This window comes from Pseudomonas sp. 8 R 14 (assembly GCF_900005955.1).
GTDB lineage: Bacteria > Pseudomonadota > Gammaproteobacteria > Pseudomonadales > Pseudomonadaceae > Aquipseudomonas > Aquipseudomonas marginalis.
This window is the reverse complement of record NZ_CVTH01000077.1, coordinates 1-56201: the sequence shown is the minus strand read 5'-3', so window position 1 is coordinate 56201 and position 56201 is coordinate 1. Positions and strand designations below refer to the sequence as shown.

Here is a 56201-nt window from a genome sequence, read left to right as displayed (position 1 = left end):
AGCCGGCCGCGCCTGTGGTGGTAGCCGAAGCGCCAGCCCCGGCCCCGGTGGCCGCCGTAGTGACCAATCTGGATGACAGCAGCCTGTACATCCACCGCGAGCTGTCACAACTGCAATTCAACATCCGCGTGCTTGAACAGGCACTGGATGAGTCCTACCCGTTGCTGGAACGCCTGAAGTTCCTGCTGATTTTCTCCAGCAACCTGGATGAATTCTTCGAGATCCGCGTCGCCGGCCTCAAGAAACAGATCACCTTCGCCCGTGAACAAGCTGGCGCGGACGGCCTGCAGCCGCACCAGGCGCTGGCGCGCATCAGCGAGCTGGTGCACGGTCATGTGGATCGCCAGTACGCGATCCTCAATGACATCCTGTTGCCGGAACTGGAAAAGCATCAGGTTCGCTTCATCCGTCGCCGCCACTGGACTACCAAGATCAAGACCTGGGTGCGTCGCTACTTCCGCGACGAAATCGCGCCGATCATCACCCCGATCGGCCTGGACCCGACGCACCCGTTCCCACTGCTGGTGAACAAGAGCCTGAACTTTATCGTCGAGCTGGAAGGTATCGACGCTTTCGGTCGCGATTCGGGCCTGGCGATCATCCCGGCGCCGCGCTTGCTGCCACGGATCATCAAGGTACCCGAAGAGGTGGGGGGCGCTGGCGACAACTATGTATTCCTGTCGTCGATGATCCATGCCCACGCCGATGACCTGTTCCAAGGCATGAAGGTCAAGGGCTGCTACCAGTTCCGCCTGACCCGTAACGCCGATCTGGCGCTGGATTCCGAAGACGTCGAAGACTTGGCCCGCGCCCTGCGCGGCGAGCTGTTCTCGCGGCGCTACGGTGATGCGGTGCGCCTGGAAGTGGCCGACACCTGCCCGAAACACCTGTCGGACTACCTGCTCAAGCAGTTCAACCTGGGCGAGACCGAGCTGTACCAGGTCAATGGCCCGGTGAACCTCACGCGCCTGTTCAGCATCACTGGCCTGGACAGCCATCCGGAACTGCAATACACGCCGTTCACCCCGCAGATCCCGAAACTGCTGCAAAACAGCGAGAACATCTTCAGCGTGGTGAGTAAGCAGGACATCCTCCTGCTGCACCCGTTCGAGTCCTTCACTCCGGTGGTCGACCTGCTGCGCCAGGCCGCCAAGGACCCGCATGTATTGGCCGTACGCCAGACCCTGTACCGCAGCGGCGCCAACTCGGAAATCGTCGATGCCCTGGTAGACGCCGCGCGAAACGGCAAGGAAGTCACGGCGGTGATTGAGTTGCGCGCGCGCTTTGACGAAGAGTCGAACCTGCAACTGGCCAGCCGCCTGCAAGCGGCCGGCGCGGTAGTGATCTACGGCGTGGTGGGCTTCAAGACCCACGCCAAGATGATGCTGATCCTGCGCCGTGAAGCCGGTGAAATCGTGCGTTACGCCCACCTGGGCACCGGCAACTACCACGCCGGCAACGCCAAGCTCTATACCGACTACAGCCTGCTGACTTCCGACGACGCCTTGTGTGAAGACGTCGGCAAGTTGTTCAGCCAGTTGATCGGCATGGGCAAGACGTTGCGCATGAAGAAGCTGCTGCACGCGCCGTTCACCCTCAAGAAGGGCATGCTCGACATGATTGCCCGCGAGACCCAGTTCGCCCTCGAGGGCAAACCGGCGCACATCATCGCCAAGTTCAACTCGCTGACCGATCCGAAGATCATCCGCGCGCTGTACAAGGCCAGCCAGTCCGGCGTGCGTATCGACCTGGTGGTGCGTGGCATGTGCTGCCTGCGTCCGGGCATTGTCGGCGTGTCGCATAACATCCATGTGCGCTCGATCATCGGCCGCTTCCTGGAACACACGCGGGTGTTCTACTTCCTTAACGGCGGCGAGGAGCAGATGTTCCTCTCCAGTGCCGACTGGATGGAGCGCAACCTCGACAAGCGTGTGGAGACCTGCTTCCCGGTCGAGGGCAAGAAGCTGATCATGCGGGTCAAGAAGGAGCTGGAAAGCTACCTCACCGATAACACCCACAGCTGGAGCCTGCAGTCGGATGGCCGTTACGTGCGTAACACGCCGACTGGCAACCAGAATCCGCGCAGCGCCCAGGCGACGTTGCTGGAAAAGTTGGGTAGCCCGATTCTGTCGGTGAACTAACAGACAACACGCTCTGAAAATGTGGGAGGGGCGGTGCGACGACTCGACTTGCTCCCGATTGCGGTGGTTCAGTCAAAGTATTCGCGACTGACACACCGTAATCGGGAGCAAGTCGAGTCGTCGCACCGCCCCTCCCACATTTGTTTTTGCAGTGTTCATGAGATCGGGTTAGCGCAGGTTCAGGCTGAACCCCACCCGCGTCAGCCACTCCGCTTCCTGGGCGAAGTCCGCCTGGGTCAGCTGGTTCTCATCCAGCCAGCCTTTGGGGAATACGACATCCAGGCTGTCGCCATTGGCACGCAGGGTTACCTGGGGCATCTGCTGGGTGCCACGAATGTGGTGGAACAGGATCGCGAAGCGCAGCAGCACGCACAGGCGGATCAGCTTGATGCCTTCATCGCCGAACTCGGCAAACTTGTCCTTGGGAATATTGCGACGATGGCCGCGCACCAGCAGCGCGAGCATCTGCTGGTCTTCCCGGGAGAAACCCGCCAGGTCGGAGTGCTCGATCAGGTAGGCGCCGTGCTTGTGGTAGTGGTAGTGGGCGATATCCAGGCCCACTTCATGCACCTTGGCCGCCCAGCCGAGCAGTTCGCGCCATACGCCGTCTTCCAGGTCCCAGTCTTCGGCGACCTGATCGAACGCATGCAGGGCTTTACGCTCCACGCGGGCTGCCTGCTCCTGATCGACGTGATAGCGCTCCATCAGCGACGTTAGCGTGCGCTCTCGTACGTCTTCATGATGATGGCGGCCCAGCAGGTCATACAGCACGCCTTCGCGCAGGGCGCCGTCACAGTGGTCCATGCGTTGCAGTTCGAGGGCGTCGAAGATCGCCTCGAGAATCGCCAGGCCGGCCGGGAAGATGGTGCGACGGTCGGGCTTGATGCCGTCGAAGTCGATCTTCTCGGCATCCCCCAGCTTGAACAGCTTGCGCTTGAGCCAGGCCAGGCCTTCGGCGTTGACCTCGCCGGTGCCATGGCCGCCGGCCTTGAGCGCCAGGCCGATGGCACGGATGGTGCCGGACGAGCCGATGGCTTCATCCCAGGTCAGGCGGTGCAAGGCGTGCTCGATGCTCATGATCTCCAAACGCGCTGCCGTATAGGCCTGGGCGTAGCGCGCCGGGGTGATCTTGCCGTCCTTGAAATAGCGTTGGGTATAACTGACACAGCCCATCTGCAGGCTTTCGCGCAGCAGCGGTTCGAAGCGCTGGCCGATGATGAACTCGGTACTGCCGCCGCCGATGTCCGCCACCAGGCGCTTGCCGGGGGTATCTGCGAGTGTATGGGACACGCCGAGGTAGATCAGGCGTGCTTCTTCGCGGCCGGAGATGACTTCTACGGGGTGGCCGAGGATTTCCTCGGCGCGACGGATGAATTCGCCCCGGTTACGGGCTTCGCGCAGGGCGTTGGTGCCGACGATTCGCACGGCGCCCAGGGGCATGCCGTTGATCAGCTGTGCAAAACGCTTGAGGCAGTCGAGCCCGCGTTGCATGGATTCTTCATTGAGCTGGCGCTCATCGTCGATCCCGGCAGCCAGTTGCACTTTCTCTCCGAGCCGCTCAAGGATGCGGATTTCGCCGTTCTGGGCCTTGGCCACGACCATGTGAAAGCTGTTGGAGCCCAGGTCGATGGCGGCGATCAGGGACAGATTCTTGGCTTGGGATTGCGGCATGGTTTGGGGGTCTCGGTCGATAACCTTGCCATCGTGCCACGATCGATCGCTGGAGCCAACGCGTAGTAACAGAGGATTTTTCCTCGTATACCTATAAGTGCTTTCTGCGTGGCACGTAGGACCGGCCCACAAATGATGTATTACAAAGCCAGAAAGCACTGGATTTTGTACTGGCTATTCTTGGTTTTATTGAGTGTGTCGATAAGTCTTACGCCGTTTTATGTTTGTCCTAACTTGCTGTGTCCCTGTTCGTATACATGGGGTTGTTTTTTAGAGTGGAGATAGGGATCACTCTTACATGAGGTGTCATTTTTTCCGGTTTTATTATTCTCTTGGAATATGAATACTCACGTTCGGCACCTGTCCCGGGTGGTGTTTATAGGTCGGAGCTTCAAGGACGAGATATTCATATGCGCACCAGGCGTGACGCAGGGGAGGTGTTCTGATCATTCAATAACTGGCCAGCCTATGGTCATTGCTATGGATGGAAGTTAGATGAAGAAGAATTACCCAGTAGTGGCGGGCCTATGCCTCGTCGTTGCGAGCCTGACTGTCCAGGCTGCCGATGTACGTGTAAAAGGCGCGATCGCTCCAGCCAGTTGCAGTTTTACACTCACCCGCTCGGTCATTGACTATGGAACTATTCACCCGAGCAGCCTGAGTCCGACAAGTTATACCAAGCTGGATAAGAAGAGTGTTCCCTATACGGTGAGGTGCAGTGGTCAGTCTAAAATAAAAGTGGGTATCAAGAGCGTTGATAATCGAGCTGGCTCGAGAATACCAGGCATGATGCTGGGGCAGTTTGGCGGGAACTACAAGGACCTCTACAATTTTGGTCTGGGGGCCACTTCCAGGGGGCAGAAAATTGGAGGTTATGTAGTGCACCTTCGAAATTCTGTAGCTGACGGCAAGTCGGTAGGGATTGTTAGCTCGGAAAATAACGGCGTACGATGGGAACCAAACAGTACCCAAGCAGTAGGCCACACTGCCAATATAGCCAGTTGGCGTGCGGGGAATGTGTATGCGCCGATATTGGTTAATGCTGTTTCCGGCAATGTTGAAGTTCAAGCCGTCATAAACAAGACGTCCGAACTTGATATGAGCAACCAGATCAACCTGGACGGCCATTTCACCCTGGAGTTGCGCTACCTCTAGGCTTCTCCACACAGGTATCCATGGCGTGCTGACTATGAAGTGTCAATCAGCACGTGTCTCTTTGGCTATTGTCGATGATTGCTATGAAGAAGATTATTTCGTTATCAGGTATGTTTCTCGCTATGCTGGGTTTGAGTGCGCAAGCTGCGGACTTACGAGTGAGAGGCTCCATTGCGCCTGCCAGTTGCAGTTTTACTATTGTTAATTCAACGATAGATTACGGTCGGATTGATCCTAGGTCACTGAGTGCTACTAACTACACCAAACTGGCCAAAAAGGGGACGCCTTACACCGTCAGGTGTGCATCGCCCACGTTTGTTGGTATTAAGGCACAGGATAACCGCGCGTCCAGCAAGGTGCGCGGCATGATGGTGAGTCAGTACAATATTACTTATAACGATGATTTCAATTATGGTCTTGGGTTTACCTCGAAGAATGAAAAAATCGGCGGCTACGTGGTTTTCATGGAAAACAACATTGCCGATGGTAAAGCTGTACGGGCTGCGCGGTCTAATAATAATGGCGCGAGTTGGGGGATCACCGATCCTGTCTTGGGGCAGTCAGCCAACGTTGGAAGTTGGCGTACGAGCGCCAGCTATTCGCCGATTAAAATAACCGTCGTCTCGGGGAGTTTGAATGTTCAACCAGTGATCAATAAAACCTCTGCGCTGAGCATGAATAACGAAATAAAACTTGATGGCCATACAACCCTGGAATTGGTCTATCTCTAAAAGCTTCCAGGCGATTCAGGTCGGCTTGCAGTCTCTTTGGCGGCAGCCCACCTGATTCGGCGTGTTTCGTTATTGCTGTGAAGGAAGTGTTGATGCTTGTTTCTACAAGAAAAAAATCTATTCTGGCCGGTTGTTTGTGTCTCGGTTTTGTTTTCTGCCGTGCCGCGTATGCAGACGGCATGGAACCGGAAACAACAGTTGTCATTCTCAATGAGGCGGATGGTGAAGTCAGCATCAATGTCACCAATACGGACCCAAGTCCTGCCCTGCTTCATTCAGTTATCGAAGATATACCGGAAGACCCGGAGCCTTTAGCCGTCATTACTCAGCCCGTTGCGCGTGTCGATAGCGGTGAGCGGCAAATGGTCAGGGTTATGGCAATCAATAAGGAGCCTCTCAAAACCCAACGTTTGAAGCGCATTACGTTTGAAGGTATTCCCCAGGCACAACCCGGCTCGGGCGCGACAATTGGTATCAGCCTACGGCAAAACCTGCCGCTCATTCTCCACCCCAAAGGTTTACCCCAACATCATGCACCGTGGGAACTGCTGACCTGGAGCCTTCACGGCAATACCTTGAGCGCACGCAACAACAGCCCCTATGTGGTGCGCCTGGCGGCTGAGGTGGTCTTGAACCCGCAGAAGGTGAATGCGCTTTTGCCGCGTACCTATATCTTGCCGGGCGAAACCCTCAGCGTTGCCGTGGAAAAACGTTCTGCAGCCACGTCGGTCACCCTTATGCCGGCCACGCTCTATGGGTTTTCCGTCGATAGCTACGAGGCTTTGCTCGTAGCGAATCAGCCGTGACCTGCCATGGGAAAAAAAGCCAGCAGGTTTTGTAGCTCCGTACGTGGGCAGCCATCCCGGGCGCCAATAAAACCTGAGGAGGCTTTCAGGCGAAGCGGAATCAGCCTTTCGGTTTGGGCGGTGGTGGTGTCGGGAATGGCCGCTGACGTTTACGCCGCGCCGGCGGCGGTGCTCGGATTTGACCTTGCCACCTTGCAGGCGCGTGGTATCGACCCTTCAGTTGCGCGCTACTTTCAGCAAGCCCCTCGGTTCAGCGAGGGCACGCGCGTCGTCGATTTGACGGTCAACGGTAATCCCATCGGGTTGACTGACGCGCGGTTTAACCATGAAGGCGCGCTGTGTTTCAATCGTGGGCTATTGGATCGGGCGGGACTGCAGATTCCCGCCACGGTGATCGATAAGCAAGTCTCTGCCGCCCAGGCCTGTCATGACTTTATTGCCGAGTATCCGAAAACGGTAGTGACCTTGCGCCCAGGGCGTGAGGAGGTTGTGCTGGTCGTCCCGACCCAGGCGCTGCGCGACATGCAACAAAGCACTGGTCATTACGCCCGGGGAGGTGCAGCGGCGCTGGTTAACTACGATGTCCAAGGCGTCAATGCCCACTCGCGGGGGGATCGAGGGCGCTTTTTATCCGCTTCAACGGAAATGGGTTTCAATGTGGGCAATTGGATCGTCCGCAGTCGTCAGCTCTATCTCTCCAACGATGAGCGTTCGGCGACTGAGCATCTGTATGCATACGCGCAGCGCGATATCGCTCCCTTGGCTTCGACATTTCAGGCAGGCCAGATATCGGCTGATAGCCCCGTGTTCGGTGGTGTTCAACTGATCGGTGCACAGCTGTTTCCTGACGGAATGGAAAACCGCACCAGCAGCAATGGCGTTTTGGTTGAAGGGCGGGCGCGGAGTCAGTCGCGGGTGGAAGTCCGGCAGTCCGGCGCATTGATTTATACCACTCTCGTCCCGGAAGGGCCGTTCACCTTGCGCAATTTGCCACTGCTCAATGGCACCAGCGACCTCGACGTCAGGGTTATCGAAATCAAGGGGGGGCAACACAGTTTTATCGTGCCAGCCGCCTCGTTCCGTGGATCGGTTCCGATTAAATCGGGATATACCGCTGCAATAGGAAAGGTGCGTGATGTGGATCGAAGGGGCGCCGCCGAACCTCTGTTGGCCATGGCCAGCGGAACGTGGGCGTTAGGGGAGGATACGGCCCTCAGTTCGGGAGTTCAGGGCACGGACAACTACCACTCGGTGGGCCTGGCGTTGGACAGTAGCTTTGACCAGCGGTTTTCACTGGGATTGCGCAATAACCTTTCCCATGACCGTAAGCAAAAGGCACGCGGTTCGCGTAGCGGCGTTTCGTTTGGCAGTACGCTGCCGGGCAACGTCCAGATGAACTTGAGCGCCACTCGCCAGACGTCGGGTTACCGGGATGTGCTCGAAGCTGTTGGCGGCGAGCCCGGCGAGGTACAGGGCGCGCGCGCCAGGCACCAGTACACGGCAGGCTTCAGTTGGTCAGACCCTCAATTGGGTGGCTTCGCTGTCGGTTATTCCCGTTCGGCTCATTTCGACAATCGTACTTCCCAGCATATCTACGGCGCGTGGAACAAAAACTTCAGGCACGCCAATGTTGCGGTGAGCATTGACTCCCAGGTAGGTGCGTCAGGCGACTCCAGAGACAAAAATGATGGCTTGGGCATGCGCTTGCAGATCACTGTTCCACTGGGCAGTGACCGCTCCGTGACCTCGACGGTTCGACGCCAAGGGCGTCATGCCGGTATCGGTACAGCCTACAGCGAGCGCGTGAATGACACCCTGAACTACGAGTTAAGGGGCGAACGCGACCTGAGAGGTACCAGCGATCAGTCGGTGGGTGGAACGCTCAACGCGACGTCTCGTTATACCCAGCTCGGCCTGGGGCTCAATCGAGACTCGTCCAGCACGATCTATAGCGGGCAGCTACAAGGCGCCGTGGTTGCTCACGAGCGAGGCCTGACACTGTCTCCCTACCGTGTAGAGGACACTTTCGGTGTGGCGTCGGTGGGGAATATTCCGGGTGCTCGCATCAGTACCCCTCAGGGGCCCGTCTGGACCGACCGCTGGGGAATGGCCGTGATTCCCGGCTTACCCGCTTATCAGGGCAGCCTTGTCGAGGTGGACGGTAAAAGCTTGCCACGCCAGGTTGATCTCAATAATGGCACGAAGATGCTGGAGGTCGGGCGAGGCTCGTTCAGTACGGTCGAGTTTGAGGTCTCGAAGGTTCGCCGGATGCTGGTGCGTGTCAGCGACCCAAGCGGGCAGCCGTTGCCCAAGGGGACGTCGGTGCTTGCCGCCGATAACACGTTCCTGACCACGGTGGTGGGGGACGGAATGATCTTCCTCAACAATATTGAGCATTCCCAGGTACTGACCTTGTCGTCGCCGAATGCGACTCCCTGCAAACTGCAACTCGATCTGGCGGAGCCCAGCTATGACGGCCAACTGTATGAAACCTCCTCGGCAGTCTGTCGTTAAGGCTGCCCTTGCCTCGGGACGCTTTCCAGGCGGGGTGGGATTACTGGCGGGTCTCTTGATGATTGCTGACGTTTCGGCGTCGGAATGCCACCTGTCATTGAGCCGGCCGCAGATCGACTACGGGCCGTTGCGCGTCGACACACAGCCCGGACCCCACGGTGTTTCCATCGGTAGACGCACGGTGCACCTCAGCGTGGTTTGCCCTGAGGCGGCGGTGATTGCGCTGCGTTTCCGCGGTGCGCCAGCCGATGCGCAGGGTTTCAGTTTTGGCCATCACGGGCGCTTTGATCTGAGCCTTCGGCAGGCATTGCTGGATGGCCAGGCCGTCGAACTGGTGTCGATGCACAACCGCACTGAACGAGACGGGCAGCTGCGCCCCGGCGGTGTGCTGGTGCCACTGAGGGCCGGGCAGCCAATCGCCGGTCGAGTCTTTTCGGCTCAGGTGCAGGTCGATACCTATCTAGCGGGCACCCACCCCGCCGTGCGCGATAAAACCCTGCTGGAGGGGGGAGGCCGTTTCGAAATGGTGCCCGATGGCTGGGCGATCAGGCGTGCGCTTCGGTAGTGCCTATGAAGTTCGCCAACTCAGCAGTCTGCGGGTTGGCAAACAATACCTTCGGATCGCCGACTTCATGCACCTTGCCCTGGTGCATGAACACCAGCTTGTCGCCGACTTCCCGGGCGAAGCGCATTTCGTGCGTCACCATGATCAAGGTCATGCCGTCCTTGGCCAGTTGGCGCACCACGCTGAGTACTTCATTGACCAGCTCCGGGTCCAGGGCCGAGGTGATTTCATCGCACAGCAGCACCTTGGGCGACATGGCCAGGGCGCGGGCGATGGCAACGCGTTGCTGCTGGCCGCCGGACAGGCGATCGGGGAACGCGTCGAATTTTTCACCCAGGCCCACGCGTTCCAGCATTTGCCTGGCCAGTTGTGCTGCCTTGGCCTTAGGCACTTTCTGCACCACTTGCGGTGCGAGCATGACGTTTTCGCCCACGGTCAGGTGCGGGAACAGGTTGAACTGCTGGAACACCATGCCGACTTTCTGCCGCAGGCTGCGCAGGTCGGCGCGGGCGGCGTCGAGGTATTCGCCATCCACCTCGATCACGCCGTCGTTGATCGATTCCAGGCCATTGAGGGTCCGTAGCAAGGTGGACTTGCCCGAGCCGCTGCGGCCGATGATTGCCACGACCTGGCCTTCTTCAACGGTCAGGTCGATGCCCTTGAGGACGTGGTGATTGCCGTAATACTTATGCAGGGCGGAAATTCTAAGCAGAGGCATGCAGTCTCCTTTCCAGGTAGCGCGCACTGAGGGACAAGGGGTAGCAGAGCAGGAAGTAACCGAGGGCCACCAGGCCGTAGACCATGAAGGGCTCGAAGGTGGCGTTGGCGAGCATGCCGCCGGTCTTGGTCAGTTCGGTAAAGCCGATGATTGAAGTGACGGCGGTGCCTTTGACCACCTGCACCGAGAAGCCCACGGTAGGCGCCACGGCGATCCGCAGGGCCTGGGGCAGGATCACGTAGCGCAGTTGTTCAAGCGGGTTCAACGCCAGGCTGGCCGATGCTTCCCACTGGCCATGGGCGATGGAGTCGACGCAGCCGCGCCAGATTTCGGCGAGGTAGGCGCTGGTAAACAGCGTCAAGGCGATCGCGGCCGCCAGCCAGGGCGAAATATCCACGCCGAGCAGGGCAATGCCGAAAAAAACCAGGAACAGCTGCATCAACAACGGGGTGCCCTGGAACAGTTCGATATAGGTGCGCGCAACATTGCGCGCGAATGCCTTGCGGCTGATGCGCATGGTCATCACCAGCAAACCGATCAGGCCGCCGCCGATAAACGCCACGATCGACAGCAACAGCGTCCACTGCAGGCCCGTAAGCAGGTTGCGCACGATGTCCCAGAAGGAAAAATCACTCATCGGCTATTCCTCATCACAAAGCGGCGGCCGATCCAGTTGAGCAACTGGCGAATCATCAACGCCATGCACAGGTACACCAGGGTGGTCAGGGCATAGGTTTCGAACGCGCGGAAATTGCGCGACTGGATAAAGTTGGCGGCAAAGCTCAGCTCCTCGGTGGCGATCTGCGAACACACCGCCGAACCGAGCATCACGATGATGATCTGGCTGCTCAGGGCAGGCCACACCTTGCCCAGCGCCGGCAGCAGCACCACATGGCGAAACGCTTCGAAACGCGTCATCGCCAGCGCGGCGGCGGCTTCCAGTTGCCCGCGCGGGATGGCCTGGATGCCGGCGCGGATGATCTCCGTGGAGTAGGCCCCCAGGTTGATCACCATCGCCAATACGGCTGCTTGCCACTCGGTGATTTTCAATCCCAGGGAGGGCAGGCCGAAGAAGATGAAGAACAACTGCACCAGGAACGGCGTGTTGCGGATCAACTCGACATACACACCGAAGAACCAGGCAAAGGGCTGGATCTTCCACGCCCGCACCACGGCGCCGACAGTGCCCAGGGCGACGCCCAGGATTGCGCCGATGGCCGTCAGCTCAAGGGTGAACAGCGCGCCGCGCAACAGCAGATCGGTATTGGCCAGCACCGGCACAAAGTCGAATTGATAGGCCATCAATCAGCTCCGCTTCAGAGATCAGCAGGCAATGGCTCTTTGAGCCACTGCATCGCGTTCTTTTCCAGGCTGCCATCGGCCTTGGCCGCCACCAGGATCTGGTTGACCTTCTCCAGAAGCGCCGGCTCGTTCTTGTTCACGCCCACGTACACCGGCGAGTCCTTGAGCTTCACTTTCAGCGCCGGCACGCGTTTCGGGCTGCGTTCGCTGATCGCCACCATGACCACGTTGCCGCTGGCGATCAGGTCGACCTGGCCGGCCAGGTAGGCTGCGATGGTGGAGTTGTTGTCTTCGAAGCGCTTGATGGTGGCTTCCTTCGGCGCTACGGCGGTCAGCTCGATGTCTTCGATGGCGCCACGGGTCACGCTGATGGTCTTGCCCTTGAGGTCGTCGGTGCTGCTGATGGCGGCATCAGGCGGGCCGAATACGGCCAGGTAGAACGGTGCGTAGGCCTTGGAGAAGTCGATGACCTTTTCGCGCTCGGGGTTCTTGCCCAGGCTGGAGATCACCAGGTCGACCTTGCCGGTGGTGAGGAACGGGATGCGGTTGGTGCTGTTGACCGGGGTCAGCTCCAGCTTGACCTTGAGTTGGTCGGCCAGCAGTTTGGCGGTGTCGATGTCCAGGCCACGGGGCTTCATGTCGGGGCCCACCGAGCCGAACGGCGGGAAGTCCTGGGGCACGGCGACCTTGAGGGTGCCACGGGCGACGATATCGTCCAGACCGTTGGCCTGGGCGGGTGCCTGGCTCAGCATCAGGCTGGCAAACAGGGCAGTGAGCAGGGCGCTGCAGCGCTTGGTCATGGCAACTCTCCGAGAAGGGCGAAGGAATTTTCTGGATTTGCTCAGTGCACAGCCCATGCCAGTACGGCGCAGATCGTCTGCGAGGCGCGAGTTTGTTGAGCTTTGGTGGTCTTACTGGTCTGAACAGTTGTGCGCGTTTTCGCACCCTTTTCGAGCGTCGGTAAAACTGCGCGAGCCCCTTTGGGGCGTGGCTTGCCGTGGTCCACGAATAGCTTTACAACTAGCCGTTCTGTTGACAAAAACCTCGAGTTTTTTATGAATTCCATCGCCCAAGCCGTACCGGAAGCGGCCCTGCAGGCCATCCGCAAACTGATCAAGGAGCAAGGCTTCGGGCCGGGCGATGTACTGCCGTCCCAGCGCGACCTGGCGGTGCAGTTGGGCGTCAGCCGGGCGTCGCTGCGCGAGGCGCTGTCGTCCTTGAGCGCCTTGGGTGTGGTCAGTGTGCAGCCGGGCAAAGGTGTGTTCGTGCAGGCGGTGGAGGATGCGCCGGGCTTTGCCTGGCCTTTTGCAGCCCAGGCCACGCCGCTCGATATCTTCCAGTTGCGCTATGCGCTGGAAGGGTTTGCGGCGGGTTTGGCGGCGGTCACGTTGACGATCGATGAGCTGGACAGCCTGGAAGACAACGTCGAGGCCATGCGCAAGGTGCTCAAGGCCGGCGACTTCGAGGCGGCCGCACGGCTGGACTTCGAATTCCACCAGCGCATCCTGCTGGCCAGCGGCAACCAGGCGATGGTGAGCATCCTGAGTGCCAGTGCCGAGGTGTTTCTGGAAAGCCAGAAACTACCGTTCATCCGGCCGGAGCGGGCCATGGAAACCTGGCAGGAACATCGCAAAATCCTGCGCGCCCTGGCCCGGCGGGCCAGTGCGTCGGCGCAGAAAACCATGCAGGAGCACGTACGCAACGCGGCGTTGCGCACGGGGATTGCCTTCGTGACTCCCGTGACGCCCTGAGTTGGGCTATGCGCAAACTCATGCGCCATCATAGGAAGACTCAATCAGAGGCGGCTTCCTGAACGGGGGAAGGGCGGCTATGATGGGCAACGTTTTTTTTGCTTACAATCCGGAGACATCCATGAGCAACGATCTTATCAAGCACGTCACCGACGCGACCTTTGAGGCCGAAGTACTCAAGGCTGCTGGCCCGGTGCTGGTTGACTACTGGGCTGAATGGTGCGGCCCTTGCAAAATGATCGCTCCGGTCCTGGACGACATTGCAACCACCTACGAAGGCAAGCTGACCATTGCCAAGCTGAACATCGACGACAACCAGGAAACCCCGGCCAAGCATGGCGTGCGCGGTATTCCTACGCTGATGCTGTTCAAGAACGGCAACGTCGAGGCCACCAAGGTGGGTGCGCTGTCGAAGTCCCAGCTGCAAGCTTTCCTCGACGCCAACATCTAAGCGTCGTCAAAAAGCCCCGCAAATAGCGGGGCTTTTTCGTGAAACAGGGCTAGACGCTCCGAAACTCAGGTGGTACATTCGGCCCCGCACTGGTTTCTCCACTGCCCCCTGCAAGCCGTCGCCGACGCATTCCTTTCGATTAGTACGCGATCCTGTCGCCTTCTCCGCGGCGCGGCCTCATTAAGCCAAAAGCTTAATTTCCCCCCTCCATAAATGATTACGTCATTCCTATATGAATCTGACTGAACTCAAGCAAAAGCCGATTACCGACCTGCTCCAACTGGCCGAAGAAATGGGCATAGAAAATATGGCCCGTTCGCGCAAGCAGGACGTGATTTTCTCCCTGCTGAAAAAGCACGCGAAAAGCGGCGAGGAAATCTCCGGTGATGGCGTGCTGGAGATTCTCCAGGACGGCTTCGGCTTCCTCCGCTCTGCAGACGCCTCCTATCTCGCCGGCCCAGACGACATCTATGTCTCGCCGAGCCAGATCCGTCGCTTCAACTTGCGCACCGGTGACACCATCGTTGGCAAGATCCGCCCACCGAAGGAAGGCGAGCGTTACTTCGCCCTGCTCAAGGTCGACACGATCAACTTCGATCGTCCCGAGAACGCGAAAAACAAGATTCTCTTCGAGAACCTGACGCCGCTGTTCCCGACCGTGCGCATGAAGATGGAAGCCGGTAACGGTTCCACCGAAGACCTGACCGGTCGCGTGATCGACCTGTGCGCCCCGATCGGCAAAGGCCAGCGTGGCCTGATCGTCGCACCGCCGAAAGCCGGTAAGACGATCATGCTGCAGAACATTGCAGCGAACATCGCACGTAACAATCCTGAAGTTCACCTGATCGTATTGCTGATCGATGAGCGTCCGGAAGAAGTCACCGAAATGCAGCGCACCGTGCGCGGCGAAGTGGTTGCCTCGACGTTCGATGAGCCGCCGACCCGCCACGTGCAGGTTGCCGAAATGGTGATCGAGAAGGCCAAGCGCCTGGTCGAACACAAGAAGGACGTGGTGATCCTGCTCGACTCCATCACCCGTCTGGCCCGTGCCTACAACACCGTGATCCCGAGCTCCGGCAAGGTCCTCACCGGTGGTGTCGATGCCCACGCCCTGGAGAAACCGAAGCGTTTCTTCGGCGCCGCGCGGAACATCGAAGAAGGCGGCTCGCTGACCATTATCGCCACCGCACTGGTTGAAACCGGTTCGAAGATGGACGAAGTGATCTACGAAGAGTTCAAGGGTACCGGCAACATGGAACTGCCCCTGGACCGTCGCATCGCGGAAAAACGCGTGTTCCCGGCGATCAACATCAACCGCTCCGGCACCCGCCGCGAAGAGTTGCTGACCGCCGACGACGAACTGCAGCGCATGTGGATCCTGCGCAAGCTGCTGCACCCGATGGACGAAGTGGCAGCCATCGAGTTCCTGATCGACAAGTTGAAAACCACCAAGACCAACGACGAGTTCTTCCTGTCGATGAAACGTAAGTAATCACGACGTTTCAGGTCCGAAAAAATGGCGCCCCCACAGGGGCGCCATTTTTTTTGTGTCGGTTTTTCGGTCCCTGCAACGGCCAAATGCACCTCGATAAGCTGCCAGCCGCCCTCAGAGCAGGTAGGATGTACGCCTATTTTACGGGTGGCATGGTTAATGAAATTCAAGGATCTTCGGGATTTCGTGCAGCAACTTGAGCAGCGCGGAGAGTTGAAACGTATCCAGATGCCGATTTCACCGGTGCTGGAAATGACTGAGATTTGCGACCGCACCTTGCGTAACAAGGGCCCGGCGCTGCTGTTCGAGAACCCGACCGGTTTTGACATACCGGTGCTCGGCAACCTGTTCGGTACTCCCGAGCGTGTGGCCTTTGGCATGGGCGCCGAGGCGGTCAGCGAATTGCGCGAGATCGGCAAGCTGCTGGCGTTCCTCAAGGAACCCGAGCCGCCCAAGGGCTTGAAGGATGCCTGGTCGAAGCTGCCGATCTTCCGCAAGATCATTGCCATGGCACCCAAGGTGGTCAAGGACGCGGTGTGCCAGGAAGTGGTCATCGAAGGGGATGACGTCGACCTCGCCATGCTCCCCGTGCAAACCTGCTGGCCCGGCGACGTCGGCCCGCTGATCACCTGGGGCCTGACCGTCACCAAAGGCCCGAACAAAGACCGCCAGAACCTGGGGATCTACCGCCAGCAAGTGATCGGCCGCAACAAGGTGATCATGCGTTGGCTGAGCCACCGTGGCGGTGCGTTGGACTTCCGTGAATGGTGCGAGAAGCACCCCGGCAAGCCGTTCCCGGTGTCTGTGGCCCTGGGCGCCGACCCTGCGACCATCCTCGGCGCCGTGACCCCGGTGCCCGACAGCCTGTCCGAATACGCCTTCGCCGGGTTATTGCGTGGCAACCGCACCGAGCTGGTGAAGTGCCGTGGCAACGACCTGCAAGTGCCGGCCACCGCTGAAATCATCCTCGAAGGCGTGATTCATCCAGGCGAGATGGCCGATGAAGGCCCGTACGGCGACCACACCGGCTATTACAACGAAGTCGACAGCTTCCCGGTGTTCACCGTGGAGCGCATCACCCATCGGATCAAACCGATCTACCACAGCACCTACACCGGTCGGCCGCCAGATGAGCCGGCGATTCTGGGGGTGGCGCTGAACGAAGTGTTCGTGCCGATCCTGCAGAAGCAATTCCCGGAAATCACCGACTTCTACCTGCCGCCGGAAGGCTGTTCGTATCGCATGGCCATCGTGACCATGAAGAAGTCGTATCCCGGCCATGCCAAGCGGGTCATGCTGGGTGTGTGGTCGTTTTTGCGACAGTTCATGTACACCAAGTTCGTTATCGTCACCGACGACGACATCAATGCCCGGGACTGGAACGATGTGATCTGGGCCATCACCACGCGCATGGACCCCAAGCGCGACACGGTGATGATCGATAACACGCCGATCGACTACCTCGACTTCGCGTCGCCGGTGTCGGGGCTGGGCTCGAAGATGGGCCTGGACGCTACCCACAAATGGCCGGGTGAAACGACCCGCGAGTGGGGCCGGGTGATCGTCAAGGATGAGGCCGTCACGGCACGTGTCGATGCGATTTGGAAAGAATTGGGAATAGATTGATGCGTGTAACCCTGCAACCTTCCGGCGCCGTGCTGGAGCTGGTCCCCGGCGAGCGAATCCTCGAAGGCGCGCGCCGCCTGGGCTACGAATGCCCCCAGGCGTGTCGCAATGGCGTGTGCCACGTGTGCGCCGCACTGCTGGTGGAGGGCCGGGTGCAGCAAGCCGGTGAAGTGCGCGACCATGGCGAGTTCTACACCTGCATCGCCGAGCCGCTGGAAGATTGCGTTGTGTTGTGGGATGGCGTGCTGGCGCCGGGAGAGTTGCCGTTGCGCAAGTTGTCGTGCCAATTGAGCGAGTGCGTGGAAGTGGGCGGCGATGTGTGGCGTGTGCGCCTGCGGGCCCCGGCCGGCAAGGCGGTGCGCTACCACGCCGGGCAATACCTGATGATCGAGCGGGAGAATGGCGAGAAGTCGGCATTTTCCCTGGCGTCGGCGCCCCACGCCGGTCGCGAGCTGGAACTGCATGTACTGGCCCGCGAGGACAGCGCGCGCAACTTGCTGGAGCAATTGCAGCGCAACCAGATGGCGCGCATCGAGCTGCCCTTTGGCGACACCCACCTGGCCGAGCTGCCGGACGGGCCATTGGTGCTGATCGCCGCCGGGACCGGCATGGCGCAGATGCACAGCCTGATCGAGCATTGCCGCGCGTCCGGCTTCAAGCACCCGGTGCACCTGTACTGGGGCGTGCGTCGCCCGGAAGATTTCTACGAGATCGAGCACTGGGACCAATGGCTGCAACTGCCCAACCTGTTCCTGCACAAGGTGGTCAGCGACCTGTGTGGTTGGGAAGGGCGCTGCGGCCTGCTGCATGAAGCGGTGTGCGAAGACATTGCTGACCTCAAGGCGGTGCATGTCTACGCCAGCGGTTCACCGGCGATGATCTACGGCACGCTGGATGCACTGGTCGATGCCGGCATGGATGCGCACCAGATGCGCGCCGACGTATTCGCCTACGCCCCGCGGCCATGACGCAACGGAACGGTGGAACGGGGCATGCGCACGCTCAGAAACGTACTCCGGTCGTCACCATCGCCGCATTGAACCCCAGCAGCACCAGTTCCGCTGCCACCGGCCCGTAATGGGTGCCTACCGACGGGATGATCACCGGCGCCACGCCGAAACGGTTGAGGGGGATCTTGTCACGGTATTTGCCGCGATAGCCCTGGATCGCCCCGCCTGTGACCTTCAGGTACACCGCAGAGTCGGTTATCTCATAGCGCTTGCCTGCGTAGACGTAGTAGGAGCGCTGGCTGAACGAGTTGCGAAACGTCGCCCCGCCATACACCAATCCTGATGCCTCATTGCGCTCCAGGCCGATCAGGTCCTGGTTGTTGTTGTGGTCTTTGTCCGGCGCGAAGTGCCGGGTATAGACGCTGGTCTGCGCGTACCAGAAGCCTTTGTCGTCCTCGGCAGGGGGTGTTTCGCCAGCCAGTGCGGTGGTGGCCTGGGCCAGGAACAGCAGGCCAGGCAGTCGAAATTTCTTCATGGGTGCGACCTCGATAGGCGGTTTGATGGGCGGCTAGGTGGGTCGTGGACGTGCGCGCCAGTTTGACGGCTTGGCGTGCTCCCAGGCTGAACCGGGGCTGAAAGTAGCCGGATTGCCCTGTGCAATCCTGACGAAAGGGCGTCGGGCTTATGCATTCGCTTATGCTTTAAAGGTATTTAATTTGTTACATAAATATCTTTAAGCTATATCTCAACGGACTACCGATTTTCTTCCAATAACCATTAACTGACCGCCACCGCCCGCCAGCCGGATCGATCTTGCGAACTCAGAACACTGACGTTCTGATTCTTGATTCAAAGGGGAGCGGTATGGGGAGCTACACGCAACACGCGCTGTACACAGCGATTTTGTCGGCTAATTTGCTGGCCGCTGTGGGCTTCAATCCTGTCCTGGCGGCCGAAGCGCCCGCCACCGATGCACCCAAACTCGACACCGTGATCGTCACCGGCACCCGCGCCCAGGAGCGTACCGCCAGTGCTTCGCTGTCTCCGATCGATGTGATTTCCGGCGATAGCCTGCGCAGCACGGGCTCTGATGAGTTGGGGGCGGTGCTGGCGCGCCTGATTCCGTCGATCAACTTCCCGCGCCCAAGCCTGGTGGATGGTGCCGAACTGGTGCGCCCTGCGCAGTTGCGCGGCCTGTCACCCGATCAGGTGCTGGTGCTGGTCAACGGCAAGCGCCGCCACACCAGTGCCTTCGTCAACCTGGGCGGTGCGGTGGGCCGTGGGTCGGCACCGGCGGACCTGAACGCGATCCCGCTGTCGGCGGTGGACCATATCGAAGTGCTGCGTGACGGTGCGTCCGCCCGCTACGGCTCGGATGCGATTGCCGGGGTGATCAACGTGATCCTCAAGCACGCCGACCATGGCGGTTCGATCTCCACCAAGTTCGGCGAATACAAGAAGGGCGATGGTATCCAGCGCAATGTCAGCGGCAATACCGGCCTGGCACTGGGCGACAACGGTTTTATCAACCTGTCGGCCGAAGGGGCCGATAACGATTACACCAACCGTGCCGGTAAAGACTTCCGGCCTGGCAGCGTTGGCTCTACCACTTACGGCCAGCAGGTGTTCCGCCAGGGTGAGCCGGCCACCAATGAAGGCAAGTTCCAGTTCAACTCCGAATATTCCTTCAACGATGCGGCCGAGTTCTACACCTTCGGCGGCTACAGCAAGCGGCGCGGCGAGACGGCGGCGTTCTACCGGGCGAGTAATGCGTCCAACAACATCCCGGCGCTCAACCCCAACGGTTACCTGCCGCTGATCAAGGGCAACCTTGAAGACACCTCATTGGTGGTGGGCCTGCGCGGTTTGCTGGCCTACGACTGGCATTACGACCTGTCGGCCAACTATGGCAAGAACGAGTACGCACTCAGCACCGAAACCATCAACACCTCCCTGGGCCTGGCCACGCCGCGCAAGTTTGACAATGGCACCCTGAGCAACGACCAGAAGCAAGTCAGCCTGGACCTGTCCCGCGAGTTCGACGTGGGCTGGCTGCCTTACCCGGTGTCCGTGGCGTTTGGCGGTGAATACCTGCACCAGGGTTATGAAATCGAGGCGGGCGAGCCGGCCTCCTACTTCCAGACCGGCAGTTCCGGACTGGGTGGTTTCCGTGATGCCGACGCGGGCACCAGCACGCGCCACAACTGGGCCCAGTACCTGGACCTGGAAACCAACTTCACCGAAAAACTCAGTGCCTCGGCGGCGGTGCGCCATGAGGACTACAGCGATTTTGGCTCGAATGTCAGCGGCTCGCTGTCGGCCCGTTATGACTTCACCCCGCAGGTGGCTGTGCGCGGCAGTGTTTCCAACGGTTTCCGCGCGCCGTCCCTGGCCCAGCAGAACTTTGCCTACACCTCATCGCAGTTGATCGGCAGCACCATCCAGGAAGCCGGCACCTTCCCGGCCAACAGCCAGGTGGCGCGTTTACTCGGCGCCGAAGACCTCAAGGCCGAGAAGTCGCGCAACTACAGCCTTGGGCTGGTGCTGGAGCCGGCCGATGACCTGACGGTGACGGTGGATGTGTACCGCATCGACATCCGTGACCGTATCAGCCTGTCGTCCAACCTCGGCATAAACGCGGCGACGCGCGCCTATTTGCAGGCCAACGGTGTCGGCAATATCGACTACACCACCGCCCGCTACTTCACTAACGCCACCGACACCAGCACCGACGGCGTCGACCTGGTCGCCAACTATCGCTATCAGTTCGACAGCGGCATCCGCTGGAACAGCACCGTGGGCTACAACTACAACCACACCAAGGTGACGGATGTGAAGGCCAACCCGGCCATCCTCGACAGCCTGGGCGCGAACCTGGTGCGCGTGGACCGCCGCGAGCGCATCGGTTTGCTGGGGGATACCACGCCGCAGCACAAGCTGAGCCTGGGTAACGACTTCACTTACGGCCATTGGGCCCTGCACAGCAACCTGGTGCGCTATGGTGAATTCACCAGCTACCAGGCGGACAAGGTCAACGACCAGACCTTCAAGGCGGCCTGGGTGCTGGACCTGTCGGCGGACTACAGGCTGAAGAATTGGACCTTCACCCTGGGCGGCGACAACGTCACCGATAAATACCCGGAGAAGGTCAACGCCTTCGCCAGCAGTGGTGGCAATCTGGCCTATAGCACTTTTTCGCCGTACGGTTACAGCGGCGCGTTTTATTACGGTAAAGTTGCTTACAACTGGTAACACACAGGAGGCGTACCGCTTTTCGCCATGACCGCCATTGAATCCGATCTTCTGCAATTGGCTTACCCTCCGCGGCTCGATCTGGGGCCGCAACTCACTCACGAACAGTTAATGAGCTCGATGCAGGCCACCATGGGCCGGCACAAGGGTGGCCCGGTCTGGCTATTTGCGTATGGTTCGCTGATTTGGCGCCCGGAATGTTCGTCGACTGAGCGGGTGCGGGCACGGGTCCACGGTTATCACCGGGGCCTGTACCTGTGGTCCCACGAGCATCGGGGCACGCCGGAGTTGCCGGGCCTGGTCTTTGGCCTGGATCGCGGAGGCTCGTGCAGCGGCTTTGCCTATCGCTTGCCGGAAGATCAACTGGAGGCTTCGCTTTACGCCTTGTGGCAGCGCGAGATGCCTTACCCGTCCTACCGGCCGCACTGGCTCAGTTGCCGCCTTGAAGATGGCAGCCAGGTGCAGGCGTTGGGGTTTGTGTTGGAGCGGCACTTGCCCAGCTACGCCGGCAACCTGCCCGATATCGTGCTGAACCACGTGCTGCAAAGCGCTTGCGGGCGTTACGGCACCACTCGCGATTATGTCGAGCAGACCGTCAACGCCCTGCGTAGCCACGCCATGCCAGATAAAAACCTGGAGGCGCGGCTCAAGCGTTGTGCCAAGGATTGCTCAGGCGATTAACGCGCCGAGCTGACGCTGTTGGTGTGCCACAGCGTTGGGATCAGGAACGCGATGGCCAGCAGGCATGCGCCGATCAGCAGCACGAAACCACCGTCCCAGCCGAAATGGTCCACGGTGTAGCCCATGGCCGCACTGGCTGCCACCGAACCGCCCAGGTAGCCGAACAGACCGGTGAAGCCCGCAGCCGTACCGGCGGCTTTCTTCGGTGCCAGTTCCAGCGCCTGCAGGCCGATCAGCATCACCGGGCCGTAGATCAAAAAGCCGATCGAGAACAGCGCGATCATGTCGACCATCGGGTTGCCCGGCGGGTTGAGCCAGTACACCAGGGTCGCCACGGTCACCAGCGCCATGAACACGATGCCGGTCAGGCCACGGTTGCCACGGAAGATCTTGTCCGACATCCAGCCGCACAACAGCGTGCCCGGAATACCTGCCCACTCGTAGAAGAAGTACGCCCAGGACGATTTATCCACCGTGAAGTGCTTGGCTTCCTTGAGGTAGGTCGGTGCCCAATCCAATACGCCGTAACGCAGCAGGTAGACGAACACGTTGGCGAAGGCGATGTACCAGAGCATTTTGTTGCGCAGCACGTACTTGACGAAGATTTCCTTGGCGCTGAATTCGTCTTCGTGGCTGGCGTCGTAGCCTTCCGGGTAATCATTCTTGTACTGCTCGATCGGCGGCAGGCCCACCGATTGCGGGGTGTCGCGCATGGTGATGAAGGCAAACGCCGCCACCGCCAAGGCCACCGTGGCCGGTACATAGAACGCCGCATGCCAGTCGTTGAACCAGGCCATGCCCAGCAGGAACAACGGGCCGATCAGGCCGCCGCCGACGTTGTGCGCCACGTTCCACACCGACACCACGCCGCCGCGTTCTTTCTGCGACCACCAGTGCACCATGGTCCGGCCGCTGGGCGGCCAGCCCATGCCCTGGGCCCAGCCGTTGATGAACAGCAAAATGAACATCATGGTCACGCTGGACGTCGCCCAAGGCGCGAAACCGAAAATGAACATTACCCCGGCCGATACCAGCAGGCCGAAGGGCAGGAAGTAACGCGGGTTGGAGCGGTCGGACACCAGGCCCATGAGGAACTTGGACAGGCCATAGGCGATCGCAATGGCCGACATCGCCAGGCCCAGCTCACCTCGGGTGTAACCCTCGTCGATCAGGTAGGGCATGGCCAGGGAGAAGTTCTTGCGCAGCAGGTAATACCCGGCATAACCGAAGAAAATACCGGCGAAGATCTGCCAGCGCAGCCGTCGGTAGGTACTGTCGATTTTTTCTTCAGGCAGAGGCGCCTGGTGTGCGGCAGGACGAAAGAAAGCAAACATTCAAGAGCTCCAAATTTCTTGTTTTGACTGCGGATGCGAATGTTACAGTTTCGTTACCGAAAATAGCATTGCCTCTTATGCGCAAACACAGGAAATGAGAGCAATTGCATGTTCTCTTATGAACATGTCGTAAATGGATACGTGTGGGTCGTTATCGATTTTAAGACCGCAGGAGAACAAATGTGGGAGGGGGCTTGCCCCCTCCCACATTTGATTGCATTTCAGATCGGTTAGCGGGTCTGGACGACGACCTTGCCGACGGCCTTGCGCTGGCCGAGGTCATTGATCGCCTGGGCAGCCTGCTCCAGCGGATACACCTGCGACACCAACGGCTTGAGCTTGCCCTCACCGAACCAAGTGAACAGTTGCTGGAAGTTCGCCGCATTGTCCTGGGGCTGGCGCTGGGCGAACGAGCCCCAGAACACCCCGACCACCGCCGCACCCTTGAGCAGCGCCAGGTTCACCGGCAGCTCCGGGATGCGCCCGCTGGCAAAACCCACCACCAGCAGGCGGCCGTTCCAGGCAATCGCGCGAATGGCTTGGTCAAACAGGTCGCCGCCCACCGGGTCGTAGATCACATCGGCGCCGTTGCCGTCGGTCAGGCGCTTGATCTCGTCCTTGAGGTTGGCTTCGTTGTAGTTGATCAACTCATCGGCGCCGGCGGCCTTGGCCACGGCGAGTTTGTCGGCGCTGCTCGCGGCGGCGATCACCCGCGCGCCCATGGCCTTGGCGATTTCCACGGCGGCCAGGCCCACGCCGCCGGAAGCGCCGAGGACCAGCAGGGTTTCGCCGGGTTGCAGGTTGGCGCGTTGTTTGAGCGCGTGCATGGAGGTGCCGTAGGTCATGCTGAAGGCAGCGGCGGTGTTGAAGTCCATGCTCGGCGGAATCGGCAGCACGTTGTAGCCTGGCACCGCGACCTGTTCGGCGAAGCTGCCCCAGCCAGTGAGCGCCATGACCCGGTCGCCGACTTTCAGGTGGCTGACCTTTTCCCCCACTTCGCTGACCACCCCCGACGCCTCGCCACCCGGCGAGAACGGGAAGGGTGGCTTGAACTGGTATTTGCCCTCGATGATCAGGGTGTCGGGGAAGTTGACCCCGGCGGCATGCACGTCGAGCAGGATTTCGTTCTTCTTGATCGTGGGGCTCGCGACGTCTTCCAGCACCAGGGTTTCGGCGGGGCCGAAGGCTTTGCACAGCACAGCTTTCATCGGGCTATTCCTTTTGGTGTCGTGGCCGATAAGTGTAGGAGGGTAGGCCTGTGGGTCAACGAGCATGCTCGGCCCTGATAAGTCGCCATAAGCTTGTGCTCTGCCTTGCTAGCGTTATGCTACCCGGCAACCGAATGTGAGGAATGAACTGTGAAAGCGTGGATCCTATTGATGCTGGCCCTGACCTTGCCGATGGCAGCCCAGGCCGAAGAAGCCAAAGAAGGCGAGGCGCCGAAGGTCAGTTACATCAGCCTGAGCCCACCGTTCGTGGGTAACTACGGCCTGGATGGCACAGCCAAGCTCAAAGTGTTCAAGGCCGACATCGCCCTGCGCGTGACCGGCGAAGAAGCCGCCAAAGCGGTCAAGGCCAACGACGCATTGATCCGTAACCAGTTGGTCGCGCTGTTCACCCAGCAGACCAACGAGGCCATGAGCACGGTCGACGGTAAGGAGAAGCTGCGCCAGGAAGCCCTCAAGCAAACCCAGCAAGTGATGAACGACGAGACGGGCAAGCCCATGGTGGAAGATCTGCTGTTCAATAACCTGATCATTCAGTAACGCGCTGCCCCGTAGCAGCTGCCGAACGCAAGCGAGGCTGCGTAGGGCGCGACTCGGTCCTGAATCGGCAGCGCGGCCGACGCAGCCTCGCTTGCGCTCGGCAGCTGCTACGGGGGCTTCGTCAGGAAGCCAGGCTCTTCCTGAACCGCGCCAACGCCACCGCAAAAAACAACAGCCCGATCCCCGCCAGCGCCAGCAAGTCCGGCCACACCACACTCACCCCCGCGTCGCGAAACAAAATCGCTGCGCTCAGGCTCACAAAGTGCGTCGACGGCGAGCCCTGCATCACCCACTGCAACCACTCGGGCATGCTGTCCAGCGGCGTGCTGCCGCCTGACAACAGCAGCATCGGGATAATCACCGGAATCGCCAGCAAGCCGAACTGCGGCGTCGAGCGGGCGAGGGTGGCGAGGAAGATCCCCAGTGCCGTACTGGCAAACAGATACAGGGCAGTCACAAACAGGAACAACCCCAGCGACCCGGCCAGCGGCACGCCGAGCAGCCCTTTGACCACCACCTCCAGCGACAGCCAGGTGCACAGCACCACCACCAGCATATTGCTCCAGATTTTCGCCAGCATGATTTCCAGTGCGGTCAGCGGCAGTACCAGCAGGTGGTCGAGGGTGCCGTGCTCGCGCTCGCGCAACAGCGCGGTGCCGGTGAGCACGATGGCCAGGATGGTGATGTTGTTGACGATCTGGATCACGGCCAGGAACCAGCCGCCCTCCAGGTTGGTGTTGAACAGTGCTCGGGTCGTGAGCAGCGCGGGCGCCTGGCGGGTGGCGTCGGTTTGCCCGCTGTAGTTGAGCAATTCGCGCTGGAAGATCCGTCCGATATAGCCCGCGCCCATGAACGCCTGGCTCATCGCCGTGGCATCGACGTTCACCTGCACGCCAGGCTGGCGACCGGCCAACAGGTCGGCCTGGAAGTTGGCCGGTACGTTGATCACGAAGGTGTACTGGCCGCTGTCCATCACCTTGTCCAACTGGTCATAGGCCAACGGTGCCGGTGCTTGGAACTCGGGCGGTTGCAGCGCCTCGGCCATCTGCCGTGAGAGCGCGCTGTGGTCTTCATCGACAAACGCTACGCTGGCGTTGTGCACGCCGATCACCGAGCCGGCGGCTGGCATGTAGATGGCGACGGTGAAGGCGTAGAACAAAAACAGCAGCAAGACGCTGTCGTGGCGCAGGCTGGTGAGTTCCTTGATGCCCAGCCGGAAGATGTGTGCGAGCTTGTGCATCAGGCCTCCTGCTTCTTGAGCATGACCAGACTCAACCCGGTGAACCCGATAAAGAAGCCGAACAGCGCCAGGCATTGCGGCCACAACTGGCGCAGGTCCAGGGCCTTGGTGAAGGTACCCACGGCAATATCCAAAAAGTGCCCGGCCGGAAACAGTGCGCCCATCAAGGCGGCGGCGCCTTCCAGGGACGAGCGCGGCACGATCAGCCCGGAAAACTGGATGGTTGGCAGGCTGGTGATGATCATGGTGCCGAGGATCGCCGCGATCTGGGTACGGGTGAACGCGGAAATCAGCAGGCCCATGCTGGTGGTGGCCAGCACATACAGCAGCCCGCCAAATGCCAGCGTCAGGCCGCTGCCCTTGAACGGCACACCGAACAGCCAGCGATTCATCGCCACCAGCAGCGCCAGGTTGACCAGGCTCACGGCCAGGTAAGGCGCCTGTTTACCGAGCAGGAATTCCAGGCGCGTCAGGGGTGTGGCGTAGAAGTTGGTGATCGAACCCAGTTCTTTCTCGCGCACGATGCCCAGGGCGGTGAGCATCGCCGGGATAAACGCCAGGATCAGTGCCATCACGCCGGGGCCGATGGCATTCACGCTGACCACGTCCTGGTTATAGCGAAAACGGGTTTCCAGTTTGGCGGCTGCCTGGGCGCTGCGCGGCAGGCTGCTCAGTTCGGCCAGTTGCTGCAGGTTGCCTTGGTGCACCGCCTCCACATAGTTGCGGCTGGTTTCCGCACGAAACGGCATGCCGCCATCGAGCCACGCGGCCACGGTGGGTTGGCGCCCGGCATAGAGATCGCGACCAAAGCCGGGTGGGATCTCCAGGGCCAGTTTGATTTCCGAGCGTTGCAGGCGTCGGTGTAATTCATTGGCATCCTGGATCGGCGCCTGCTCGGCGAAGTAGCGCGAGCTGCGGAAGGCTTCCAGATAGGCGCGGCTTTGTGGCGTCTGGTCCTGGTCGTAGACGGCGAAGGCGAGGTTTTCCACGTCCAGGGAAATGCCGTAGCCGAAGATCACCATCATGAACATCGCACCGAGCAGGGCGAAGGCCATGCGTACTTTGTCGCGCAGCAATTCCTTGCCTTCGCGGCTGGCCACGGCCAGCAGGCGAGACAGGCTGAAACCACGCTTGCTGATGGGCGGCGCATGGGTTTCGCTGACGGTTTTGGCCGACGTGGCGGGTTCGGCATCGCCTTGGGCTTGCTCAAGGCAGGTGACGAACGCGGCTTCCAGGGTGTCGCCGTTGAACTGCCGTTGCAGTGCATCCGGTGTGTCGCAGGCCAGTACCTTGCCGGCATGCATCAAGGAGATGCGGTCGCAGCGCTGGGCTTCATTCATGAAGTGGGTGGAGAGGAAGATCGTCACCCCTTGTTCGCGGGACAACTCGATCAACAGCCGCCAGAAATCATCCCGGGCCGCCGGGTCGACGCCCGAGGTGGGCTCATCAAGGATCAATACTTCCGGGCGATGCAGCACCGCCACGGCCAATGACAAGCGTTGGCGCAGGCCGAGGGGCAGCTCCCCGGACGGCTGCTCGGCCACTTCACCGAGGTCGAAGCGCTGGATCAGCTCATCGATGCGCGGGCCGCTGTCGGCCTTGGGCAAATCGAACAGTTGCGCATGCAGCACCAGGTTCTGGCGCACGCTGAGTTCGCCATACAGCGAGAAGCTTTGCGACATGAACCCTACGCGCTTGCGGGTGGCCAGGTCCTTGGCGTTCACCGGGTTGCCCAGCAGCGTGGCGCTGCCTTCGGTGGCCGGCATCAGCCCGGTGAGGACTTTCATCGTGGTGGTCTTGCCACAGCCGTTGGAGCCGAGGAAGCCGAAGATCTCGCCACGGCCGATGGCAAAGCTGACCTTGTTCACCGCCGTGAAGTCGCCGAAGCGCAGGGTCAGGTCGTGGGCTTCGATGGCGATATCGGTGTTGGCGTCTTCCCTTGGCGGGATCATCAGTGGTTGGTTGTCGTGGGCGCTGTCGCCCTGAAAGTGGGTGAAGGCCTCATCCAGTTTGCCGCTGGGGGTCGCTGCCGCCAGTTCGCTGCTGAGCCCGTCGGCGATCAGCTTGCCACGGTCGAGCATCAGGCAATGTTCGAATTGCTCGGCTTCTTCCATGTAGGCGGTGGCTACCAGCAGCGTCAGTTGCGGGCGCTCGCTGCGTACGGTCTCGACCAGTTCCCAGAAGCGCCGCCGCGACAGCGGGTCGACGCCGGTGGTGGGTTCGTCGAGGATCAACAAGTCCGGGTCGTGGATCAGCGCGCAGCACAGGCCGAGCTTCTGCTTCATGCCGCCGGAGAGCTTGCCGGCCGGCCGCTCGGCGAAGCGTGCAAGGTCGGTGGCCAGCAGCAGGTTGTGCATGCGCTGGTCGCAGTCGGCTTTGGACAGGCCGAACAGCGTGGCGAAGAAGCGGATGTTTTCGCTGATGGACAGTTCGGGGTACAGGTTGCCGCCCAGGCCCTGGGGCATGAAGGCGATGCGTGGGTACAGGCTGTTGCGGTGACGACGGTTGGCGATTGAGCCGCCGAGCACCTCCAGTTGGCCGTCCTGGAGCTTTTTAACCCCGGCGATCAATCCCAACAGGCTCGACTTGCCGGCCCCATCCGGGCCGATCAGACCGCAGCGCGTGCCGGTGGGCAGGCTGAAGGCAATGTCGATCAAGGCCTGCTGCTTGCCGTAACGGTGGTTGATGCCGGTGGCGTGCAGCGCCAGGCCGGTCATTGCAGGTTGGCCGGCCAGTCGATGTCAGCCATGCGCACGTAGCCGGCGCCGGGCATCCCCGGTTTGGCCTGGGGCACGGCGCTGGGTTGGGTCAGGCGCAGCTTGACGCGAAACACCAGTTTTTGGCGTTCGTCGCGGGTTTCGACTTCCTTGGGGGTGAACTGCGATTTGGCCGCGACAAAGCTGATCTTGGCCGGCAACGGTTGCTGGGGCAGGGCATCGAGCAGGATGCGTGCGTCGCTGCCAACCGTCAGGCGGCCGGTGACGGAGGCGGGCAGGTAGAGGTTCATGTACTGATCCTCGGGATCGATCAGCAACAGCACGCGTCCACCGGCACCGAGGACCTCGCCGGGCTCGGCCAGGCGCAGCTGGATAATGCCGTCGATGGGCGCGCGCAGGCTGCTGTCGTCGATTTCGCTGGTCAACTGGGCGACTTGGGCCTGGGCGGCACCAATGGCGGCCTTTACCGAATTGACCTGGGCTTGCGCGGCGATCACGGCGGCGTTGCCGGTGTTCTGGCGGGCCTGTTGCTGGTCGATCAACTGGCTGCTGGCAAAGCCGCGCTTGTACAGTTCCTGGGTACGCTTGAGTTCCTGGTTGGCCAGCAGTTGCTCGCTTTGACGCAGTTGCACATTGGCCTCGGCGGCGGCGAAGTTTTCCCTGGCGCGCAGCACTTCGGCTTCGGCCTGGGCGCGCTGGGCTTCCAGGGTGCGGGTGTCCATGCGCGCCAGCAACTGGCCCTTGAGCACCTTGTCACCTTCATCCACCCGCACCTCGGCCAGGCGACCGGGGATCTTGGCGGCGATCTGCACTTCGGTGGACTCCAGGCGACCGTTGCCCATGCCCAAGCCTTCGGGCAGGCGATCCTGGGTGGACTTCCAGTAACCGAAGCCGCCGGCGGCGAGCAACAAGGCAATCAACAAAGCGGCAAACAGGTGGGAGGAGCGGGGCGTGATCGACATGGGTGCATCCTGCGGCGTTAGCGTCCTAGTTTGACCGAGGCAGCCCGAGGGGCGTTGATGCCGGTCAAATGAAGCGCAAGCCTAACCCGGTTCAGGTGCAGATGCATGCGCCGGGAGCGTGACCGCAGGGTTCTGGTCAGCGCAGTGCCAGCACCGCCGCCCATTGCTCTGCCGTGACCGGCATCACGGACAAGCGACTGCCTTTTTGTACCAGGGGCAATTCGGCGAGGGCGGTTTGCTGTTTCAGGTAGCCCAGGCCCAGCACCTTGGGAAAGGTCTGGACGTGCGCGACATTGATCGCGCTCCACGGGTTTTTCTCCGGGGTGGCCTTGGCGTCGAAGTAATGGCTGTCCGGTTCCAGCGCGGTAGGGTCCGGATAGGCGGCCGCGATGATCTTGCCGATGCCGGCAATGCCGGGCTCGGGGCAACTGGAGTGGTAGAAGAAAAATTGGTCACCCACCGCCATGGCGCGCAGGAAGTTGCGTGCCTGGTAGTTGCGTACCCCGTCCCAGCGCGCTTCGCCCAGCGTTTCCAGGCCGTTGATGGAGAGTTCGTCGGGCTCGGATTTCATCAGCCAGTAGGCCATTTTTGCGCTCCTGAAAAAGCAGTGGGCAAGTTGTCAGGCAATTTGATGACAAACCGACAGTCGGTTGGCGTCAAGGTTTGCGTGTTGGTTCACGTTATCGCAGAATGCCGGGATTTTAAGCTTGACGCAGCTGCAACGGACTACTTTGGAACGTTGTTGTCATCGTGTACGAGATGCCTGAAGGGGGGCAATCGATGCAACGTAAACCGGATTTACTATGGATATTGGTGATTTTGTTTGGTCTGGGCGTCGTGACCACCGGGTATGCGCAAAGCTTGTGGTCGAACAAGACCGATGCGCCAGTTGAACTGACTCAGCAGCAGCCGCAACCGTTCAAACGCTAACCCTCTTCAAGGCGCCGCTGCTTCCAGCGGCGTTTCTGCGACATACCACTGCTTATCGGTGACGGTGCCAGCCAATGGCACATCCCAACTGGCCTGCGCCAATCGCTCCACCTTCTGACATTCATGGGCCAGGCCCAGCAGTCTAGGCTTGCGCCAGTCTTGGCGGCGCGCCAGGTAGGCGAGGCTGCGGTCATAGAAACCGCCGCCCATGCCCAGGCGGCCACCGGCATCATCGAACCCTACCAACGGCAGCAACACCAGATCGAGCGTCCACACCTTGCGCTGGCGTTTGGCATTGACTCGTGGCTCCAGAATGCGAAAGCGGTTGGGCAGCAGCTTTTCCCCAGGCCTCACGCGCTGGAACACCATCTTGGTTCGTGGCCAGGCGCTGAGCACCGGCAGGTAGGTGGCCTTGCCCCGTCGCTGGGCGGCGCGCAGCAGCAGACGCGGATCGATTTCACCGTCCGTCGGTAGATATAAAGAAACATGCTTGGCCCGGCGAAACAGCGGGTGCTGTGCCAGTTGCCGATACAGGCCATGGGCGGCCTGGCGCTGCTCGCTCGGCGTGAGGGCGCGGCGGGCTTTGCGCAACATGCGTCGAAGGTGCGGACGGGAAAGCGGCGCAGGTTCGGTCATGGTTTTCGGCTCATAAAACAATGCCAGTCCGGGGACTGGCATTGAGTTTGGGAATTCAGGCTCCCCGACAGAGCCGCTGTCGACTTAGCCCTTGAACCCGAAAGTTCAAGGTGGAAGAAGCAGTAGGCTTTAAGGCTTTCCGTCTAGCGGACATGCACACCAGCCCAACGTGCAACTTCCAGGGTAGTGCGAATCGGCTCCGGGACATCGCCGACTGGCAAGCACGCCAGGGAGTGGGGCGAGTATACCTTAAACAGTCGCGGCAATCAGCCCTTGGGTTGCTCTGTGTCGCTGGAAAGCACCAGGTCCACGCGTTCGAGCAGGTCGCGCACCTGCTCACGTGTCGAGCCGCTGGCCTGTACGTCAGGGCGCTCCTGCTTATGCAGCAGGTCGTGGGTAATGTTCAGGGCGGCCATTACGGCGATGCGGTCGGCACCAATGACTTTGCCGCTGCTGCGGATTTCGCGCATCTTGCCGTCCAGGTAGCGGGCGGCGCTCACCAGGTTGTTGCGCTCTTCCTGGGGACAGATGATCGAATATTCTTTGTCGAGGATCTGCACGGTGACGCTATTGCTTGAACTCATGAGTCTTGCTCCAGGGCCTTCAGGCGCGAAATCATCGATTCGACCTTACGCCGGGCGATTTCGTTTTTTTCAATGAGGTGAGCGCGTTCCTCGCGCCAGGTCTTTTCCTGAGCTAATAGGAGTCCGTTTTGACTCTTAAGTTGCTCGACCCGAGTAATTAGCAATTCGAGTCTGGCCATCAGCGCTTGCAGGTCGGTGTCTTCCATTGGGTTCCACTGGATTTTGTCTGATGAATGGCAACTGCAGGATAAACGATCTGACGCCCTCGATAGTCTTGGTACGTCTGCCGGTGCTAGGATACAGCGCTCCATTCTAGACATTGCGCCGTCTGGCGCCTAGCTCACCATGCCCATTCAGAACTCCCCGTACGATGCTTTTTCCAAACTGCTGAGCACCAGCGGTCATCCTTGCTCGCCTGCCGAACTGCACGGCGTGCTGCTCGGCCGCAGCTGCACCGGCGTTGGCTTTGATGCCGACAACTGGCTGGCCGATGTGGCCGAGCTGCTGGAAACCGAACCGACCGAAAACGTGCGTAACGCGCTGATCGGCCTGCAAGAGATGGTCAAGGGCGAGCTGACCGGTGATGACGTCACCGTGGTCCTGCTGCTGCCGACCGACGATGCACCGCTCACTGAGCGCGCCGCCGCACTCGGCCAATGGTGCCAGGGCTTCCTCCACGGTTTCGGCGTGAACGCCAGCGGCCTGGAACTGAGCACCGACGCCAAGGAAGTGCTGCAGGACCTGGCGGCCATCTCCCAGGTGCAAGACGCCCTGGAAGAGTCCGAAGACGGCGAAGGCGACTACATGGAAGTCATGGAATACCTGCGCGTCGCGCCGTTGCTGCTGTTCACCGAGACCAGGAAGTCCGCTGAGCCTGCTGCACCCAAGCCTTCGCTGCACTAAATAGAGAAAGGAAGCCAATCTGCCCATGATCCATATCCCCAAAGCGGAATACACCCGGCGTCGCAAGGCGCTCATGGCGCAGATGGAACCCAACAGCATCGCGATCCTGCCGGCTGCCGCCGTGGCGATCCGCAATCGCGATGTGGAGCACGTCTATCGCCAGGACAGCGACTTCCAGTACTTGAGCGGTTTCCCTGAACCGGAAGCGGTGATCGTGCTGATGCCCGGCCGCCAGCATGGCGAGTACGTGCTGTTCTGCCGCGAACGCAATGCCGAGCGCGAATTGTGGGACGGCCTGCGTGCGGGCACCGAAGGCGCCATCCGTGACTTTGGCGCCGACGATGCCTTCCCCATCACCGATATCGACGACATCCTGCCCGGCCTGATCGAAGGCCGCGACCGGGTGTATTCGGCCATGGGCAGCAACGCCGAATTCGATCGGCACCTGATGGAGTGGATCAACGTCATCCGCTCCAAAGCGCACCTTGGCGCCCAGCCACCGAACGAGTTTGTTGCCCTGGATCATCTGCTCCACGACATGCGCCTGTATAAATCGGCGGCGGAAGTGAAGGTGATGCGCGAGGCAGCGCGCATTTCCTGCGCGGCCCATGTGAAGGCCATGCAGGCCAGTCGCGCCGGCTTGCATGAGTTCAGCCTGGAAGCCGAGCTGGATTACGAATTCCGCAAGGGCGGCGCGAAGATGCCGGCCTATGGCTCCATCGTCGCCACCGGGCGCAACAGCTGCATCCTGCATTACCAGCAGAATGACGCCGTGCTCAAGGATGGTGACCTGGTGCTGATCGATGCCGGTTGCGAAATCGACTGCTACGCCAGCGACATCACGCGCACCTGGCCGGTCAATGGCAAATTTTCGCCGGAACAGAAGGCGATCTATGAAATCGTGCTGGCTTCCCAGGAGGCCGCCTTTGCCGAGATCGCGCCGAACAAGCATTGGAACCAGGCCCACGAGGCGACGGTGCAGGTCATCACTGCCGGGCTGGTGAGTCTGGGGTTGCTGAAGGGCGACGTCGACGAACTGATCGCCAGTGAAGCCTACAAACCCTTTTATATGCATCGCGCTGGCCATTGGCTGGGGATGGATGTGCATGACGTCGGCGAGTACAAGGTGGGTGGCGAATGGCGAGTGCTGGAAGTCGGCATGGCACTGACCGTGGAGCCAGGCATCTACATCTCGCCGGATAACCAGACCGTAGCGAAGAAATGGCGTGGCATTGGCGTGCGCATCGAGGACGACGTGGTGGTGACCAAGCAAGGCTGTGAAATCCTGACCGGCGGCGCCCCCAAGAGCGTCGTTGAAATCGAAGCCCTGATGGCGGCCGCCCGATGAGCCGGGTCAACCTGGCGATTATCGGCGGCGGCCTGGTGGGCGCGAGCCTGGCGCTTGCGTTGCAGGCCGGTGCCAAGGCGCGTGGCTGGAAGATCGTGCTGATCGAACCCTTCGCGCCCGGCGACAGCTACCAGCCGAGCTACGATGCGCGGTCTTCGGCGCTGTCCTACGGCGCCCGGCAGATTTATCAGCGCCTGGGCCTGTGGCAGCAGATCTCGCGCCGCGCCGCGCCGATCAAGCAGATCCATGTGTCGGACCGTGGGCGCTTCTCCACCGCGCGACTGTCCGCCATGGAGGAGGGCGTGCCAGCCCTCGGTTACGTGGTGGAAAACGCCTGGCTCGGTCAATGCCTGTGGCAAGGCCTGGACAAGGACGTGGTGAGTTGGCGCTGCCCGGCGGAAGTCACACGCATGGAGCCGCTGCCCGATGGCTACCGCCTGACCCTCAACGATGAAACCGTGCTGGAATGCGACCTCGCGGTGCTCGCCGACGGCGGCCGCTCCGGCCTGCGCGAGCAACTGGGCATTGGCGTGAAAACCCGTCCGTACAACCAGAGCGCGCTGATCGCCAACATCACCCCGAGCGAAGCCCACAACGGCGAAGCGTTCGAGCGTTTCACCGATGAAGGCCCGATGGCCCTGCTGCCGCTGCCGGACAACCGTTGCGCACTGGTATGGACCCGTATCGGCATGGACGCACAGCGCCTGGCCAGTCTCGATGAACGCAGCTTCCTGAGCGAGTTGCAGGGCGTGTTCGGCTACCGCCTGGGCACCCTCAAGCAAGTCGGCGCCCGTCATCTGTATCCGTTGACCCTGGTGGAAGCCGAAGAGCAAGTGCGCTCGCACCTGGCGATCCTCGGCAATGCCGCCCACAGCCTGCACCCGATTGCCGGGCAGGGGTTCAACCTGTCCCTGCGTGATGCGCACGCCTTGGCCGAGGCCTTGCTGGCCGGGCCGGCGGTGCCGGGCGACCTGGCGACGTTGCAGGCTTATCGCGAGCGTCAGCGCATGGATCAGAAGTTGACCGTGGGTTTCTCCGACCAGGTCACGCGGCTGTTTGGCAGCGCGCAACCGCTGGTCGCCCTGGGCCGCAATATGGGCCTGCTGGGCCTGGACCTGCTGCCACCGGCCAAGCGTTGGTTCGCCCGTCAGGCCATGGGCCTGGGTACCCGTCCCGATGCGTGAGACTTATCAATCCTTTTACGTGCGGTGCAAGCCGCCAGCGAGACAGGCTTAAAGCATGGACATGCGCGCAGATGTGCTGATTGTCGGGGCCGGAATGGTCGGAAGCGCCCTGGCGCTGGCATTGCAAGGCAGCGGCCTGCAAGTGTTGCTGCTCGACGGCAGCCCGCTGAGCGTCAAGCCGTTCGACCGCGCGGCGGCCTTCGAACCCCGTGTGAGTGCCTTGTCGGCGGCCAGCCAGCGCATCCTCGAGCGCCTCGGTGTGTGGGATGGCATCGTTGAACGACGCGCCAGCCCGTACGGCGAGATGCAGGTGTGGGACGGCAGCGGCACCGGGCAGATTCACTTTTCGGCGGCCAGTGTGCATGCCGAAGTGCTCGGGCATATTGTCGAGAACCGTGTGGTCCAGGATGCCTTGCTCGAGCGTCTGCACGACTGCGACCTGGGCCTGCTGGCGAATGCGCGCCTGGAGCAGATGCGCCGTTCCGGCGATGACTGGCTGCTGACCCTGGCCGATGGCCGCACATTGCGCGCGCCGCTGGTGGTGGCCGCCGATGGCGCCAACTCCGCCGTGCGCCGCCTGACCGGCACCGCGACCCGTGAATGGGACTACCTGCATAACGCCATCGTTACCAGCGTGCGCAGCAGCCAGCCGCACCAGCGCACGGCCTGGCAACGCTTTACCGACACCGGCCCGCTGGCGTTTTTGCCGCTGGAGCGGGACGGGCAGCAAGATTGGTGCTCGATCGTCTGGTCGACTACGCCGGTTGAATCCGAACGCCTGATGGCGCTGGATGATGAAAGCTTCTGCCGTGAACTGGAGCGCGCCTTTGAAGGGCGCCTCGGTAGCGTGGTCAGCGCCGATCCGCGTGTGTGCGTACCCTTGCGTCAGCGCCACGCCAAACGCTATGTGGCCGAGGGCCTGGCATTGATCGGCGACGCCGCCCATGTCATCCATCCATTGGCCGGGCAGGGCGTCAACCTGGGTTTCCTCGATGCGGCGGTGCTGGCCGAAGTGTTGTTGTCGGCCACCGAGCGCGGTGAACGTCTGGCCGATGTGAAGGTGCTCAGCCGTTACGAGCGCCGACGAATGCCCCATAACCTGGCCCTGATGGCGGCGATGGAAGGCTTTGAGCGCCTGTTCCAGGCCGATCAACTGCCGCTGCGCTGGTTGCGTAATGCCGGGTTGAAGATGGTCGACCAGATGCCCGAAGCCAAGGCCGTGTTTGTGCGCCAGGCCCTCGGGTTGAGCGGGGATCTGCCGGACCTGGCCAAGCCCTGACAGGTTTGTGCAACATTTGGTAACGGCTCCGCCGAGCGTTACCAAATGTGAGTCCCTATCATTTGCGCTTATTTTGCAAATGAGAGACCGCCCCCATGTTGGCACCCAAGCGCCTCCTGACTGCCCTGGCACTCACCCTGATCGGCAGCACCACCGTGCAGGCAGCCGACGAAGTGGTGGTCTACTCCTCGCGTATCGACGAACTGATCAAACCGGTGTTCGACGCCTACACCCAAAAGACCGGTGTCCAGGTGAAGTTCATCACCGACAAGGAAGCCCCGCTGATGCAGCGCATCAAGGCCGAGGGCGAAAACGCCACCGCCGACCTGCTGCTCACCGTGGATGCCGGCAACCTCTGGCAGGCCGAGCAAATGGGCATTCTGCAACCGTTCACCTCGCCGGTAATCGACAAGAACATTCCCCTGCAATACCGCTCTTCGGCGCATGCCTGGACCGGTTTGAGCCTGCGCGCGCGGACCATCGCGTACTCCACCGATCGGGTCAAACCGGGTGACCTGACCACCTACGAGGCTCTGGCCGACAAACAGTGGGAAGGCCGCCTGTGCCTGCGCACGGCGAAAAAGGTCTACAACCAATCGCTGACCGCCACCCTGATCGAAACCCACGGCGCGGCCAAGACCGAAGAAATCGTCAAGGGCTGGGTGAATAACCTGTCCACCGACGTGTTCTCGGATGACATTGCGGTGCTGGAGGCAATCAACGCCGGGCAATGCGATGTGGGTATCGTCAATACCTACTACTACGGCCGTCTGCACAAGCAGAAGCCGGACCTGGCGGTGAAGCTGTTCTGGCCGAACCAGGGCGACCGTGGCGTGCATGTGAACCTGTCGGGCATCGGCTTGACCAAACACGCGCCACACCCGGAAGCCGCCAAGGCATTGGTGGAGTGGATGACCACGCCTGAGGCGCAGAAGATTTTTGCCGACGTGAACCAGGAATTCCCGGCCAATCCGGCGGTACCGCCGTCGGCTGAAGTGGCGACTTGGGGCAAGTTCGTGGCGGATACATTGCCGGTGGAAGTGGCGGGCAAGCGCCAGGCTGAAGCCATTCGCCTGATGGATCGGGCGGGCTGGAACTAAGTACAATTTGTAGGACGCCGCAGATCCAAATGTGGAGGGGCTTGCCCCCGATGTCGGAGTGTCAGTCTACTCATCGTGGACTGACACTCCGACATCGGGGGCAAGCCCCTCCCACATTGGATTGTGGTGATTTGAAGATTTCATTATTGAGAACCCACCCTTGGCCCACCCCGCCCAACGCCGCTGGTACCTGCCGGTCTTCAGCGTCGCCGCCCTGGTGCTGCTGCCCCTGAGCGTGCTGTTGCTGTCCTGGCAAAGCATCGACGCGCAAATCTGGTCCCACCTGTGGGAAACCCAGATGCCGCGGTTGCTGGGCAACACCCTGACCCTGGTGCTGGGGGTCGGCGTCGGTGTAACCCTGTTGGGGGTCAGCCTCGCCTGGCTCACCAGCCTCTGCGAATTCCCCGGCCGGCGTTGGCTCGACTGGGCGTTGATGCTGCCCTTTGCCATTCCCGCCTATGTGCTGGCTTTCGTGTTTGTCGGCCTGCTGGATTTTTCAGGCCCCGTGCAGACCCTGCTGCGCGAAGGGTTCGGCACCGGCTTGCGTCTGCCACGGGTGCGCTCCACCAGCGGCGTGATCATTGTGCTGGTGCTGGTGTTCTATCCCTACGTGTACCTGTTGGCGCGCAGCGCATTCCTCGCCCAGGGCAAGGGCCTGATGGAGGCGGCACGGGTGCTGGGACAGTCGCCCTTGCAGGCATTCTGGCATGTGGCCCTGCCCATGGCGCGGCCGGCGATAGGGGCCGGGGTGGCGTTGGCACTGATGGAGACCCTGGCGGATTTCGGTGCGGTGTCGGTGTTCAACTTCGATACCTTCACCACCGCTATCTACAAGACCTGGTACGGCTTTTTCAGTCTGTCCAGCGCGGCCCAACTGGCCAGCCTGTTGCTGTTGGTGGTGATGCTGGTGCTGTATGGCGAACGGCGTGCCCGGGGCGCCAGTCGGGCTAGCAATGAACGGCCACGGGGCAAGGCGCTGTACCACTTGCGCGGGTTCAAGGCGGCGGCTGCCACTGCCTGGTGTGGATTGGTGTTTGCCTGTGCCTTTGTCATCCCGATGCTGCAATTGGTCGCCTGGTTCTGGCAGCGCGGCCGGTTCGACCTGGATGAGCGCTATTCGGGCCTGATCGTCCATACCCTTTACCTGGGCGGCATTGCCGCGCTGATCACGGTCAGCGTGGCGCTGGTACTGGCCTTCGCCAACCGCCTGGCGCCGACCCGGGCGATTCGCTCCGGTATCAGCCTGGCCAATGTCGGCTATGCCTTGCCGGGCTCGGTGCTGGCGGTGTCGATCATGCTGGCGTTCAGTTACCTGGACCGTGAGCTGGTGGTACCGCTGTCCGGCTGGCTCGGCGGGGCGGGCAAGCCATTGTTGCTGGGCAGTCTGTCGGCGCTGGTGCTGGCGTATCTGGTGCGCTTTCTGGCCGTGGCCTACGGGCCGCTGGAAAACAGCCTGGCGCGCATCCGGCCTTCGTTGCCGGAAGCAGCGCGTAGTTTGGGCGTGAGTGGGCCGCGACTGTTTTGCAAAGTGTATCTGCCGCTGTTGCTGCCCGGCACCCTGAGTGCAGCACTGCTGGTGTTCGTAGACGTGCTCAAGGAAATGCCCGCAACCCTGCTGATGCGCCCGTTCGGCTGGGACACCCTGGCGGTGCGGATCTTTGAAATGACCAGCGAAGGCGAGTGGGCGCGGGCTTCTCTGCCAGCGTTGACGCTGGTGCTGGTGGGGCTGCTGCCGGTCATCGGGCTGATCCGACGCTCCGCCCGACCAATCGGTTAGGTGCCAGTCCTACGGCTTGCGGCTACAATGCGCGGCATTCGGTGCGGTCCGTCCTTCGGATCGAGTCGCTGTACGTGGCTGCAGGCCTTGTCATTCAAGGTGTCCGGCACGGGCAACGACGCTGCGCACCTTCGCCAAGCCCGGAAGGAGAAACCCATGGGACAGCGTACGCCTCTGTATGACCTGCATCTCGCCCTCGGCGCGAAAATGGTCGATTTTGGCGGTTGGGATATGCCTTTGCACTACGGCTCGCAAGTTGAGGAGCACCATCAGGTGCGGCGCGACTGCGGGGTGTTCGATGTATCTCATATGACCGTGATCGATGTCACCGGCCCCCAGGCCAAGGAATGGCTCCAGCACCTGCTGGCCAATGATGTCGAGCGTTTGCATGGCTGTGGCCGTGCGTTGTACAGCGCCATGCTCAATGAGCAGGGTGGCGTGGTGGACGACATGATCGTCTACCGCACCGAGATCGGATACCGGCTGGTGGTCAACGCCGCCACCCGTGACCAGGACATGGCCTGGATCCAGGCACAACTTGGCAGCTATCAGGTGCACCTGCATGAGCGGCCCGAGTTGGCCATGCTCGCCATTCAAGGTCCCCATGCCCGGCAGAAGATTGCCGAGCTGGTCACCCAGTCTCGCGGCACCCTGATCCACCAGCTCAAGCCCTTTGAAGGGCATGCCGACGGCGATTGGTTTATCGCACGCACGGGTTACACCGGTGAAGACGGCCTGGAAATTGTCCTGCCTGCCGATCAGGCGCCGGGTTTTTTCAACGATCTGGTCGGTGCGGGGATTTCCCCCATAGGCCTCGGCGCGCGGGACACCCTGCGGCTGGAAGCCGGCATGAACCTGTACGGCCAGGACATCCATCAGAACGTTTCGCCCCTGGCGGCCAACATGGCCTGGAGCATCGCCTGGGAACCTGCCGAGCGCAATTTCATCGGGCGAGCGGCGCTGGAAGCAGAGTTGGCCGCGGGTGTGCAGTTCAAACTGGTCGGGCTGGTACTGGAAGAACGTGGGGTTTTACGTGCTCACCAGGTGGTTCGCATCGCCAATGTTGGCGAAGGGGAGATCACCAGTGGTAGTTTCTCACCTACGCTGAGCAAATCCATTGCCCTGGCGCGTGTACCGACGGCGACTGCCGATCGGGCCGAAGTGGAAATCCGCGGCAAGTGGTACCCGGTTCGAGTGGTCAAACCGACCTTCGTGCGCCATGGCAAAACCTTGATCTAACTATTTCCGGCAGGCCAATGGCTGCTGACATTTCTTCTTGAGGACACAGACTATGAGCGATATCCCTGCCGACCTGCGTTTTGCCGAAAGTCACGAATGGGCCCGTCTGGAAGCTGACGGTACGGTGACCGTCGGGATCTCCGACCATGCTCAGGAAGCTTTGGGTGATGTGGTGTTTGTTGAGTTGGCCGAAGTCGGCGCTACGTTTGAAGCCGAAGGCCAGGCGGGTGTGGTTGAGTCGGTGAAGGCTGCTTCGGATATCTACGCCCCGGTTGCCGGTGAAGTGATTGCCGTCAACGAGGAGCTGGGTGGCAGCCCTGAGCTGCTGAACTCCGACCCTTACGGCGCGTGGATCTTCAAGCTCAAGCCAAGCAACCCGGCTGATCTGGAAAAACTGCTGGATGCGGCTGGCTACAAAGCCGCCATCGGCGAGTAACCGCAAGACCCATGTGGGAGGGAGCAAGCTCCCTCCCACATTCAATCGTCGTGAGCCGTGAGTGTTCAGTTCGCTTTCAGGACTGCCTTTACCGCCGCCACCGACCGCTCCACATCTGCCTCTGTCATCGCCGTGAACATCGGCAACGACACGATCAAACGTCCAACCTTTTCCGCTACCGGGAACATCCCTTCCTTGAACCCCTGTGCCCGATAAAGGCTCAGCAGGTGAATCGGCGGGTAGTGATAGCCAATGCCAACACCCTGTGCCTGCATTTTCTCCATGAAGGTTGCGCGGGCCGGCAGGCCATCGTGACGCTCCGGCAGCACCAACTGGAACAGGTGCCAGTTGCTGTTTTCGAAGTCAGCCGGCGGCAGTTGCGCGCCGTACTTTTCTTCGAAATCACTGCCGAAACATTTGAAGTAGTGCTGTGCCAGGTGCTGGCGATGGGCGGTGATCTTCTCGATGTGGGCAAACTGCCCCAGGCCGATGGCCGCAGCGATGTCGGTCATGTTGAACTTGCCGCCCAGTACATCCACGTCCAGGCCGTCGAAGCCGGTGCGGGTGACGCCCTGCAGGCGGTATTTTTCCGCCAGGCGGGCTTCTTCGGCATTGTTCAACACCAGGCAACCGCCCTCGGAAGAGGTGATGTTCTTGTTGGCCTGGAAGCTGAACGATACAAAGTCCCCGGTGGAGCCGATGCGCTCGCCATCCCAGCTGGAGCCCAGGGCCTGGGCGGCGTCTTCGACGATGCGCAGGTTGTACTTGTTGGCCAGTGCGTACAGCATCGGCATGTCCAAGGGCAGGCCGGCCAGGTACACCGGGATGATCGCCTTGGTGCGCGGGGTGATTGCGGCTTCCACCTGGGCCAGGTCGATATTGCGGGTGACCGGGTCGATGTCGGCGAATACCGGCGTGGCACCTACTTCCAGGATCACGTTGGCTGTTGCGACCCAGGAGATTGGTGTGGTGATGACTTCATCGCCGGGCCCGATACCGGCGATACGCAAGGCGATCTCCATGGTGCAAGTGCCCGAGTTGAAGGTGCGCACCGGCCGGCCGCCAAAGTATTCCGACAGCTGTGCTTCGAACGCCTGCACTTTCGGCCCGCTGGTGATCCAGCCCGAGCGCAGTACATCGCCGACCGCCGAGATGGTGGCTTCATCGATGGTAGGTTTGGAGAACGGCAGAAAGGGCTGTTGGCTCATGACGACGAAGGCATCCGTTTCAGATTGGCGATGAGTAAGCGAGGGTTCAGTCCCGGCATGGTGGCACGGTTAGACTGAATATAGCCTGTCGCCTGTGAATGAATCGTCATGCCACGGACACGGAAGTGCCGCTTGAACGGCGGCATTTCCTGTTGCCGGTCAGAAGTACACACGGGTTTCAAAGAACACACTCTGCTCCTTGAGCTTGCCCTTGAGCTGTTCATCACGAGCGTTTATCCGGTTGGTGAAGGTGTTGTAGCCGGTCTCGATACGGCCCATGTCCACGTAGCGCCAACCTGTGCCAAAGGAAATGCGGTCGTTGACCTTGGCATCCAGGCCCAAGCCTACGCTGTAGGCAAAATTATATTGGCGGTGGCTGGCAAAGCGACGGGTGTCATTGCTCTGAAAACCCTCGGCATCAATTTGTGCGACGCCCATCCCCGCCATGCCGTAGAACGACAGCCAATGGGTGAGCGGTATGTTTTTATAGCCGTTGACCATCACGCGCTGACTGTCCGCTTCAAGACGGTTGACGTTGGCATTGAAGGGCGACCAGAAGGAGTCGAAGGTCGAGCTGCCGGAGAGGGTGTATTCCCCTTCCGCGCGCCAGCCATTGGCGAAGGCATAACCTACTGCGTAGGATCCGGTGAATGTTTTAGTGCTATCAGGCGCTTCCACTCGTTCGGTGACGCGCGGGCTGGTCAACAGTGCACTGGATAGATTCTGGCGTGCACTGTTAAATTTTGCCGCGCCGTACCAGGCCTCTGCCTGTGCATAAGGCGTTGCAATAGCAGTGAGGAACAGAAAGGAAGATAGTTTTCGCATGGTTATCGATTCACTGAGGGGAAGGGTGGAATCGATAGCTTGTCGCCGGGTGAGCGCAGTGATCGAGAGGACTTCTCCTGTTCAATCGTCAACTCATCAGTCTTTGCTGTAGGAAGAAAAGCGGCACAAAAAAGCCGCTCCCAGGGAGCGGCTGTTTTAACCGGCGGTTTTACTCGGCGGCGATAGCGTTTTTCGCCAGGATAGCGTTGGCCAGCTCCATATCCGTGGCCTGCAGGCCAGGGTTATCGGCGCGGACTTTTTGCATGGCGGCTTCCAGGTACGGGCCGCGGATACCGCCATCGCTGGCAACGAAGCTGCCTGCGTCGTCTTGTGCGGCAACCACCAGCTTGTGGTCCTTGAAGGTCAGGTAGGTCGAGCCGGTAGTGGCGCCCGACGAGATGACATTGCGCCAGAAACTGTCGGCCATGGCTGAACCGACAGGAAGGGAAAGCACAGCGAGGGTAGCGACAGCATATTTAAGACGCATGATGGGTGACTCCGGGTGGGTGATCTGTACCGTTTGATTGCAGTTAGCCCAGCCGAGTTCCATCACTGACTAAACAGTTTCTACCTTCAAGATCACGCCATCCAGGCCCACCACACGCACTTGAGCGCCTACTGGGCTGTCAGGCCCGGTCACCATCCAGACGCCATCACCGACTTTTACCTTGCCCCGACCCTCCACAATCGCCTGATGCACCACGAACACACGGCCGATCAGCTCCGAGCCACGCTCGTTGAGCCCCGGCTGGTCACTGGCTTTGGCACTGCTGCGCTGGCGTTTCCACCAGTACACCGCCGTCAATATCGACAGCACAGCGAACAGCAACAGTTGCCACTCCAGCCCGAGCGGCGGCACCAGAAACTTGATCACGCCCACGGCTGCCGCAGCTATGCCCATCCACAGCAGGTAGCCACCGGCGCCGAATACTTCAAGAATCAATAGCACTGTACCCAGTGCGAGCCAATCCCAGAACGAAAGATGCTGCAGGAAATCCCACATGGCGATCGCCTCAGGCTTTCTTGTTGTCGAAGGTTGCCTTGACGATTTCGCCGATGCCGCCGACAGCGCCGATCACCTGGCTGGCTTCCAGCGGCATCAGGATCACTTTGCTGTTATTGGCCGACGCCAATTTGCCAAGGGCATCGATGTATTTCTGCGCGACGAAGTAGTTGATGGCCTGTACGTTGCCGGTGGCAATCGCTTCGGAAACCACCTGGGTCGCGCGGGCCTCAGCCTCTGCCTGACGCTCACGGGCTTCAGACTCCAGGAACGCGGCCTGGCGTCCACCTTCGGCTTCAAGAATCTGTGCCTGCTTCTTGCCTTCGGCCGTCAGGATCGCCGACGCCCGCAGGCCTTCGGCTTCCAGGATCTGTGCGCGCTTGATCCGCTCGGCTTTCATCTGGCCGGACATGGCGGCCATCAGGTCGGCGGGCGGGCTGATGTCCTTGATTTCGATCCGGGTGATCTTGATGCCCCACGGCGCCGTGGCTTCATCGACGGTGCGCAGCAGTTTTTCGTTGATGCCGTCGCGCTGGCTGAGCATGGCATCCAGCTCCATGGAGCCGAGCACGGTACGGATATTGGTTTGCAGCAGGTTGCGGATAGCGTGTTCGAGGTTGTTGACCTCGTAGGCGGCCTGGGCGGTATTGACCACCTGGAAGAAGCACACGGCGTCGATCTGCACGGTGGCGTTGTCGGCGGTGATGACTTCCTGGGGCGGGATATCCAGCACGCTTTCCATCACGTTGATCTTGCGGCCGATGCGGTCCATGACCGGGATGATGATGTTCAGACCCGGCTTGAGGGTGTTGGTGTACCGGCCGAAGCGCTCGACGGTCCACTGATAGCCCTGGGGTACCACCTTGAAGCCCATGAACAGGATGGCGATGGCCAGGCCCACGAAAAGAAGCAGTACGGTTCCTATCTGCATAGCGATTCCCTATCTGTTGGTGTCAGTTAAACGACGTTCGGCGGATTGTAACGGTCTTGTCACCGATAAGGACGGTTTCAGCACGGGGTAATCAACGCATTTGTTACCGAATCCCCAGGCGTCACTCGCAATACCTCGGCCATTGTGGTCAGCCCCGCCTTGACTTTACCCACGCCGGCCATGCGCAGGCCGCACATGCCTTGCGCCACCGCCTCCCTGCGCAGGGACTGCGCGTCGGCGCCTGGCGTGATCAGCGCCTTGAGCGAGTCATTCAGCACCATGATCTCGTAGACCCCGGCGCGTCCGCGAAACCCGCTGTTTCGACATTCTGCACACCCTACCGCTTCGTGAGCATCGCCCGCCACCCGCTTGCAATGAGGGCACAGCAAGCGCACCAAGCGCTGCGCCATTACGCCCAATAACGTTGCCTTGATCAAATAATGAGCAATGCCCAGTTCCTGCAAGCGGCTGATGGCGCTGGGCGCATCGTTGGTGTGCAGCGTCGAGAGCACCAAATGCCCGGTCAATGCGGCCTGGATCGCCATCTCGGCGGTTTCCTGGTCGCGGATCTCGCCGATCATGATGATGTCCGGGTCCTGGCGAAGCAGGGCTCGGATGCCGTTGGCGAACGTCAGGTCGATATTGGGCTGTACCTGCATTTGATTAAACGCCGGCTCGACCATCTCGATCGGGTCTTCCACGGTGCAAAGATTGACCTCCCGGGTCGCCAAGTGTTTGAGCGTGGTGTAGAGGGTGCTGGTCTTGCCTGAACCGGTAGGCCCCGTGACCAGGATGATGCCGTTGGTGTGGCGCGTCATGTCGTGCCATCGCTGCTGGTCCTCGGCCGACAAGCCCAGCTCGTCAAAGTCCTTGAGCAGCACCTGCGGGTCGAAAATCCGCATCACCAGTTTCTCGCCAAAGGCAGTGGGCAAGGTCGACAGCCGCAACTCGACTTCTGTGCCGGCAGGGCTTTTGGTCTTGACCCGACCGTCCTGGGGTTTGCGTTTTTCCGCCACGTTCATCCGCCCGAGGCTTTTCAGGCGGCTGACCACCGCCATCGTCACTTGGGGTGGAAATTGATAGACGTCGTGCAGCAGCCCATCAATGCGAAAGCGCACGCGTCCTTGCTCACGGCACGGCTCGATATGAATATCACTGGCCCGCTGGGCGAACGCGTATTGCAACAGCCAGTCGACGATATTGACGATATGCGCGTCGTTGGCGTCCGGCTCCTGGTCGCTGGCGCCGAGGTTGAGCAACTCGACGTTGCCAGGCCCCGCCACCTTTTGATCCGCACCGCTGACGGACTTCGCCAGCCGGTAGAATTCGCTGATACAACGCTGAATGTCCTGGGGGTTGGCAACCACGCGCCTGATCGAGCGCTGGAGCACTTGTGCCAGTCCCGATTCCCAGCTGGTGATATGGGGCTGGGCGCTGGCAACGGTGACGGTCTGCGCGTCCACGGCTACCGCAAGGATGGCGTGGCATTGGGCAAACGCGTGGGACATCAGCGGCACGACCGTTGCGACATCGATCTTCAGCGGGTCGATACGCCAATAAGGTTGCCCCACATGTTGGGCAAGCCACTGGGTCAGGGTTTCCAGGGAAGGCCCATGGGCGGCGATGCACTCCAACGGATGCTGGGCGTTGCCGGCGGGCAGCGCTGATAAGCGCTGCGCGATGTCGGGAGCAATCACCCCTTCCTCGACCAGCGCCGGGAGCAACTGATGCAGTTCCAATCGGTGATCAGCAGACATGAAGGTGTTCCTGGGTAGCCTCGGACGACATTTCAGGCTAGCCAGCCGCCGAATATCTTCCTCCCAGCGTATGTTGCAGGCCTTTACCGAGCTGCTGCCGCCACGGCCGCAGGCCCCACGGAATCAGCGCGCCACACATGCAGCGTGCACACGCTGATCAGGTTTCGAATCTTTTCGGCGATCACTTGGGCGCGATGCCAGCTCAGGCTATCCATCACGATATCGATGTTCAGCAGGTCTTCCTGGCGGCTCACGTTGACCTGGCTCGGTGTCAGGAACTGCAACGCAAAATAGTTGAGTACCCGACACAACACATCGGGCTCCGCCTCGGCGACGATCCGGTAATGCGCCTGGCAATGGGCGCTGCTGGCAGCCCACACATCGACACGGGTCAGGGGGTGAGTGGTTTCGACGGCATGCATGCTGATTCTCCAGATTCGACTGGAGAAATTTTTACATTCGCGTCGGGAGATTTCTTATCTAAGATGAGCCTGATTTGCGTTTTATTGAATCAATCAATTCATAAAGTCCATACATAAAGGTATTTTTATGCACAGCGAATTGGACGCCTACGACCGCCGCATCCTGGCCCTGCTGCAAGAGGACGCCTCGCTGTCCAGCGCGCAGATCGCCGAACAGGTCGGACTGTCCCAGTCGCCGTGCTGGCGACGCATCCAGCGGCTCAAGGAGGAAGGAGTGATTCGCGGCCAGGTCACTCTGCTGGATCGCAAGAAGATCGGCCTGAATACGCAGATCTTTGCCGAGGTCAAACTCAACGCCCACGGCCGATCCAACTTCACCGAGTTCACCGACGCGATTCGTGGGTTTCCGGAAGTGCTGGAGTGCTATGTGCTGATGGGGGCGGTGGATTTTCTGCTGCGCATCGTGACGTCGGACATTGAGGCGTACGAGCGGTTTTTCTTCGAGAAGTTATCGATGGTGCCGGGGATTCAGGAGGTCAACTCGATCGTGGCGCTGTCCGAGATCAAGTCGACCACCAGCCTGCCAGTATTGCGCTGACAGGATCGGCCTCATCGGGGGCTAGGCCCCCGATGGCGATATTACAGGCGCAGCAGGGTCTTCCAGGCACGGTTCTGATACACCGCAATCGCCTGATGCATGCGCGCATCCAGCGACTCGTCGGTGATCGGCTGGTTGGCCAGTTGCGCCAGCTTGTTCAGCTCGCCGTACAAACGATCCAGTTCCGCAATGTCCACCACGTTACGCGCATGGTGCAGCCAGGCCTGGATGCGTTCGATGCGCGGCAGTTGCTCGGCCAGGTCTTCCGGTTGCTGCTGGTAGCGCGGCAGTTGCAGGGCGACGGCATCGTCGGCCAGCAGGCGCGGCAGCCAGTTGGTGATTTGCGCGGCGCCCTGGCGGTTGCCGCGCACGTTGCGGTCGGCAGTCCAGGTGCGGGCCATCAGCCAGCGTGACATGTTCAGCGAGAACAAGCCCCAGCGCACGTCGTCCAATTCTTCGGCAAACTGCTCGGGTGCGGCTTTGCGGATGTCTTCGTCGTCGTCACCGGCCTGGACCAGTGGGCGCCAGTCTTCCAGCAGTGCATCGAGTGCGCTGCGCAGTTCGCTGGTGGATTGACGCGGTGCGGCCTGGCCTAGGCTGCCGATCAGGGCGCGCAGTTCGCCGAGGTTGTCGACCCAGTCCTGCAGCAGACGCCAGTGGCCATTGAAGCGGTATTGCTCGGCCAGGCGCTGGCTGCTGCCGAGCAGGTGCCACATGATTGCGGCGAAGGCGTCGTCCAGCGGCATTTCGGCGTGGATCTGCGGCGCCGGCAGGCTCAGGGAGTAGCTGCTGGCGTCGTACAGGCGGTAGCCGCGCTCGGCCTTGCTGATGTCACACGGCATCAGTGCGAGGGTGGCGGCCAGCTCGGCGGCCAACTCCAGCAGCGCAGCCGGCTCGCCTTCGCGCAGTTCCAGTTCCAGCTCGCAGATTTCTTCTTTCTGCTTACCCACGACCACATGGCCCAGGTCCAGGGCGGCTTCGATCACCACCTTGGCCTTGCCACGGCCCCAGGCGATTTCGGCGCGCTCGCGCACGAAGTCGGTGGTGAAGATCGGCTTGAGGGTCTTTTTGTCCAGCTCGGCCAGTTGCTCGGGCCAGCAGTCGCCGTCGAGTTTCTTCACGTCGAGCTTGGCCTTGGGCAGGTCCCAGTTGTACTCATTGCGTTCCGATAGGCCGGCGACGCTTTGGCCACGGGTCTTGAGGGTCTGGATAATGTCGTCACCGTCCTTGCGCAGGCGCAGGGCGACTTTGGCCTGGGCCAGGTCACGCTCGGGGGTGTCGAAGTACTGGTTCATCAACTCACGGCGTTCCCAGCCACTTTTGTTGCGTTTTTTCAGTAGCGGGTGCTCACGCAGCGCGGCGAGTGTTTCGCGGCTGACGCGGAGCTTGATTTCGGTTTCTTTCTGCATGGCCGGAAAATCCAGGATCGGGAGCGCAGCCGGGGAAAAGAGTGGCTGCCAAGGTCGTGCAGTGTACAGGACTGAGCCCGGCAACGCGCCGCAACGGTTTATTGTCTCGTGCAGATGCCTCTATAGTGGGGCTCATCCGGGAAGTAGGGAGACCGCGTATGCCGTTACCGTCCATGAAAGAGCAGTTCGCCGCGCTGATTGCCGCGCCTTCGGTGAGTTGCACCCAAGTGTCTCTCGACCAGACCAACCGCCCGGTGATCGATTTGCTCGCCGGTTGGTTGGGCGACCTGGGGTTCTCCATTGACATCCAACCGGTCAGCCCCGGCAAATTCAACCTGCTGGCCAGCTTTGGCACAGGCCCCGGCGGCCTGGTATTGGCCGGCCATAGCGACACCGTTCCTTATGACGCTGCGTTGTGGAAGACCGATCCGCTCAAGCTGACGGAAGTCGACGGCCGCTGGGTAGGATTGGGCAGTTGCGACATGAAGGGTTTTTTCGCGCTGGCGATTGAAGCGGTGTTGCCGCTGCTGGACCAACCGTTCAAGCAACCGTTGCTGATCCTCGCCACCTGCGATGAAGAAAGCTCCATGTCCGGTGCCCGGGCATTGGCCGAAGCCGGGCGCCCGTTGGGCCGCGCGGCGGTGATCGGTGAACCGACCGGCCTCAAGCCGATCCGCCTGCACAAAGGCGTGATGATGGAGCGTATCGACATTCTGGGCCAAAGCGGCCATTCGTCGGACCCAAGCCTGGGACACAGCGCCCTGGAAGCCATGCATGACGCCATCGGCGAGCTGCGCGGCCTGCGCCTGGCCTGGCAGCGCGAGTACCGCAATCCACAATTCAGCGTGCCGCAACCGACCATGAACTTCGGCTGTATCCATGGTGGCGACAACCCCAACCGTATCTGCGGCCAGTGCTCCCTGGAATTCGACCTGCGGCCCTTGCCGGGCATGGATCCCGAAGTGCTGCGTGCGGCTATCCGGCAAAAGCTCGGACCCCTGGCCGAGCGCCATAAGGTCAAGATCGACTACGCGCCGTTATTCCCCGCAGTGCCGCCGTTCGAGCAGGTCGAAGACGCCGAGTTGGTGCGGGTCGCGGAACGATTGACCGGGCATCGTGCCGAAGCAGTAGCGTTCGGCACCGAAGCGCCTTATCTTCAGCGCCTTGGTTGTGAAACCCTGGTGCTCGGCCCTGGCGACATCGCCTGTGCCCATCAACCGGGCGAGTACCTCGAAATGTCACGCTTGACGCCTACAGTGCGTCTATTGCGGGAACTGATCGAACATTACTGCCTGAAACCTGCGTAAATTAACCCCTGTCCATTCGTATCATAAGGAGAGCGAGCGTGTCGCCAAGCCTGTTCCGACGATAACCATCAGCCCGCTGTGCGTTTTCACGACTCATCCTTTTTCGGCTGCTTCTTATTACAGGCCCAGGTTCCATGCCCGACTACGTTAATTGGCTTCGTCACGCTTCGCCCTACATCAACGCCCACCGCGACTGCACCTTTGTGGTCATGTTGCCCGGCGACGGTGTGGATCATCCGAACTTCGGCAATATCGTCCACGACCTGGTGCTGCTCCACAGCCTGGGCGTGCGTCTGGTGCTGGTGCACGGTTCGCGCCCACAGATCGAAGCGCGCCTTGAAGCGCGCGGCCTGGTCCCGACTTACCATGAAGGCATGCGCATCACCGATGCCGCGACGCTGGAGTGTGTGATCGACGCGGTCGGCCACCTGCGTATCGCCATCGAAGCGCGCCTGTCGATGGACATGGCCTCGTCGCCGATGCAGGGCTCGCGCCTGCGGGTGGCCAGCGGCAACCTGGTGACGGCGCGGCCTATCGGTGTGCTTGACGGCGTGGATTACCACCACACCGGCGAAGTGCGCCGGGTCGATCGCAAGGGCATCAATCGCCTGCTGGATGAGCGCTCCATTGTGCTGCTGTCGCCCCTGGGCTATTCGCCGACGGGGGAGATCTTCAACCTGGCCTGCGAAGACGTCGCCACCCGCGCCGCCATCGACCTGGGGGCGGACAAGCTGCTGCTGTTCGGCGCTGATCTCGGCCTGATCGATGAAAATGGCCGCCTCGTCCGCGAACTGCGCCCGCAACAAGTACCGGCACACCTGCAACGCCTGGGCAGCAGCAACTACCAGTCCGAATTGCTCGATGCGGCGGCCGAGGCCTGTCGTGGCGGGGTAGGGCGCAGCCACATCGTCAGCTACGCCGAAGACGGTGCCTTGCTCACCGAACTGTTCACCCGCGATGGCGGCGGCACGCTGGTAGCCCAGGAGCAATTCGAACGGGTGCGCGAGGCGGCGATTGAAGACGTCGGCGGCTTGCTCGACCTGATCAGCCCCCTGGAAGAACAGGGCATCCTGGTGCGCCGTTCGCGGGAAGTGCTCGAGCGTGAGATCGAGCAGTTCAGCGTGGTGGAGCGCGAAGGCATGATCATCGCGTGTGCGGCGTTGTATCAGATCGCCGATTCGGACGCGGGTGAACTGGCTTGCCTGGCGGTGAACCCGGAGTACCGCCACGGCGGGCGGGGTGACGAGCTGCTGGAGCGTATCGAAACCCGTGCCCGGGCCCAGGGGTTGAAGACGCTGTTCGTACTTACCACGCGGACTGCCCACTGGTTCCGTGAGCGTGGCTTTGTGCCGAGCAGCGTGGATCGCCTGCCATCGGCACGGGCCTCGCTGTACAACTACCAGCGCAACTCGAAGATTTTCGAGAAGGCCTTGTAGAGCCCTACCCCCAAGTCACCGGGCAGGCTCGTGCAAGAGCCTGCCGTCACGCACGACTAAAGTTTAAGCATTCTTGATCTGACGCCGATAACAGGTGGACGGCTATGGATAGAGTGTGGACGCTCGCAACACCTGAACCTTCGAATGGGCGGCTTGGACAGCAAAAGAAACGATTAGTGACACAAAAACTGTAACAAATTGACGGGAGGATGTGCCTTTGGCCATGATGGCGTCGCCTTTTTGATCGTGGGTGACGTATGCAACAGCGCGGCCACACTAATCGATCTAAAAAAGCTCTAAAAAATACCCTTTAGGAATTAGCTTGTGTGGCGAGTGGTCTATGCTGGCCTGCCCACGTCACGGAAAGTCTTATTCCTGAATCGTATGAAAAAGAATGAAATAATTCTTTTTGGGTGTATGAAAAACTCATTACCCTGCAGGGACCAAATCAACGGTGGTTAGACGAAGGTAGTAGACACACAAGGTTACGATTGACTTGTCAGTCACTATCCGGTGCTAATCGCGCATCTGTGGATCGAGGGCGTCAGACCCGAGACCAAAGAAATACAAAAATTAGAAACGAGAGGAGCGGTACATGAAGAAGTCCACCTTGGCACTGTCTGTAGCTTTGGGCGTAATCGCTCAGCAAGCAGGCGCTGCCGGTTTCATCGATGACAGTAAAGTAACACTGGGTCTGCGTAACTTTTACATCAACACCGACAACCGTGACTCGGCCGCCGGCACGGCAGCCAACAAGCGCGCTGGTGTTCAGAGCAAGCAAGAAGAATGGGGCCAAGGCTTTGACCTGCGCTTCATCTCCGGTTACACCCAAGGCACTGTAGGCTTCGGTCTTGACGCTATCGGCCTGCTGGGCGTTCGTCTGGATTCCGGCGGCGGCACCAACGGCGCTACTGCCTCGTCCTACGGCGGCACTGTGTTCCCGAGCAAGTCCAATGGCGAAGCTGTTGATAACTACTCGAGCCTGGGCCTGACTGCCAAAGCCAAGATCTCCCAGACCGAACTGAAGCTGGGTACCCTGCAGCCTAAGCTGCCGGTTATCGTGACCAACGACGGTCGTCTGCTGCCGCAGACTTTCCAAGGTGGCCAGATCACTACCAACGACATCAAAGACCTGACGCTGGTTGCCGGTCAGATCGAAAAAGCCAAGGGTCGTAACTCCAGCAACGTCGACAACCTGTCGATCTCGGGTGCCAACTCCCGTGGCGCCAACTGGCGTGACAGCAACAAGTTCTACTACGCCGGTGGTGACTACAAGATCACCAAGGACCTGACTGCCCAGTACTACTACGGCAACCTGGAAGACTTCTACAAGCAGCACTTCCTGGGTCTGACCCACAACTGGGCCATCGGTCCAGGCGTATTGAAGTCTGACTTGCGTTATTTCCACAGCACCGATGACGGTAAGAACGGCAACGAGTCGGCTTACTTCTCCTCGGGCAACTACAGCGGCGTCAACTCCGGTCGCGGCAAGGTGGATAACAACCTGTACAGCGGCCTGTTCCTGTATACCTTGGGCGGCCACACCTTCGGTGGTGGTTACCAGGTCAGCAACGGTAGCAGCGACTTCCCTTGGTTGAACCAGGGCGACGGTTCGTCGGCTTACCTGACCACTGACATGCAGATCGCTAAGTTCGCCCGTGCCGGCGAACGTACCTGGCAAGCTCGCTACGCTTATGACTTCGCCAAGGTTGGCGTGCCTGGCTTGACCGCTGGTGTTGTGTACCTCAAGGGTACTGACATCGACACCGTCAACGGTAGCCGTGCCGAGTTCACCGGCCAGTCCGAGTGGGAGCGCGATATCACTGTTGCCTACGTAGTGCCAGAAGGCCTGTTCAAAAACGTCGGCGTCGCCTGGAAAAACGCTATGTGGCGCAACGATGTCGCTGCCGCGCGCGATCAAGACGAAAACCGTGTAATCGTCAGCTACACCTACGCATTCAAGTAACTGCGTAAAACCTTGCCCGGCGCACGCCGGGCAAGGTGTCTTGCTTTTCAAGTCGGGCTAAACCCCCGCAAGCCCTTCCTGAACCCCTCTTTGTACAGCGTCTCAAGGCCTTCTCGAACCTTGGAAACGATGTTGCGCCTCGCCCTTTCCCGCGTCCAATGAACAGATTTTTAATATTCCTTTATCGTCTAGATAAATCGATATTTATTCTTTTTAAATAATCCGCAATCCATGCACAGTGGGCTCCATAAGCACTCACCAGGAGCCACACCATGAGCCTAAGACTGGGCGATATCGCCCCCGACTTCGAACAGGATTCCAGCGCCGGCAAGATTCGTTTCCACGAATGGCTGGGCGACAGCTGGGGTGTGTTGTTTTCCCACCCGGCGGACTTCACCCCGGTGTGCACCACTGAGCTGGGCTTCACCGCCAAGCTCAAGGACGAGTTCGCTAAGCGAGGCGTCAAGGCCATTGCCCTGTCGGTGGACCCGGTGGACTCGCACCACAAGTGGATCGAGGACATCAACGAAACCCAGGCCACCATCGTCAACTTCCCGATCCTGGCTGACGCCGACCGCAAGGTTTCGGACCTCTACGACCTGATCCACCCGAACGCCAGTGACACGCTCACCGTGCGTTCCTTGTTCGTGATCGACCCGAACAAGAAGATCCGCCTGACCATCACCTACCCGGCCAGCACCGGCCGTAACTTCCACGAAATCCTGCGGGTCATCGACTCGCTGCAACTGACCGACAACTACAAAGTCGCCACCCCCGCCAACTGGCAGGACGGTGATGAAGTGGTGATCGTGCCGTCGCTCAAGGATGAGGAAGAAATCAAGAAGCGCTTTCCGAAGGGGTATCGGGCGGTGAAGCCGTATTTGCGGCTTACTCCACAGCCCAATCGTTGAAACTGAATCACAGCAGGGGTTTTCAGGCCGTTTCGACGGCCTTTTTTTTGGTTCATCACGGATTACCGGGAAAGACGCTCTTGATCTTCATGAAGAAGAATTCGCTATCCCGGTAACCGTACGCCATCCGTTTGATGACCTTTATTCGATTGTTTATTCCTTCCAACTGACCGGTGTGCATCGGCCAGCGAACCCGACTGACGATGCCCCGCCAATAACCCTTTAGCCGTTTGGCAAACTGGATCAGAGCCGGTATTTCACTTTCATATGCATGGCGCAGCCATTGCTTCCAGGCCGATCTCCAGGTCCAGGCAGTGCTCGGTGTCCAGAGCGTTTTGAGTTCAGCCTTCATCAAATAAACTGTCATCAGCGATTGGTTGGCCTCCAATAAATCCTGCAAATGGACCTGTTGTTCCGGCGTTTTCAGGTTCTGTGGGTTACGCAGCAACAGCCATCGTGCCTGCTTGATGACCTTGCGAGCCGGCTTGTTATGACGCAGCCGATTAGCTTCGTCGACGCGGACCCGATCAATCACCTCTCGGCCATATTTGGCCACCACATGGAAAAGGTCGTAGACCACTCGCGCTTTCGGGCAATGCTGGCGAACCTCCAGATCAAAAGCAGTATTCATGTCCATCGCCACCGCTTCGATTCGAGCGCAGCCCTCCGGCCCCAGCTCCTCGAAGAACGGCCTGACTGCCGCTCGGCTACGGCCTTCACCGATCCACAGCACTCGTCGTGTATCGGCATCCAGCACAACGCTGGCGTAACGATGACCTTTGAATAACGCGAACTCGTCCATGATCAGGCGTCGTGGTTGCGCCTTCGGCAACTCACTCAACACCGCCTGCAAGGCTCGACGCTCCAGCAACCGAACAGTGTCCCAATGCAGTCCAAACATCTGGGCCACGTGCAGGGTGGGAAGGCGCTCGCAGGCCTGAATGACCGCCTCGGCCAAGCGGCGCGTCATGCGGGCATAGCGATCCAGCCAACTGACGGCCTCCATGCGTTTTCCACAGTCGCGGCAGCCAACACGCCTGAGCAAAATGCTGAGGCGCACCGCGCGACCGAGAATGGGCAGATCACGAACGGTTCGCTCGCAATACTCATGAGTGGTTGAACAAGGTTTTTGGCAGCCGCCGCAGGAAGGGAATCGGGTGGCGTGGGGAATCAGATCGATCTTTAGA

52 protein-coding genes and 1 other RNA gene (1 of these 53 running past the window's edge) are annotated in these 56201 nt (G+C 60.6%); 28 read left to right on the top strand and 25 right to left on the bottom strand.

Annotation, left to right across the window (positions count from 1 at the left end; genetic code table 11):
* Positions 1-2141: the 3' portion of a polyphosphate kinase 1 gene (ppk1, locus tag BFQ01_RS20420; RefSeq protein WP_027608351.1), read on the top strand. Its footprint begins 85 nt before the window's first position; 2141 of the gene's 2226 nt are visible here — the last part of the coding sequence; the start codon falls outside the window, past its left edge; the stop codon is at positions 2139-2141.
* Positions 2142-2309: 168 nt separating this feature from the next.
* Here the strand turns inward: ppk1 and ppx are convergent, their stop codons facing one another.
* Positions 2310-3812 carry an exopolyphosphatase gene (gene ppx, locus BFQ01_RS20415; RefSeq protein ID WP_027608352.1) on the bottom strand — a complete coding sequence of 501 codons (1503 nt, stop codon included), beginning with the start codon at positions 3810-3812 and terminating at the stop codon, positions 2310-2312.
* A 495-nt stretch (positions 3813-4307) separates the two neighbouring features.
* Between ppx and BFQ01_RS20410 the strand changes: the two genes are divergently transcribed.
* From BFQ01_RS20410 to BFQ01_RS20390, 5 genes are all read left to right on the top strand, one after another.
* Positions 4308-4967, top strand: a complete 660-nt coding sequence (locus BFQ01_RS20410) for a DUF1120 domain-containing protein (RefSeq protein WP_065926662.1) — start codon at positions 4308-4310, stop codon at positions 4965-4967.
* An 83-nt stretch (positions 4968-5050) separates the two neighbouring features.
* Positions 5051-5698: a DUF1120 domain-containing protein gene (locus BFQ01_RS20405; RefSeq protein WP_176718759.1), complete on the top strand. Its 648-nt coding sequence runs from the start codon at positions 5051-5053 to the stop codon at positions 5696-5698.
* A 92-nt stretch (positions 5699-5790) separates the two neighbouring features.
* The gene (locus BFQ01_RS20400) at positions 5791-6504 is read left to right on the top strand and encodes a fimbria/pilus chaperone family protein (protein ID WP_074847951.1); all 714 of its coding nucleotides are present in this window, start codon (positions 5791-5793) and stop codon (positions 6502-6504) included.
* Positions 6505-6639: 135 nt separating this feature from the next.
* Positions 6640-9018 carry a fimbria/pilus outer membrane usher protein gene (locus BFQ01_RS20395; protein WP_065926660.1) on the top strand — a complete coding sequence of 793 codons (2379 nt, stop codon included), beginning with the start codon at positions 6640-6642 and terminating at the stop codon, positions 9016-9018.
* A gap of 58 nt (positions 9019-9076) precedes the next feature.
* A complete protein-coding gene (locus BFQ01_RS20390; RefSeq protein WP_083221267.1) occupies positions 9077-9583 on the top strand; it encodes a hypothetical protein in 507 nt (168 codons plus the stop codon).
* Here BFQ01_RS20390 and BFQ01_RS20385 read toward each other — a convergent pair.
* The 4 genes from BFQ01_RS20385 to BFQ01_RS20370 are packed head-to-tail and all read right to left on the bottom strand — an operon-like array spanning position 9564 to position 12403.
* A complete protein-coding gene (locus BFQ01_RS20385; protein WP_065926658.1) occupies positions 9564-10301 on the bottom strand; it encodes an amino acid ABC transporter ATP-binding protein in 738 nt (245 codons plus the stop codon). The two genes, BFQ01_RS20390 and BFQ01_RS20385, sit on opposite strands and share 20 nt — an antisense overlap.
* The gene (locus BFQ01_RS20380) at positions 10288-10938 is read right to left on the bottom strand and encodes an amino acid ABC transporter permease (RefSeq protein ID WP_065926657.1); all 651 of its coding nucleotides are present in this window, start codon (positions 10936-10938) and stop codon (positions 10288-10290) included. The genes BFQ01_RS20385 and BFQ01_RS20380 overlap by 14 nt, the downstream gene beginning before the upstream one ends.
* Positions 10935-11603 (bottom strand): amino acid ABC transporter permease, encoded by a 669-nt coding sequence (locus tag BFQ01_RS20375; protein WP_017736949.1) that lies wholly within the window; start codon positions 11601-11603, stop codon positions 10935-10937. The genes BFQ01_RS20380 and BFQ01_RS20375 overlap by 4 nt, the downstream gene beginning before the upstream one ends.
* Before the next feature lie 14 nt (positions 11604-11617).
* Complete coding sequence (locus tag BFQ01_RS20370) at positions 11618-12403, bottom strand: transporter substrate-binding domain-containing protein (protein ID WP_027608360.1); 786 nt, start codon at positions 12401-12403, stop codon at positions 11618-11620.
* Positions 12404-12658: 255 nt separating this feature from the next.
* Here BFQ01_RS20370 and BFQ01_RS20365 point away from each other — a divergent pair, with 255 nt between their 5' ends.
* From BFQ01_RS20365 to BFQ01_RS20345, 5 genes are all read left to right on the top strand, one after another.
* Positions 12659-13354: a FadR/GntR family transcriptional regulator gene (locus tag BFQ01_RS20365; protein WP_065926656.1), complete on the top strand. Its 696-nt coding sequence runs from the start codon at positions 12659-12661 to the stop codon at positions 13352-13354.
* A gap of 121 nt (positions 13355-13475) precedes the next feature.
* Positions 13476-13805, top strand: coding sequence for a thioredoxin TrxA (gene trxA, locus BFQ01_RS20360; RefSeq protein ID WP_015886460.1), 330 nt, complete (start codon positions 13476-13478; stop codon positions 13803-13805).
* 232 nt (positions 13806-14037) lie between these two features.
* Complete coding sequence (gene rho, locus BFQ01_RS20355; protein WP_003176825.1) at positions 14038-15297, top strand: transcription termination factor Rho; 1260 nt, start codon at positions 14038-14040, stop codon at positions 15295-15297.
* A gap of 159 nt (positions 15298-15456) precedes the next feature.
* Positions 15457-16923 carry a 4-hydroxy-3-polyprenylbenzoate decarboxylase gene (gene ubiD, locus BFQ01_RS20350; RefSeq protein ID WP_027608362.1) on the top strand — a complete coding sequence of 489 codons (1467 nt, stop codon included), beginning with the start codon at positions 15457-15459 and terminating at the stop codon, positions 16921-16923.
* The gene (locus BFQ01_RS20345) at positions 16923-17891 is read left to right on the top strand and encodes a CDP-6-deoxy-delta-3,4-glucoseen reductase (RefSeq protein ID WP_065926655.1); all 969 of its coding nucleotides are present in this window, start codon (positions 16923-16925) and stop codon (positions 17889-17891) included. Before ubiD ends, BFQ01_RS20345 begins: the two co-directional genes overlap by 1 nt.
* Before the next feature lie 34 nt (positions 17892-17925).
* On the opposite strand, the gene BFQ01_RS20340 is transcribed toward BFQ01_RS20345, so the two are convergent.
* Positions 17926-18408 (bottom strand): sn-glycerol-3-phosphate transporter, encoded by a 483-nt coding sequence (locus tag BFQ01_RS20340; protein ID WP_065926654.1) that lies wholly within the window; start codon positions 18406-18408, stop codon positions 17926-17928.
* A 329-nt stretch (positions 18409-18737) separates the two neighbouring features.
* Between BFQ01_RS20340 and BFQ01_RS20335 the strand changes: the two genes are divergently transcribed.
* Together BFQ01_RS20335 and BFQ01_RS20330 are read left to right on the top strand one after the other, a co-directional pair.
* On the top strand, positions 18738-21125 hold the full coding sequence (locus BFQ01_RS20335) for a TonB-dependent receptor plug domain-containing protein (protein ID WP_065926653.1): 2388 nt from the start codon (positions 18738-18740) through the stop codon (positions 21123-21125).
* A gap of 27 nt (positions 21126-21152) precedes the next feature.
* Positions 21153-21806 carry a gamma-glutamylcyclotransferase gene (locus tag BFQ01_RS20330; protein ID WP_065926652.1) on the top strand — a complete coding sequence of 218 codons (654 nt, stop codon included), beginning with the start codon at positions 21153-21155 and terminating at the stop codon, positions 21804-21806.
* Here the strand turns inward: BFQ01_RS20330 and glpT are convergent.
* Together glpT and BFQ01_RS20320 are read right to left on the bottom strand one after the other, a co-directional pair.
* The gene (gene glpT / locus BFQ01_RS20325; protein ID WP_065926651.1) at positions 21803-23140 is read right to left on the bottom strand and encodes a glycerol-3-phosphate transporter; all 1338 of its coding nucleotides are present in this window, start codon (positions 23138-23140) and stop codon (positions 21803-21805) included. The two genes, BFQ01_RS20330 and glpT, sit on opposite strands and share 4 nt — an antisense overlap.
* Positions 23141-23370: 230 nt before the next feature.
* Positions 23371-24348 carry an NADPH:quinone oxidoreductase family protein gene (locus tag BFQ01_RS20320; RefSeq protein WP_065926650.1) on the bottom strand — a complete coding sequence of 326 codons (978 nt, stop codon included), beginning with the start codon at positions 24346-24348 and terminating at the stop codon, positions 23371-23373.
* Positions 24349-24498: 150 nt separating this feature from the next.
* Between BFQ01_RS20320 and BFQ01_RS20315 the strand changes: the two genes are divergently transcribed.
* Entirely contained in the window at positions 24499-24906 is a 408-nt protein-coding gene (locus BFQ01_RS20315; RefSeq protein WP_027608369.1) for a flagellar basal body-associated protein FliL, read from the top strand.
* A 121-nt stretch (positions 24907-25027) separates the two neighbouring features.
* Here BFQ01_RS20315 and BFQ01_RS20310 read toward each other — a convergent pair whose 3' ends face one another.
* The 4 genes from BFQ01_RS20310 to BFQ01_RS20295 all read right to left on the bottom strand — a co-directional run bounded on the left by BFQ01_RS20310 (position 25028) and on the right by BFQ01_RS20295 (position 30411).
* Entirely contained in the window at positions 25028-26146 is a 1119-nt protein-coding gene (locus BFQ01_RS20310; protein ID WP_065926649.1) for an ABC transporter permease, read from the bottom strand.
* Positions 26146-28863, bottom strand: a complete 2718-nt coding sequence (gene rbbA / locus BFQ01_RS20305; protein WP_065926648.1) for a ribosome-associated ATPase/putative transporter RbbA — start codon at positions 28861-28863, stop codon at positions 26146-26148. The genes BFQ01_RS20310 and rbbA overlap by 1 nt, the downstream gene beginning before the upstream one ends.
* Positions 28860-29825, bottom strand: coding sequence for an HlyD family secretion protein (locus BFQ01_RS20300; RefSeq protein ID WP_027608372.1), 966 nt, complete (start codon positions 29823-29825; stop codon positions 28860-28862). Before BFQ01_RS20300 ends, rbbA begins: the two co-directional genes overlap by 4 nt.
* A 136-nt stretch (positions 29826-29961) precedes the next feature.
* A complete protein-coding gene (locus BFQ01_RS20295; protein WP_027608373.1) occupies positions 29962-30411 on the bottom strand; it encodes an EVE domain-containing protein in 450 nt (149 codons plus the stop codon).
* A gap of 194 nt (positions 30412-30605) precedes the next feature.
* Here BFQ01_RS20295 and BFQ01_RS32425 point away from each other — a divergent pair, with 194 nt between their 5' ends.
* Complete coding sequence (locus BFQ01_RS32425) at positions 30606-30755, top strand: hypothetical protein (protein ID WP_092355790.1); 150 nt, start codon at positions 30606-30608, stop codon at positions 30753-30755.
* 6 nt (positions 30756-30761) lie between these two features.
* Here the strand turns inward: BFQ01_RS32425 and BFQ01_RS20290 are convergent, their stop codons facing one another.
* From BFQ01_RS20290 to BFQ01_RS20275, 4 genes are all read right to left on the bottom strand, one after another.
* Positions 30762-31391: a 5-formyltetrahydrofolate cyclo-ligase gene (locus BFQ01_RS20290; protein WP_065926647.1), complete on the bottom strand. Its 630-nt coding sequence runs from the start codon at positions 31389-31391 to the stop codon at positions 30762-30764.
* Between the two features lie 57 nt (positions 31392-31448).
* Positions 31449-31627, bottom strand: a non-coding RNA gene (gene ssrS / locus BFQ01_RS20285) — 6S RNA.
* 30 nt (positions 31628-31657) lie between these two features.
* Entirely contained in the window at positions 31658-31975 is a 318-nt protein-coding gene (locus tag BFQ01_RS20280) for a cell division protein ZapA (RefSeq protein ID WP_027608375.1), read from the bottom strand.
* On the bottom strand, positions 31972-32181 hold the full coding sequence (locus tag BFQ01_RS20275; protein ID WP_007982902.1) for a TIGR02449 family protein: 210 nt from the start codon (positions 32179-32181) through the stop codon (positions 31972-31974). The genes BFQ01_RS20280 and BFQ01_RS20275 overlap by 4 nt, the downstream gene beginning before the upstream one ends.
* Before the next feature lie 139 nt (positions 32182-32320).
* Between BFQ01_RS20275 and BFQ01_RS20270 the strand changes: the two genes are divergently transcribed.
* From BFQ01_RS20270 to gcvH, 8 genes are all read left to right on the top strand, one after another.
* Positions 32321-32878 carry a YecA/YgfB family protein gene (locus BFQ01_RS20270; protein ID WP_065926646.1) on the top strand — a complete coding sequence of 186 codons (558 nt, stop codon included), beginning with the start codon at positions 32321-32323 and terminating at the stop codon, positions 32876-32878.
* 25 nt (positions 32879-32903) lie between these two features.
* Positions 32904-34226: a Xaa-Pro aminopeptidase gene (gene pepP, locus BFQ01_RS20265; RefSeq protein WP_065926645.1), complete on the top strand. Its 1323-nt coding sequence runs from the start codon at positions 32904-32906 to the stop codon at positions 34224-34226.
* Positions 34223-35410, top strand: coding sequence for a 2-octaprenyl-6-methoxyphenyl hydroxylase (gene ubiH / locus BFQ01_RS20260; protein WP_065926644.1), 1188 nt, complete (start codon positions 34223-34225; stop codon positions 35408-35410). The genes pepP and ubiH overlap by 4 nt, the downstream gene beginning before the upstream one ends.
* Positions 35411-35471: 61 nt before the next feature.
* Positions 35472-36689 carry a 2-octaprenyl-3-methyl-6-methoxy-1,4-benzoquinol hydroxylase gene (locus tag BFQ01_RS20255; protein ID WP_176718760.1) on the top strand — a complete coding sequence of 406 codons (1218 nt, stop codon included), beginning with the start codon at positions 35472-35474 and terminating at the stop codon, positions 36687-36689.
* A 95-nt stretch (positions 36690-36784) separates the two neighbouring features.
* Positions 36785-37789: an extracellular solute-binding protein gene (locus BFQ01_RS20250; protein ID WP_053127831.1), complete on the top strand. Its 1005-nt coding sequence runs from the start codon at positions 36785-36787 to the stop codon at positions 37787-37789.
* 160 nt (positions 37790-37949) lie between these two features.
* Positions 37950-39566 (top strand): ABC transporter permease, encoded by a 1617-nt coding sequence (locus BFQ01_RS20245; RefSeq protein ID WP_065926642.1) that lies wholly within the window; start codon positions 37950-37952, stop codon positions 39564-39566.
* 156 nt (positions 39567-39722) lie between these two features.
* The gene (gene gcvT, locus BFQ01_RS20240) at positions 39723-40805 is read left to right on the top strand and encodes a glycine cleavage system aminomethyltransferase GcvT (RefSeq protein ID WP_065926641.1); all 1083 of its coding nucleotides are present in this window, start codon (positions 39723-39725) and stop codon (positions 40803-40805) included.
* 52 nt (positions 40806-40857) lie between these two features.
* A complete protein-coding gene (gene gcvH / locus BFQ01_RS20235) occupies positions 40858-41241 on the top strand; it encodes a glycine cleavage system protein GcvH (protein WP_065926640.1) in 384 nt (127 codons plus the stop codon).
* A gap of 65 nt (positions 41242-41306) precedes the next feature.
* Here the strand turns inward: gcvH and BFQ01_RS20230 are convergent, their stop codons facing one another.
* The 7 genes from BFQ01_RS20230 to BFQ01_RS20200 form a co-directional block, all read right to left on the bottom strand.
* Positions 41307-42449 (bottom strand): DegT/DnrJ/EryC1/StrS family aminotransferase, encoded by a 1143-nt coding sequence (locus tag BFQ01_RS20230; protein WP_065926639.1) that lies wholly within the window; start codon positions 42447-42449, stop codon positions 41307-41309.
* A gap of 159 nt (positions 42450-42608) precedes the next feature.
* Positions 42609-43280, bottom strand: a complete 672-nt coding sequence (locus BFQ01_RS20225; RefSeq protein WP_083221268.1) for an outer membrane protein — start codon at positions 43278-43280, stop codon at positions 42609-42611.
* Between the two features lie 163 nt (positions 43281-43443).
* Positions 43444-43761, bottom strand: coding sequence for a DUF2388 domain-containing protein (locus tag BFQ01_RS20220; RefSeq protein ID WP_027608386.1), 318 nt, complete (start codon positions 43759-43761; stop codon positions 43444-43446).
* Between the two features lie 69 nt (positions 43762-43830).
* Positions 43831-44277 (bottom strand): NfeD family protein, encoded by a 447-nt coding sequence (locus BFQ01_RS20215; protein ID WP_027608387.1) that lies wholly within the window; start codon positions 44275-44277, stop codon positions 43831-43833.
* Between the two features lie 10 nt (positions 44278-44287).
* Positions 44288-45208 carry an SPFH domain-containing protein gene (locus tag BFQ01_RS20210; RefSeq protein WP_027608388.1) on the bottom strand — a complete coding sequence of 307 codons (921 nt, stop codon included), beginning with the start codon at positions 45206-45208 and terminating at the stop codon, positions 44288-44290.
* Positions 45209-45285: 77 nt separating this feature from the next.
* Positions 45286-46965, bottom strand: a complete 1680-nt coding sequence (locus BFQ01_RS20205) for a GspE/PulE family protein (RefSeq protein WP_065926637.1) — start codon at positions 46963-46965, stop codon at positions 45286-45288.
* Positions 46966-47048: 83 nt separating this feature from the next.
* Positions 47049-47387 carry a hypothetical protein gene (locus BFQ01_RS20200; protein WP_065926636.1) on the bottom strand — a complete coding sequence of 113 codons (339 nt, stop codon included), beginning with the start codon at positions 47385-47387 and terminating at the stop codon, positions 47049-47051.
* 127 nt (positions 47388-47514) lie between these two features.
* On the opposite strand from BFQ01_RS20200, the gene BFQ01_RS20195 reads away from it, so the two are divergent.
* Positions 47515-47985 (top strand): Lrp/AsnC family transcriptional regulator, encoded by a 471-nt coding sequence (locus tag BFQ01_RS20195; RefSeq protein ID WP_010207358.1) that lies wholly within the window; start codon positions 47515-47517, stop codon positions 47983-47985.
* A gap of 41 nt (positions 47986-48026) precedes the next feature.
* Here BFQ01_RS20195 and BFQ01_RS20190 read toward each other — a convergent pair whose 3' ends face one another.
* Positions 48027-49394, bottom strand: coding sequence for a CYTH domain-containing protein (locus BFQ01_RS20190; protein ID WP_065926635.1), 1368 nt, complete (start codon positions 49392-49394; stop codon positions 48027-48029).
* 158 nt (positions 49395-49552) lie between these two features.
* On the opposite strand from BFQ01_RS20190, the gene argE reads away from it, so the two are divergent.
* From argE to BFQ01_RS20170, 4 genes are all read left to right on the top strand, one after another.
* On the top strand, positions 49553-50701 hold the full coding sequence (gene argE / locus BFQ01_RS20185; protein ID WP_065926634.1) for an acetylornithine deacetylase: 1149 nt from the start codon (positions 49553-49555) through the stop codon (positions 50699-50701).
* A 134-nt stretch (positions 50702-50835) separates the two neighbouring features.
* Positions 50836-52137: an amino-acid N-acetyltransferase gene (gene argA, locus BFQ01_RS20180; RefSeq protein ID WP_065926633.1), complete on the top strand. Its 1302-nt coding sequence runs from the start codon at positions 50836-50838 to the stop codon at positions 52135-52137.
* Between the two features lie 595 nt (positions 52138-52732).
* Positions 52733-54103 (top strand): OprD family porin, encoded by a 1371-nt coding sequence (locus tag BFQ01_RS20175; protein WP_065926632.1) that lies wholly within the window; start codon positions 52733-52735, stop codon positions 54101-54103.
* A 272-nt stretch (positions 54104-54375) separates the two neighbouring features.
* On the top strand, positions 54376-55014 hold the full coding sequence (locus tag BFQ01_RS20170; protein WP_065926631.1) for a peroxiredoxin: 639 nt from the start codon (positions 54376-54378) through the stop codon (positions 55012-55014).
* 55 nt (positions 55015-55069) lie between these two features.
* On the opposite strand, the gene BFQ01_RS20165 is transcribed toward BFQ01_RS20170, so the two are convergent.
* Complete coding sequence (locus BFQ01_RS20165; protein ID WP_256097652.1) at positions 55070-56185, bottom strand: ISL3 family transposase; 1116 nt, start codon at positions 56183-56185, stop codon at positions 55070-55072.
* Between the last annotated feature and the right edge of the window lie 16 nt (positions 56186-56201).

What these genes read in the sequence shown, in the direction of transcription:
- BFQ01_RS20280 (WP_027608375.1), bottom strand. Translation starts at nt 31,975, where the DNA reads ATGAGTTCAAGCAATAGCGTCACCGTGCAGATCCTCGACAAAGAATAT.
- BFQ01_RS20380 (WP_065926657.1), bottom strand. Translation starts at nt 10,938, where the DNA reads ATGAGTGATTTTTCCTTCTGGGACATCGTGCGCAACCTGCTTACGGGC.
- BFQ01_RS20400 (WP_074847951.1), top strand. Translation starts at nt 5,791, where the DNA reads ATGCTTGTTTCTACAAGAAAAAAATCTATTCTGGCCGGTTGTTTGTGT.
- gcvT (WP_065926641.1), top strand. Translation starts at nt 39,723, where the DNA reads ATGGGACAGCGTACGCCTCTGTATGACCTGCATCTCGCCCTCGGCGCG.
- BFQ01_RS20310 (WP_065926649.1), bottom strand. Translation starts at nt 26,146, where the DNA reads ATGCACAAGCTCGCACACATCTTCCGGCTGGGCATCAAGGAACTCACC.
- pepP (WP_065926645.1), top strand. Translation starts at nt 32,904, where the DNA reads ATGATCCATATCCCCAAAGCGGAATACACCCGGCGTCGCAAGGCGCTC.
- glpT (WP_065926651.1), bottom strand. Translation starts at nt 23,140, where the DNA reads ATGTTTGCTTTCTTTCGTCCTGCCGCACACCAGGCGCCTCTGCCTGAA.
- BFQ01_RS20385 (WP_065926658.1), bottom strand. Translation starts at nt 10,301, where the DNA reads ATGCCTCTGCTTAGAATTTCCGCCCTGCATAAGTATTACGGCAATCAC.
- BFQ01_RS20215 (WP_027608387.1), bottom strand. Translation starts at nt 44,277, where the DNA reads ATGTGGGATTTCCTGCAGCATCTTTCGTTCTGGGATTGGCTCGCACTG.
- argA (WP_065926633.1), top strand. Translation starts at nt 50,836, where the DNA reads ATGCCCGACTACGTTAATTGGCTTCGTCACGCTTCGCCCTACATCAAC.
- argE (WP_065926634.1), top strand. Translation starts at nt 49,553, where the DNA reads ATGCCGTTACCGTCCATGAAAGAGCAGTTCGCCGCGCTGATTGCCGCG.
- ubiD (WP_027608362.1), top strand. Translation starts at nt 15,457, where the DNA reads ATGAAATTCAAGGATCTTCGGGATTTCGTGCAGCAACTTGAGCAGCGC.
- BFQ01_RS20340 (WP_065926654.1), bottom strand. Translation starts at nt 18,408, where the DNA reads ATGAAGAAATTTCGACTGCCTGGCCTGCTGTTCCTGGCCCAGGCCACC.
- BFQ01_RS20370 (WP_027608360.1), bottom strand. Translation starts at nt 12,403, where the DNA reads ATGACCAAGCGCTGCAGCGCCCTGCTCACTGCCCTGTTTGCCAGCCTG.
- BFQ01_RS20300 (WP_027608372.1), bottom strand. Translation starts at nt 29,825, where the DNA reads ATGTCGATCACGCCCCGCTCCTCCCACCTGTTTGCCGCTTTGTTGATT.
- BFQ01_RS20190 (WP_065926635.1), bottom strand. Translation starts at nt 49,394, where the DNA reads ATGCAGAAAGAAACCGAAATCAAGCTCCGCGTCAGCCGCGAAACACTC.
- BFQ01_RS20230 (WP_065926639.1), bottom strand. Translation starts at nt 42,449, where the DNA reads ATGAGCCAACAGCCCTTTCTGCCGTTCTCCAAACCTACCATCGATGAA.
- BFQ01_RS20270 (WP_065926646.1), top strand. Translation starts at nt 32,321, where the DNA reads ATGCCCATTCAGAACTCCCCGTACGATGCTTTTTCCAAACTGCTGAGC.
- BFQ01_RS20375 (WP_017736949.1), bottom strand. Translation starts at nt 11,603, where the DNA reads ATGGCCTATCAATTCGACTTTGTGCCGGTGCTGGCCAATACCGATCTG.
- BFQ01_RS20410 (WP_065926662.1), top strand. Translation starts at nt 4,308, where the DNA reads ATGAAGAAGAATTACCCAGTAGTGGCGGGCCTATGCCTCGTCGTTGCG.
- BFQ01_RS20275 (WP_007982902.1), bottom strand. Translation starts at nt 32,181, where the DNA reads ATGGAAGACACCGACCTGCAAGCGCTGATGGCCAGACTCGAATTGCTA.
- BFQ01_RS20320 (WP_065926650.1), bottom strand. Translation starts at nt 24,348, where the DNA reads ATGAAAGCTGTGCTGTGCAAAGCCTTCGGCCCCGCCGAAACCCTGGTG.
- rbbA (WP_065926648.1), bottom strand. Translation starts at nt 28,863, where the DNA reads ATGACCGGCCTGGCGCTGCACGCCACCGGCATCAACCACCGTTACGGC.
- BFQ01_RS20195 (WP_010207358.1), top strand. Translation starts at nt 47,515, where the DNA reads ATGCACAGCGAATTGGACGCCTACGACCGCCGCATCCTGGCCCTGCTG.
- BFQ01_RS20200 (WP_065926636.1), bottom strand. Translation starts at nt 47,387, where the DNA reads ATGCATGCCGTCGAAACCACTCACCCCCTGACCCGTGTCGATGTGTGG.
- BFQ01_RS20390 (WP_083221267.1), top strand. Translation starts at nt 9,077, where the DNA reads ATGATTGCTGACGTTTCGGCGTCGGAATGCCACCTGTCATTGAGCCGG.
- ubiH (WP_065926644.1), top strand. Translation starts at nt 34,223, where the DNA reads ATGAGCCGGGTCAACCTGGCGATTATCGGCGGCGGCCTGGTGGGCGCG.
- gcvH (WP_065926640.1), top strand. Translation starts at nt 40,858, where the DNA reads ATGAGCGATATCCCTGCCGACCTGCGTTTTGCCGAAAGTCACGAATGG.
- rho (WP_003176825.1), top strand. Translation starts at nt 14,038, where the DNA reads ATGAATCTGACTGAACTCAAGCAAAAGCCGATTACCGACCTGCTCCAA.
- trxA (WP_015886460.1), top strand. Translation starts at nt 13,476, where the DNA reads ATGAGCAACGATCTTATCAAGCACGTCACCGACGCGACCTTTGAGGCC.
- BFQ01_RS20290 (WP_065926647.1), bottom strand. Translation starts at nt 31,391, where the DNA reads ATGACCGAACCTGCGCCGCTTTCCCGTCCGCACCTTCGACGCATGTTG.
- BFQ01_RS20335 (WP_065926653.1), top strand. Translation starts at nt 18,738, where the DNA reads ATGGGGAGCTACACGCAACACGCGCTGTACACAGCGATTTTGTCGGCT.
- BFQ01_RS20365 (WP_065926656.1), top strand. Translation starts at nt 12,659, where the DNA reads ATGAATTCCATCGCCCAAGCCGTACCGGAAGCGGCCCTGCAGGCCATC.
- BFQ01_RS20205 (WP_065926637.1), bottom strand. Translation starts at nt 46,965, where the DNA reads ATGTCTGCTGATCACCGATTGGAACTGCATCAGTTGCTCCCGGCGCTG.
- BFQ01_RS20250 (WP_053127831.1), top strand. Translation starts at nt 36,785, where the DNA reads ATGTTGGCACCCAAGCGCCTCCTGACTGCCCTGGCACTCACCCTGATC.
- ppx (WP_027608352.1), bottom strand. Translation starts at nt 3,812, where the DNA reads ATGCCGCAATCCCAAGCCAAGAATCTGTCCCTGATCGCCGCCATCGAC.
- BFQ01_RS20220 (WP_027608386.1), bottom strand. Translation starts at nt 43,761, where the DNA reads ATGCGTCTTAAATATGCTGTCGCTACCCTCGCTGTGCTTTCCCTTCCT.
- BFQ01_RS20395 (WP_065926660.1), top strand. Translation starts at nt 6,640, where the DNA reads ATGGCCGCTGACGTTTACGCCGCGCCGGCGGCGGTGCTCGGATTTGAC.
- BFQ01_RS20295 (WP_027608373.1), bottom strand. Translation starts at nt 30,411, where the DNA reads ATGGCCTACTGGCTGATGAAATCCGAGCCCGACGAACTCTCCATCAAC.
- BFQ01_RS20345 (WP_065926655.1), top strand. Translation starts at nt 16,923, where the DNA reads ATGCGTGTAACCCTGCAACCTTCCGGCGCCGTGCTGGAGCTGGTCCCC.
- BFQ01_RS20170 (WP_065926631.1), top strand. Translation starts at nt 54,376, where the DNA reads ATGAGCCTAAGACTGGGCGATATCGCCCCCGACTTCGAACAGGATTCC.
- BFQ01_RS20175 (WP_065926632.1), top strand. Translation starts at nt 52,733, where the DNA reads ATGAAGAAGTCCACCTTGGCACTGTCTGTAGCTTTGGGCGTAATCGCT.
- BFQ01_RS32425 (WP_092355790.1), top strand. Translation starts at nt 30,606, where the DNA reads ATGCAACGTAAACCGGATTTACTATGGATATTGGTGATTTTGTTTGGT.
- BFQ01_RS20255 (WP_176718760.1), top strand. Translation starts at nt 35,472, where the DNA reads ATGCGCGCAGATGTGCTGATTGTCGGGGCCGGAATGGTCGGAAGCGCC.
- BFQ01_RS20210 (WP_027608388.1), bottom strand. Translation starts at nt 45,208, where the DNA reads ATGCAGATAGGAACCGTACTGCTTCTTTTCGTGGGCCTGGCCATCGCC.
- BFQ01_RS20405 (WP_176718759.1), top strand. Translation starts at nt 5,051, where the DNA reads ATGAAGAAGATTATTTCGTTATCAGGTATGTTTCTCGCTATGCTGGGT.
- BFQ01_RS20330 (WP_065926652.1), top strand. Translation starts at nt 21,153, where the DNA reads ATGACCGCCATTGAATCCGATCTTCTGCAATTGGCTTACCCTCCGCGG.